The sequence below is a fragment of the Clostridium sp. AF34-10BH genome (genome assembly GCF_003478095.1).
Taxonomy (GTDB): domain Bacteria; phylum Bacillota; class Clostridia; order Lachnospirales; family Lachnospiraceae; genus Acetatifactor; species Acetatifactor acetigignens.
In genome coordinates this window covers 1-56652 of sequence record NZ_QUEC01000004.1, presented here as the reverse complement: position 1 = coordinate 56652, position 56652 = coordinate 1, and the positions used below count along the sequence as shown (strand labels likewise).

The following is a 56652-nucleotide window of genomic DNA, read 5'->3' as shown; positions in this document are numbered from 1 at the left end:
TTATTTTTATGAACGGTTCCTTGTTTTTAGATATCTTCTTAATGTGCATGTTTTTCTATCCTTTACTTTTTTCTATATTTAATATGACAGATTTTGTGCACACATATAGAAAAAGCGCTGCTACTTGCAACGCTTTTTTCGTTCTTTCCTTGGAATTTCAATAATTTTCTCGTCAATTAACCAATTAATCTGTTTCAGTAGTTTTTCCTGCAACTGAAGATCCCATTCATTCTCGATTTCCGCAGGATCAAAAAACTTTTTGAAAGTATATGATGCCATATCTTCGTAAGCATAACAGTGAAGCCTCACACGACTAAAGGCGCGTGTTTCCCATAAATGTACTTTTGTACACGTAGTCTCTTTAGAAGACGGGAACTTCGTTTCTATGATACAGCCCAAACTCAGATACTTATGCCGCCATGGACACAAGCTCCGCATTCAGGTTAATTAACACAGATAACGTGCAGGTGCTTCTCATGGCAGCCTGAGGGACTTTTGCCTCAAGCGCCAACCTTACCTTCACAGGCACGGATTTTAAGATTTCTCTTATGTAATACCTCGCTCCTATGTTATAGGAAGCATTCAGGTCACAGTTATAAACCTTCCCGGTCCGGAACTGGCAGACACTGTAAGATTCCAGATCTGCTTCCCGGCCACGCAGTACTCTTCCGGATCCATCAAAGGCCAGCCGGCTGGTTCCCCATGCACAGATATGACTGACATGCATGCCGAGCCGGTGGGCTTTATGCTCTACCATGGACTGTACATACTGGCTGCGCCACAAATGCAGTTTCTGCTTTCCGGAACCGCGTTTCTTTCCTTTACGGTCCAGATGTTCAAAGACGATGGTATCAACATTATAGAGTACTGCGGTATCTATGATGAAACCGGCAGTTTTGACAGCAATATCATCGTTGATACCTTTCGCTATGGCCCAGAGTCTGGGTGTTTTGAAATTACCGTGCTGCTGAGCCTTCCGGATCCGGTTCGTTGCATGCTTCAGAGAGTCGTATTCTCTGGGCAGCTTACAGAAATGCCTGCCCAGGATCGTGCCATCCGGATGCATGATGGAAACCGTAGCTGTGGAATTAATACCAAGGTCAACAGCAGCTATCGTCTGATGAAATATATCTGTATTCGCAAGAACTGTTTCTTCCTCAAAGGGAAAATCCAGATACCATTCATGGCCCCGTTTTCTGAGAGTAGGAGCACATTTCTTACGGAACTGGCATCTACGTGTGATGTAATCAACATCAGACTTACGAAGATCTACTGTGATCCAGTCCCAGGTATTGTGAACATATACTTTGATCCTGGCCTCGTAGGTCCCAGTCTGTTCATACATACCGGTCTTATACAGGCATGGATAAATGAATCCTACTTTCGGAAAAGAAGGCTTCCGGCCCCGAATACCAGTATCAGATGCTTCCCAATTCGCTAGATTACTTTTGTAAGAGGATACTTTACCGATAGCCTCACTGATCGCACTGCGCCTCAGGTAACTGGGAAACTTATAGAATCTTCTGTCAAAACCGGTATACTTCGGGTCAGGATTATCGGCCGTAGCATGACACAGGCGTTCCATGTACTGCTGACGAAGGAGATTTCCCTGGATGCCGGAAACAGTGTCCCATTCTTCCATGCACATACCGATCAGATAATCCACGGCACTGCGGTATATAGCTACAGTGTCTTTGAAAATATGGTTATAATGTTTGATCTTCACACTGTAGGAAGAAAATATCTTCATACCACAATGTCTCCTTTCTGAAAATTACTGGATCTTCTGGTGGTCGATATAAAGCTTGTAGGCCGTTTTACTCACGACTAAAGTCACGAGTGTGCAGCGGCAATTACATCAAGACGTATTTTTCCCGCATATGATTTTGCATCTTTATCATAGAAACCAATCCAGTAGGAATCTATGGAGCCGCCAAAATAACCTTCGCCAACCCCTTCTGATAAACACCATGCGCTTACTACATTATTTCGCCAGAACGGCTTCTGATGAATCCGTTTTTCATCCTAATCACAGCTCTGCAAATGTCCTTTGGCTTAAGATTATACTTATTTTGTACCTTTGGTTTTCTCAAAGCATTTTCCCTTCTGTAACTTTTTGATTATTTTCAAAGAACCCGGTATGATATTCCCGTAGTTCGCGATAATACGAATATCCTTTTTAGCTTTTTCTATAGCCTCCGTCTTATTTTCCGCTTCTATCTCAAATGATTGAGGTTCAGAAAAATAATACTCCGCACAAATTAAATATCTATTCATCGAATCCTCCCGTTAATTTTGGTTCCAGATCATATTTGATTTCATCATATAAATTAGCCAAATCCTTTTTAAGAATTGCACATACAGCTTCGCTTCTTGTCTGCTGCATTGTTTCTCCGGCAATTTCTCTTTTCTGATTTAACTTTTCGATATACTGATCCGACTGCTCTGCCGTAATGACATCCGCTTCGATAAAAGCATTGATATCTTCTTCGGAAAAGCATTTTTCTCCATGAACCAACACATATACCTGATTCACTTTTTCTCTTTCTTTTACAGCCAGCTTTTCATATTTCTCAATAAGCCGAACATATTCTTTTTCCAATACCTTTAATGCATCATATTTTGATTTAGCTTTTGCTTTTTCGATTTTTACCAAATAATCCATCAAATCCTCCTTGTTTTATGCAACGAAATTCGATTTCTGCATTCCGGGAAGCTCTGGCCATGTGATCTGTGGTTCCTGTCTTATCATATTTTCACCATCGAATACATAGCGTTTAAGATTACCCTTATTATCGGCAAACTCCATGTAACTACCACATTCTACAAAAGGGGCAATTAAACAAAGAATTTTTTCAAATGCATAATGGGTTTCTTCTGGATCCGCATGATATTTTAATTCTGATGAGAAATCTTTATAGTCATATACGTAAAACCCAATTTCTTCCATGATTTCATCGAACCGGCAATATGCGAATTCCATTGCCATTTCTTTATCTTCAAAAATTGCTTCCTTTGCATTCACTTTAGACTTTGGTTTAATCCTAACTCGTCCATCTTTATAGATTAACTGACACATAATTTTCCTCCTTCTCTCTTTAGATAAAATTATTATGACAGAAAAAAAGAAATGTATTATTACAATCAAATCTGCCGTATACTCTTATAAAATATATGGAATCCTATACTATAATACAATTTGTTTTCTCAACTTTTTTGCACTAAAAAGACCTTCTAACCAAGAAAATCTTTCTTAATAATTACAATTTTCCTTTTGAAATTTTTTCTTCAAGTTCGAAAGAATCCGCCGCTACATTTATTCCAGCCTTCTTTAAATTATCAACTATTTCCAGGCAATGGTTAAAGGTATGCGTACATATAACATATTTATTGATAAAAATAACGGCCGGATTTGGATATGGTATCCATGGCTCATTATTATACTTTGTAGACGGCGAACGATAAACATTTAATCCAGAAATGACATTGGTAAGATAAATGAGCAAAACATCTTTTTCTTTATCTTTTAAATCAAATGTGGATTGTGGGATATGATATTCATTTAAAAATCGATTTCTTATTACCTGATTTTCTTCCCATTGCTTTTCTAATGCTTCGATATTTTTTCTATACTTTTTCTTTTTTGAGTGTTTTTCCCATATAGAAACCAGAAAATCGATGAAAATTGTAAGGAATAAGCTTGCCACAAATATTAGTAAAGTAACTATGAGCGGGTTTGATAAAATACTCTGCATAAAAAACCTCCTTTTTCTTAATTAATATGAAAGAAAAGCATCGGTTTTGCCGATGCTCTTCTTTTGGTTAATTTAGTTTTGAATGATATAAGTTCTCATACCATCTAATAAACTATCTTTGACATTGAATTTCTGGTGTTCTGATAAGGTCCTTACTGTCACACCTTCGTTAACGCTTACACTTTCTCCATTTTTAAAAGCAGTTATTTCGATATCGTAGTTATCTCGATCTTCAATATCATAAGGAATCGGGAATTTAATTACTTCTGTCCGGATACCAAATCTCTGAAGATCTTCCTCGTTAGTGTCTCCGGAGCCAATCGGTTTTTCATAAAAATAATTTTTGATTGTTTCGAATCCGCTCTTGGAAAATTCACTAGGGAATTTTACCTGCAACTGATCCGCATATCCGCTTGTTCTTACAATCAGAACTCCTGTTTCGCCTTTTTTGAATGTGATATATCCATTATCTGCTACAGTATCCGAACCGCTTTTTCCTACCAGTTTTGTATGAAGAGAAAATTCTCCAAGGCCTTTAGACTCTTCCGTGATATTTCCCACGTTATCTGATACATAAATCAAGAAATTTATATCACCCTTAAATAACAAATCATCATTTATGATATTGATGGTAACCGTACCAGTCTTATCATCACTAGAAATGATACCTGGATAAGTATGTGTTGCATTATTATCCTGATTTTCAACGACAACATAAAACTCTTTTAAACCACTTTCATCATCTTTTGCCTCTAAAGTGATTTCATAATTGTCCGGATACTTTGAGATATCAATATTGTCAAAATCTTTTAAAAATTCATATCCTTCGCCAGAAAGCTGAGGTGCTTTTCCGTCAGCAATCAATACGATTTTATTCAAAGCATCAGCGGCATCGTCTGAATACGTGTAAGAGCTGTTATTGTATTTATCTGTTGTTTGATATGCCATGGCTTGTGGTGTTATGACAAATTCTGTGTTGTTGTAAACAGAGTCCATGGAATAAGCTGCATCAAGTGATACATTACGCAAATTGTTATATCGGGACATTTCGAAAAATGACGCATCTTTGATATAACTTTCATTATCTACTCCAATGACTGATTTTTTAACATCATCAATGCTGATTTTAGAAATATCACTATCATCATTTTCTCTATAATAACTTAACTTTTGTTTAGCCCCGGATTTATCAATAATATAGGATAATGCATTTATCTGATAGTTTTTGGAGGCAACTGCATCTCCAATTTCACTTATTAAGCCATTTGTTTTCAGGTAGAAGGGAGTTATTCCGTCTGCCTTCACAAAATAAGATCCGTCTTTTTCATATACATTATCATCCATTCCTCTAACGGAAATTGGAGTTGTTTCAATAGGATAAAATACTTGTCCATCGTCCGACATAGTACTGCTGATTTTCAAATGAGCCGTAGCACTAACATTACCTGCACCATCTACTGCTGCTACATGGATATATTTTGTAGTTTTATCAGACAATGAAACAATATAGCTGGTCTCAGTTTGATATATACCATTATCTTTTGTGACAATCGTATCTTCATTTTCATCAACCAGAATAACATAACCTTTAACACCAGAGGTCATAACATCTGTTGTGATATTTGATTCCAACATTGGGGCCATGGTCTCGGTGTAGAAAGATTTTACCTGGTGCTGATATGTTGTTCCGTTATCACCGGGATTATTCCAAACTACTGTTGCCTTAGAATAATCATTATCATCTTCTACAGGTTTTCTTTTAAGGACAGGCATATTAGGCATAGCTTCATCCGTTGCTATGATTCCTTTCAGTTCATTATCCTTATATAATCCAAGCTCTGCCGCCGTAATAGATACATATCCATTTCCAGTTTGCGTGCTTGCATAATCAGTTTTACCAAAATAAATTTTACCCTCTTGTGTATTAACGCGTAATCCGTTACTGCCTCCATACGAAGGGTAAGCAGATACAACTTGACCTTCTGTGTATCCACAAGCTAATTTTTTACCACCACTAAAGCTTAATCCTTTAATTCCAGCAGTAAACCAAACACTTCCTCTTAAATGGAAATTAAGATGTACGTAAATATGTGTAGTTCCTTCTGGTAAAGCAATATTTAAGTTTTGATAGAATTCGCTACTTCCAACATGATTATTACCATTCCAGGTAAAATTATCAGTAAAAGGATAATCTCTAAATTTTCCCTGTGCAATTTTTGTACCATTTTGATCCAAAATTACAAATTCAGACGGTTGCTCTTCATCGGGCAGCCAATTGGTGTTCACAATATTGTCTCCTACATCACCCCATCCTTCGCAAAAATATGAAAGATTCAATGTCGTATTGCCATTGGTGGGAATTCCTTTATATCCAGAGACATTCCACCAATTTGCTTTGTTTTCAACAATATGACATTCTCTGGACCAACCAACTCTTACTGTACAAGTACTATAATCATCATCATCTGATGTATGTCCGTTATATTGATAAGAATTTATGCCTGAGGAATCAAAACAACTATGTCCCCACATATGAGATTCCCAGTTTCCAAATGCAGGTATATATGATAAATCCTGATAACATGAACTGCTATGGTGGTGCACTACTGCAGTTCCTTGTTTTCCTCCGATATTTCCGCCACCGCCACCGGCCATTCCGTTTTCTCCGGATCCATTGCCATCAGCTCTATAGCTTCCAGAATTAGCTGCATTGCCGTTGCCCATCATGGTTGCACCGCCACCGCCACCAGCTATGGCAAAAATACCGAGTCTGTCCGTCCTCAGATAAGATGCTGATCCACCATTTCCATAAGACGTTGCTGATCCTCCAGAAAAATATTTACCTTTACCATCTTGAGAACCAACACCTACATAGACTTTTTCACCTTCATAGAAATAAATGCGGCCTGTCACAGTGCCTCCTGCACCACCGGAATAATTGCCATATTTTCCGCCTTGAGCTCCAGTTAACTTAAAATTGTATAATCCACTGTACGGAACAATATATACTTGCTCTGAATTAGCAGAATCACTATTTCTGTAAAAAGTTTTTTCTACACTATCGACATTATTTTGAATTGAATTTGCGCTTTTTACTTCAATCCAATTTCCGTTTTCTTTTTTCTGATATATTTTAAATACTTTATCAGCTGAATCTGTCTGGATCCATGATAAGTCTATAGCTCCTTTTTCATTATTTGCAGTCCAGTTTTCTACGCTGTCTGCATGAAGTGTTGACCACTTTGCATATAATGTTATATCTTCATCTGTCGAAAAATCATCCCCAGGGCCACCTATAAATATTTCACATTCAGGATCGGCATACCATCCACCAAATCTTTTCTGATCCGTTGGATCATCTCCATTCGGATAGGTTGCCTCTGGAAGTTTAAAGCTATCGCCGGCATATTGTGCTATAGCTGTATCAATGCATCCATCATACCAGACAGATTTCATTTCTGAAAAAATATTATTAGCATCGTACAATCCAAAAGCATAGCGATTTGACGCAGAAACAAATACACCATGTAATGGATCAGTAAATGTCCATCCGGAAAAATGAGTTGTTGTGTGCGTTGGCTCAATCTTATTTCCGCCTTGTGTATCATATGTAACTATTGGTCCAGCAGGTGGTGTCAATTTATTTGGATCAAGCGAATAAACAGTACGAAAACGTTGTGTAATCGTAGTTTCTCCATTGTATGATCCGCCATTAGGATCGATTATCAGAGTGGAATAAGCAGGTTTCCACTGAGCATATACTTTAATTCTTGTGTTATTGTTTTTATCACCAAGATCTAATTTATTTTGAACGATAAGGAAATCTTCTTCATCAGCTAAAGTAATGCCACTTCCGTCAGGTTTTGTATTCCACCCAGTAAAGACATATCCTGTTCTATAAAAAGTATTTACGGATAACTTTTTTTGTGGAGTAATTGTTTGACCTTCGTAAGTCGTGTAATTATTATAATAATGGTGACTATCAGATATAAATCCACCATTTGCTCCATTCCCAACATACTGAATAATATATTTATTCCATGATACTTCATCACATTTATGGCTAATATATGTAGCTGTCTCCAGATTATTGCATTTTGGATCAACGCAATTTGATACATAACAATCGCCAGTTGATAAAGTTTTTAATTGGCTAATTGTATCTTTTGATGAATAGAATAAGATACCTATTTCTCTACCACATTTAGCGCATGTGGCTATCCAGCCGGGTTGGCATTTTGTTGTTTTACATGATTGTCTGCCAAAAGAAAACCCCTTCCAGTTATTTCCATCTGGATAAGATGCATGAATGCAATAATGTTCAGGATATTCTATTGTCCATTTTGAAATTGACACATTTCCCGTGTATTCAGCTGCATATAAATGTTGCCCTTTTTCAGTCTTTGTTAAAGTAACGGGTTTGAAATATACCTCTTCTCCCATTTTACCTTCATAGATATTTCCATTATAACGGTCCAGAGTAAAAGCTTCCCCTGTTGAAGATCTTTCAATTCCGGTATTTGCAGAAACTGTCATTCCGCTTATTAAAATACCTGCAGCCAGTAACGGAAAAAGCAATTTAGTCTTAAGTTTTCCCATACCGATTCTCCTTTCTTTTTTTAATCATCTCTTAATTAATATGACAGAAAGATTGAAAGAACGGAAAATCTGCATAAAAAAGAGCTTCCCGTAGGAAACTCCTTTTTCTTATAATTTTCTGCCTAAATATTTATCCCCGTTTTTGTGAGTCATATGAGTTTTGTCTTCTTCCACCCATATTTCGGTATCCCAGGCAATTTTAGGATAAACACTGAGCATCTTTTTGGTTGTTGCGAAGGCTGTGATAAATGAAACTTCTATATCCGATCCACAATGACAGCACTTTTTGATTTCCTCAACACGGTCAATGTTGAATTCTCCCGTGCTGGAGTATGCTTCTATAAAAATTATTCGTTTGTGTTTCCTGTCATACAAAACAATATCCGGCATTTTTGTAGACTCTGAGAATACAGATATGCCCACCTCATTTAATACGGCATCATTTCTGCATAATTGCCGGTCAGATGTATCGCCGATATATAATAATTCCGCTCCTGATGCAAAAAGAGGTACAAACTCTTCCAGTATCTGTTTTTGGAGCTTATTATGAAGGGATCTTCCCAAAGAAAACGATAATTTTCCAAAATTAACAGGATATCCTTTCTCTATATCCTTGACCTGTTTTAGTTTTTCGCTGTATACGGTATGTGTTGATAGAAAGTGATTTAGTTCCTCTTGCCATCGGTCCGTTCCATAAGTCCGCAAAAGTGCCGCAAACTGTGCTGTAAATCGATAGGAATTATTTTTATCGTTTGAGGCAAGTCCAAATTTTGTTTCCATAATAGCGGCTGCCACATATTTCTTCAGTGTTTCATCCCGAAATGTTTCCCGTGAATTCTCCTGATATCCCTGTTTATCCAAACCAGCTTTGTTTGGAAAATTCTCATTGATAAACCGGATAATATCGTGGGTTCCATGATAGTTCTCAGAAGCATATTTCCATTTCATTCCCGGTTTGATTTCCGCACATGCAGCCAATGTCATTGCACACCTTGGATTATATAACTGTGGTGGCATTCCAATACTTTTTAAAATATTCCTAGCTTCGTTCAGACAGTTATAATTATAGTCTTCTATATTCTTTTTCATACTAATCTCCATTCCGCCGCCTTCAGCCGGCGGCACAAATAGTAATGAAAGTGTTTTAACTCTTTACGTTGTGCTTTAAAATAGTTTGTAAGAAGCTACACTACAAAGCACGGGAGGATAAGTTGTAACAACTTTCTTCGTTTTAGACAGCATACTAATCAGTGTAAGTTCTGCCTTTTCAAGCACAAATAAGTGGTATTATGAATCCGTACACTAAGAATTGTTTAAGCACCTTGGTTTAATTGTGTGGCAGTTCAGTCAATGGCTTCTTATCATTTGTGAAAGGAGTCCGTCTATGAAAGTTACTTATCAAACCTGTTGTGGTGTCGATGTTCATAAATCTTTTCTCGTTGCCACAATTGTAAAAACTACTGGTGGCATTGAACCTTCTTACCAAAAGAAACGCTTTTCCACCTTTAACAATTCAATTCTTGAATTCAAGCAATAGCTTCTTGACAATCACTGCCATGATGTCTGTATGGAATCCACTGGTAAATACTGGGTTCCTGTCTTTAATCTTCTGGAAGATAAAATCAATGTTGTCATTGCCAATCCTAAATGGGTAAAGGCAGTGAAAGGCAACAAAGATGATACCAAAGATTCTAAATGGATTGGGGATTTGTTCCGTCTTGGCCTTGTCAAGGGCAGCTATATTCCTTGTAAGAAAGTCCGTATTCTCAGGGAATACACTCGCTATCGCTACAAGCTTGTTTCCTGCCGTTCAAGTGAAAAGAATAGATACCAGAATGCTCTTACTGTCTGTAATGTTGCATTAGATTCTATTGTTTCCGATATCTTTGGGAAGTCATCCACGTCTATTATCGACTATCTGCTTGAACAATCGGGTACATCCATTAACCACGAAGAAATCGCATCTAAACTTCTTCGGAGCCTCAAATCCAAAGAAGATGCTGTTATAGAATCCGTCGAAGGATATCAGATGACTGATGCCCAAAAATACCGTATGCGTCTTGTCCGCGCACATATGGATTATATCACAGCCGAAATCAACGATGTTGATAAAATGATAGAAAATATGATTTCTTCTAATCCTGATTTTGAAAATGCTGTCCAGTTCCTCTGTACCATTCCGGGTGTCAAACGTGATAGTGCAATCACTATCATCTCCGAAACCGGTACGGATATGTCTCAGTTCTCAAGTTCCAAACGTTTATGTTGCTGGGCTGGTTTAACACCTGGCAGCAATGAATCTGCTGGTAAGAAGAAATCTGTTCGGATTACACGTGCCGGAGTCTACCTCAAACCTGCATTAGTACGGTGTGCTCATGCAGCCGTAAAATCTGACAAATCTCCTTACTACAAAAAGAAATATGAATCTCTTGTTAAACGTCGTGGCAAGAAAAGAGCCATTATCGCAATTGCCCGTATGATTCTTACCGCCATCTACCAGATGCTGTCTACTGGCGAGCAGTGGAATCCGAGCGACCTTTATAAAATCGATATGCCTGTAGCTCTTGTTGAAAAACAAAAGGCAAAAGCTATCAAGCAGGCTAAGAAACTGTTGCAGCGGGAGGGACTCCTTCCTCCTGATGAGCCATTAGCTTCTTAATCCAATTTTTTAACTCTATAACACTTCAAAAAGTTGCCTGCCTTAGACAGCTTATTCAAGTGCGCCAGTTTATGGCTTTCCTCTACTTTCTTTCACACTATTTCCTCTTTTCTTAAAGGGAAGTAATTCAGTTCCCTCGCATTTACCTGCGTACTGCCGTTTATAAGCCGGAAATAAACATCATATTCATCACTTGATAAAATTTTATGAATATTTTCAGCTTCTTTTTGAGAAAGTGGAGTTCCGTCTTTTTTTACCAAATAATTTACATGGTTTTCTATGGAAATATATTCTTTATTATTTTTACTAATATAGCAACAGGATTGAAGGCGGCGTTTTTCTTCTTTCGCAGTAAGCCGTTTTACAAAAACCGAGTTTGCATTTCGAACCAACAGCTTGGTTGCTTTTCCGGAAATGTATTGAGCTTTTCCACTATATACGGGAAATTTTAATCTTCCACCGTTTACATTGCTTGGACGGAACATTGGTATATATCCGTCTTTAGGCTCTTCTGATATCATTTCTTTTGCGCGAAATTCCACAACCGGACCTGTCTTAAACTGATAACCAAGACTATCGAAAGTATCAGTAATATTACTCATATCCCGTATAATACGAATATCATCTTCATTTGTCGGGATTAACAGATAACTTTCCTCTCCTACCGACTTTATCAAATCCGCAGGAACCGAAAGTGTCTTTTCTAGCTGCATGTAAGAATCACTGGAAACATTAATCTCAATTTTCTCTATTTGTTCTTTTTCCTTTTTTCCAAAAAGGATCATTGTTTCCTGCAAGACTTGTTCTCCTGAAAAAACAGTATCTCGGTCTGAGAAAATATGGATTTTTTCTATATCTGTTTTTAAAATAGCCTTCCGTACTTCGGTATAATAAAGTCCGGATACCCAGGAACGTGGCGTAATATAGATATATTGACCATCTTCCTTTAACAACTCCAACCCTTTCGCCATAAAAAGACCATATAAATTTGGCTGGCCGTAAACATAATCTTTCATGGCAATAGCTTCTTTAGAGTTTTTCGCTATTTTCTTATACGGAGGGTTAGATATAACTATGTCATATTTCTGCGATATATCTATGGCAAAAAAACTGTCAGACCATATCGTATAACGAAATATAATATTATGGTTTTCACAGATATTTTGTATATAGTCGGCATTTTTCTTCAGTAATGGAAGAATAATAGGATCATTTTCAACGAAAGTGACTTTTATGCTTCGGCAGCCGTCAAGCGCTAAAAGATGTTCCATGATTCCCGCTGTTAGTATTCCGCTCCCGGCTCCGGCATCCAGTATATCCAGATGCTCTTTTGCCATGGTCCATTTCCCCATATAGGCGGCAATATTCACAGGAGTAAAGAACTGTCCTTTTTTCTTTCGGACATCTTTTCCCTCGTTTTTCATATATTTAGTTGTTTCTTCATAAATATATCCGAGCATATTACCTCCATAAAATTCGAATATATGTTCATTATAAACAGTGGTTAAAGGAAAGTCAAATAAAAGAGCCTCCGCAGAGACTCTTTTATTTATCAATCTTATGCAATTACGTCATCGGATGTGTCTACGCTATTTTCTTCACTTGTGGTAGACGTGTCGGAACTATTTGCCTCAGATTCCGTATCAGGAGCTGGTGTGGGAGTATCACCATAAAGATCCTTTAATACATCATCAACGGAAGGTACATCGGGCTGAGAATGATCTCTTAACTCGGCTCCGCAGCGGCTGCACCAGCCGTCGCCATTATCTACGCATCCAAGAGAATCAATGGATCCACTATTAATTACTGCTCCGCATAAGTCACAGGTTTCTTCCCACCAGCCGCCGGATGTACATGTGGGTTCTGTTGTAGTATGTCTGGTTGTACTACCATGACCACCTTGAGGATAATAATCTTTTCCAAGATATTCTCCACAAAGATTACAATACAATTCTCCGTATCCATCATGCTGACAATTAGCTTCTACAACTGCTACGCTTCTGCAGGATGTATGAGCACACGCAGGCTGAGGAGTTGCGGTTGCAGCAGGTTTGGCTGTGGGCTGAGGAGTTGCTGCCGGTTTTGCCGTTTCCGTAGGTTTGGTAGTCGCTTTCGGTTTTGCTGTCGCAGTGGGTTTTGCCGTAGATCCAGGCTTTGCTGTTGCTGTAGTCTTATTTGAAGCAGTTGCTACGCTACCTGTTTTCCCGCTACTATTCGAAGCAGTTGTTGCCTTCGGGGTTGCTGTCGGCTTTGCTGTCGTCGCAGGTGCCGATGTCTCCTTTGGCTTTTCTGATGTCTTAGGAGCTTCCGTTGTTGCAGCGGCAATTGTTGACTGTGCGGCATCTACTGCTTCCGCGGTATTAACCGGCTTATCTTCCTTGGTTTCTTCAAGACTGCTTTCTTCAGTTGTCTCAGCAGTTTCAACGACAGTTTCGGTAGTCGCTGTCTCTGTTGCTTCTGTGGCCTTATTACCACAGGCTGTCATAGACATGATCATGATCCCGGCAAGGACCATTGTTAATACTTTCTTTTTCATTTGATTACCTCCAAATATATGTTGTATTGTTTAGTTGTGATCCATTTGATAAATTCATTATAACACATATTCAAAGGAATACAAATTTCTGCATGGAAATTTTTGTGTTAAAATTTATCACGGATCTAAAATTGTTACAGCGAAGTGAGTCATATATTTTTCTCCTTCTTGCTATTTTATGATTCCACAATTAATATGATAGAATTCTTTGCTGAAAAACTCTGACATATTAATATTAGATCGATAGCAAGGAGTTATATATTGTATATATGTCGCTTGCCTAATGTAATAATACAAAAGGAAAGGAGGAATATTGTATGAATGGCGGCGGAGGTCCTGCATTTTAATCAGAAATATTAAATATGCTATAAACTTGAAAAAAGGTACTCTGTAATGAGTGCCTTTTTTGTGTAAATAATTCTAGCACGAGATTATACATGGAAAATATACTCCCTCGGCATGTTTTTCTTGCATTGCAATTACAATTCACACTCCGTACCGGGAGCGCCTATTCCCTTACGATTGTTAGGACATTAAGCGAGAATCCTCGGTTATTCAATCGCCGAGATGAAAACGCAAGCAACTCCATACAGGAGTTTCTTTCTGATTTTATGGTATGCTATATGTATGAAAGAAAATCTTATAGTTTACCGCACATCCGTATGTAACATTAACTACCATGTGGTCTTCTGTTCTTCTGTATTAAAACAACCAGTTTTATAGAGTGGAAATTTCTGCACAAAAAAGAGCGAATAACACATTCGCTCTTCTCATATTAGGCAATAGACAAAATTTCAAATTTTTCGTTAAATGTTGCAACCATAGATGTTCTTTCGATTTTGTCATTCCATGCGCCCAGGTCATTGCCATATTCGTCTTCGGTCACAGTTTTTAAGACACGATCGAAATGAACGGTGAATTTTCCGGTAACTTCATCCAGGAGGATGTTAGATATAGTTATATCCTCGTAATAATGTACACCACGATAGTTTTCATAATCATTATCTATTCCGAATTTTATTCTCAGTTTGTTTTTTATTCTTTCTTCCATAAAAAATTCCTCCGATTTTCATTTTTATTATTATGAAAGAAAATAAATGCAAATTTCCATTGACAAATAGATTCACTGCTATTATGAAAGAAAAATAATATAGAGGATTTTTTACAAAAATAAAAGAGCGAAATAATTCACTCTTCTATTTTACATATTATTGATATTGTCGGCGTGCCCGAAAACGCCGACATTGATGACAATATTCCCTTCGAGGGTTAATTTTTCCTGCATTTATTAAACAGAAAGAAAATTATTCCAGCCAGGTAAGTCCGCTGCAGCCGGAGGTCTCAAAGTAGTATACCGTAAAATCCAACAGGTGCCATTGCGGTCTGTACCAGGACGGAGATCGTAGCTGAAATGCCGATTGTGTGGAAGTCTACAACATCCTGAGACTCTATTTGCAGGAAAAAGATCCGGCTTCTATTCCGGATCTCTCTTTCTTTGATATTTCTTAACATGTTTTTCTTGCATTGCAATTACAATTCACGCTCCGTACTGGAAGCGGCACTTGTTTGCCTTGCATATTTATTGATTTTATTATTTCAATTCACGCTCCTGTAAAAGAGCGCCTTTACTTTCAGAACAAATTGATGAAGATTTATTACAATTCACGCTCTCATACCAAGCGTTCTACCCTCCATAAGAAGTTTCACTTTTCAATTTCAATTCACGCTTCTGCATAAGGAGTGCCTTTCACCATCAAAATATGACATAATGTTATATATATTACAATTCACACTCCCGCATAAGGAACGCCCAAATGCAAACATCATATTCCTTGGAAGTGCCACAACATTCTTAAGATGGATATAGGAAATTTCAATTCACTCCTCTACATAGGAAGAGTCAAAAACAAGCATACGAGATGTTGGCCATTGCTATTGCAATTCACGCTCCCACAAAGGAAGCGATATGCTTATATGAGTGTATCTGAATTTCGAAGCCGATTACAATTCACGTTCCAACGTAGGAGCGCTATAATAGGTGCTACTTTGAGGTTTGTTTCAATTCACGCTCCCATGTAGGGAGCGTAATCATAGATGTATATTACCAGATCAACGTATTGGAATTACAATTCACACTCCCACGTAGGGAGCGTCCTTCTAACCAATTACTTAAATCACGTGAAGAAGTATTACAATTCACGCTCCTGCGAAGGGCGTGTCACAATCCAAAAATGTGTAACACTATATGTATAGATTACAATTCACTCTTCTACAAGGAAGAGTCAAAAACAAGCATACGAGATGTTGGCCATTGCTATTGCAATTCACGCTCCCACAAAGGAAGCGATATGTTTATATGAGTGTATCTGAATTTCGAAGCCGATTACAATTCACGTTCCCGTACCGAAACGTTTTTTAGTCTGTATTAAGCCAATTTCCTCTTTCCTATTATAATTTACGCCCCTTACTTGGAGTGCTATATCGATTCGCTCAGTACGAAATTTTTCTGATATTACAGTTCACATTCTAGCAATAGATTGTCTTGAAAGCGAAAACTATGCTGAATAACGAAGCCATTACAATTCACGTTCCAACGTAGGAGCGCTATAATAGGTGCTGTTTTGAGTGTAATAGGAGCTATTTTAAGGTTCATTTCAATTCACGCTCCCGCATAGGGAGCGCCATAATAGCAAAAATGCTAATTTATTATTTTAGATATTACAATTCACACTCCCATGTATGGAGCGCCCCATAGATCTTGGTATTGGCGTATACATTTTACAATTCACGCTCCCGTATAGGGAGCGTCACAGGTAGCTACTATCTTCATAATTAATATGTTAATTACAATTCACGCTCCCGTATAGGGAGCGTCGGCAATATATAGACAAATAATATTACTCAAACCAAAATATTGTACAATCTATCTTCACTACGTACATAACATTATAATATCTCACCTGATTTTTTATATTTAAGGTGCGGATCTCCCGGTAATTTCCTGTTCACTTCCAATCCGCACCTTAATCCTTTTACAGATCGATAACAAATACTTCGACATCTTCCGGCATATTTTCCATATTTACGCTGATATTATAATCATCCATGGAATGAGGATAATCTTCGTCATTTACCTTTTCGATTTTTACTCGGTCTGCATACTTTTTAAGAGATCCGGTAGCTCTTTCATTACCGTGTTTGAATACGATAAGCTTTTCTGTACACATGCCGTTTCTGCATGCAGACAGATCATTGTCATACATGGAACAAATAGTTTCAAAGAGCAGCGCAAGATCTTCATCTGTTACTGCATTCTTTTTTCCCTGACATGCCATATATCTGCCAAATGCCTTATACAAACCAAATTCTACAACGGGCTTTGTAGCAAATTCTCCTCCGGCATTTTCTCCGCGGGCCTCTGTTGTATGTGCATTTCTTACGCACTTGGTCTGACGGATATAAATAGGATCCTCGCTGACACCATAGTTGATCTGAACAGCTCCGGTTACATGTGCATTTGTATCCTTCATTTTACCAGTGCTTAAAACTGCACCAAACATACGGACATCATAAAAATGATTCAACATATAATTAACAGCAGATACGGAATCGACTTTGCTTTTCTTATCCGTTGCGGGGAACATATCGGCAACCTGGTCCGTAATTGCATTCAGATAGATCTCCGGCTGAATAAAAATCTTATTCTTTTCAGTATCAATTTCTCCCATTTCCGCAAGCTGGATAATACGATCTCTGATTTTTCTCTTCAAGCAGTCATTTGTAATCTCTCCACATCCTGTTTCTGGATTCCGTCTGGGCTGATTATCAAAATCCGGATCGCCATTGGGATTACTGTAAGTACATGAATTAAGTAATACAAAGTCATAAGTGCAATTTGCGTCGATAGGAATGTTTCTGAATTTCATAATATTATTCTCCTTTTGTTATGTAATATGTTAAATAAGTTATTGACTATTTGCGAATTATGCAATCGCTGTATCTGCATTGCCAGCTGTTTCTTCCGTATCTGAGTCAGAAACTTTTTTAGCAGAAAATAAAGCCGTCTTTTGCTGAGCCAGTCCGACAAAGAAGAAACTTCTGTCTCTGTCATTTAATTTCTTTGGAATTCCATCTTCGAATTTATCAAGAATACTGTTAATCAGCTTATCATAATAAACCCTGGTTCCTTTATTTTTTGCTCTTGCGAGATAATACTCTTTATAATGTAATATCTGAATAAAAGCATCTGCCGGATACATGGATACGGAAGCAATCCTTGTTGTGATCAGTCCCTTATTCGGTTTTGGATCCGCCGTTACATACTGTAAAGAATCAACGGCAGCCAACAGGCGTCCGCATAAGTATCCCGCATTTGTATTGTCTTCATTTAACATTTCAGTTAATACCTCACATTCATTTTTTGTATTTTTCATCAACCAGGATTTTAATATTCCAACCTGAATATAAAACCTGCTGCTGAAAAAGTTTCTTTCTACGGATAGTCTTAATAATGCTCTTTGAGCTATATTAAACGATGCGTATCCATCATAGAAAGCAGACCGACGAATTTCTCTCAGCATATACTCTTCTTTGTTCAGGACATTATTTGCGTTTGCAATATCCGGGAATAAAACATTTCGTATGTTCTTATATGAACGGATTGTTTTTTTAGAACCAATCTGCAAAGACTCCTGAAATTTAACTACGTTTTCAACAATATTCGAAAATGTTGAATAGCTATAGTTTTTTACAATAATTCTTCCTTTCGTTCCGACATCCAGTTCAAGGATTCGAAAATCACTATTAGCAACTTCTCCAAGTAATAAATCCAACCTGTCTCTATCCAGGATTCCGCAATGGACACATTCAAATAACTTGCGGATTTTTTCTTCCATGGCTTCGTCCATATTATATTGATCCAGTAATCCAGAATAAATTTCTTCTGCTCTTTCGCTTCCGTCCATGGACCAGAAAACAAATACGCTGTTACCTTCTTTAAAATTATGTTTTGAACCACTGGCTGCCAAATAGTTCAAAGCGCGGGTGTACTTTTCCATATCATAAACGGAAGTCCCGCATGTATTTGCATCTAACAGACCATAACTTACTGCCGCCTCGAAATTATTGCAGGCAAATGTGATTCCGCTTCCACCCCACATTCCGGTTATCTGATTATGGACACTTGCAATCGGAACCAATGTTTTTCCATCCTGCTGGCTGATGCCGTTATAATTCGACTTTTCCAATAACCTCTGTTTGAAGATAACATCATCCCAACGCTTTCTTAATGCGGGATCTTCATGCAAAAAGCTACATTCCGGGTCATCGACACAAATAATATAATTAAGAGACAATACCTTCTGTGCCGTATTTGTTTCAAGAAATGGCTCAAAAACCGGATTGTTCATCCATTTTTCCGGATTCCATTTTTCAACAAATCTTCGATAAGCGTTTACTACCGGCGAGTCTACCTTATTTGGATCATCTTCATCTCCAAGAGCTTTTAATGTTTCTTCCATCAGCTTATCATGCAATTCGAGAAAGCCGTTCTTATTCTTTTTAATAACAATTGTTTTCTTATCTTTGTCAAATTCCATTCCAAAAAGATATTTTCCTCGAATTTCCGGGATTCGGATATTTCCTTTTGTGGAATTAGCAAATGTTGTCTGGATCACTATTCCCGGCTTTTCTTCGGAAGCCAAGGATTCGATCTTTGTAATGCACCCATCAATAGATAAATGAATACAATAATGAGCAATTTTATTCTCATAGCCGCAAGGCAAGATTTTTCCAGCCTTTTCTAATTTTTCACAATAATCTACCAAATCAAGGACCAGTCCCTTATTCTGCGTCATTATGCCTCCTCCACGGTGATTATTCCATTTTTCATAAGAGCATGATAAAATGTAGGATCCGCTGCTTCATTCCATACCGGATTATCCCAGTTATTATTATCCGGGTGTCCACCGTTCCTGAATTTCATACGGCATCTCATGAACCCATAGTCGATATCTCCAGAGGTTTTCATTTCTTCGTCCATATTTTCGCATATGGCCTTTTCAAAATTATCAATCCAGGTTACATCAGCGATACATTCTGAACATCCTAAGAAGGGGGTACGGAACTCACTCTGTTCCATAAATCTACGTTTTATGATTTCCCGGTATTTATTTTTGATGTTTACCCCTGATGCAAGATCTCTTTCTACTCTGTTCGGAAGTAAGAAAACTTCTACCTGAATAATGTATTTTGGATTTACCAGATATCCTGTATTTCTTTGTGTGCGGCTGTCCTTGACAGAAATTCCTGTAGTATAATTCGTAGCCTTTGCCTTATCTTTTATTTCATTACGCTTTATATTACGATATTTAGGTTTACGGCACACGGCAATCTTTTTGATCCGGTACTCGATAGGCGGTTTCCAGAAAATCTGTTTCAGCATTCCCTCTAACGCTCCAGGAGTGGGAATGGGATAGGAAAATCTGTCTGTTTTAAATTCCTGGGCCGTAAAACATGCCAGTTCAGCTTCTGCCATAACATTAAATGTCATAATTTTTTCGGGGCTACTCATATCTGATCTCCTTTCTCTTTATCTATTGTTATTATGACAGATTCTAAGAAGTTTGGTAATTTCTGCACAGATAATTTTGAAACTTTTCATTACCGTGTTTGAATACGATAAGCTTTGCTGTACACATTTCGTTTTTGGATGCGAACAGATCATTGTTATACATGGAACATCAGTTGCTTTTTCGCAGCTTTTCTTTTTTGCCTGAGCAATACAAAAGCTCCCCGGAGGGAGCTTAAAATTAATTGGTTCTGATTCCGGTACATTGGAAGAAAATATCAGCATCAAAGTTTGGTATTCCCTTGATGATATTTTTCTGATAGTCAGTCAGAGCATTCCACCACAACTGACCACATTCAGATTCATCAAGCACTTTGATGTACCCGCCTGTTGTTTCATAGGTTGGATGTGCTGCCTTTTCCGTATCAGTCATATCTTCTTTATGTACCCATTCAACAACATTCTTTGGTATCTGATTCAGTAAATATCTTGCATCTGAATCTATCCATTCACGATATGTCATGCTTGACGGCTTATTGAATAGCCTGATCTTCTGTTCTTTTGTGTTAAAACAGCCAGTATTAAAAGACGATTTGTTCCAATCCCCGGTGTTCCAATCCCCGGTGTTCCTGTTTCCGGTATTCCTGTCTCCGGTGTTCCTGTTTCCGGTGTTGCCGTTTCCGGTATTCCCGTTTCCGGTATTCCCGTCTCCGGTATTCCCGTTTCCGGTGTTGCCGTTTCCGGTATTCCCGTTTCCGGTATTCCCGTTTCCGGTATTCCCGTTTCCGGTATTCCCGTTTCCGGTGTTCCTGTCTCCGGTGTTCCAGTCCCCGGTGTTGCAGTTCCCGGTGTTGCAGTTCCCGGTGTTGCAGTTCCCGGTGTTGCCGTCCCCGGTGTTGCAGTTCCCGGTGTTCCAATCCCCGGTGTTGCAGCGACCCGTGCAATTTTTTCCGATATTGACGATTCGCAGCACTTCATCCCACGGGATTTCACGCACGATTTCCAGTTTATCAGTACATGACTTGTCATTTTCTGTCTGCACTTCACCATAAGCAATGACTTCTGCAACCTTGTTATTGCTGTCAAAACTATAATAATTGAAGCAGTCGGCAGCAGTTTGACAGAAGTGCATACCGTGAAAGCAAACAACAAGTTCCCCTTCTTCCTCAAATTTTCCGGGGCAAGTGTATTGTTTAGTGTTGCCATTAGGTGAACAAGTCCAATCAGATCTGAACACCTTGAACCCATGCACTACATTCTGAACGGTATTATTTTTCATTATCTTTTCTCCTTTTCTCTTTTTTGTTTATATTATTATGACAGAAAACAATATTGATTTATTTTGTGTAAAAAAGCCATGAAGGGAACTTGAAATCAAATTTCAAGTGCCTCTTAATCAGATTTTTATCAGGTGCATCTACAATCCTTTGGTTCTTTCATTACGTTTTTCTCCTGTTATCTTTGCTTTCCTTTAATATGAAAGAAAACGGATATCTATAGACATAAAAATATCCCCGGCCAGCCTGACCGGGGAACGCATCAAAGATAATTGGGGGAAGTCGGTTGTTTTGTTAACCGATGATCATATTATAGCAGATATTAAAATGTACGCAAATTTCTGCACAAAAATTTTTCAGAGAAAAACTCCGGAAAAGACCGGAGCTAATTTCTCTTTTTACCTTCGATGATGATACAGTCGCCATCGGTGGTGATATTTTTCAGGTATTCCTTTGCTGTCCTGTATTCTTCCATGTAAACAACATGATCATGGGCTCGCTTGCATTTTTCCTCAAGCATGGCAATGTAGATAGCCAGATTCATATCGGAAAACATCTCTTTTTCGTTATAGCCGTTCTCGCAGGTAAACATATATATTGATACCATGCAGTTTGCTTTTGACAGCCAGTATGCCGTCTTTGAATTAAACGCGTTCTTGATCGGGGTAGCGACATACTCCCCAATAACGATCTGCTTATATTCTTTCTGTTTATTCATATTCTTTTCCTTTCAGATTTTTTCCAGACATCCATCTTCGGCCCGAACGTACTTGCCATCATTTTTCAGCTTCAGGCAGAGTAATTCATTGTTTCTGTGCGGCAACGATAATTCGATCTCATTAAAAACGATCCGGCCCCTCGCCATATCCCTGCGCAAAAAATTTAATACCTTTCTTTGCTTCACTTATCAGCGTATTTTTCTCCTATACTTCTTCCAGATATTTACGGATTACTGCTTCCGCTCTCTTCTGAAATCGTTTATAATCTGTGGCTGTTACGATAGATTTAAGATCTGTCAGCCAGAGATTGTGATACCAATCGTCATCGGATTCATATAAGTTTATGGATATTCCTCTTCTTCCATAATCCCTTATAGTCTCCCACTGAATATCGGCGATATATCGCCCTGCGTCTGTATCAATCAGAACATATCCATAAATATCCAGTGTCCGATCAGTGTTCAGCCGCGTCAGATCCTTTGTTGTAAATCTATGCCAGTCGAACTTAATATCTCTTTGCATTTTTTCTTTCCTCCATTTCTCTATTTGATAATTTTATTATGAAAGAAAAAGCCCTCCGGAATTTTCCGGATGGCTTAAATAGTCATTTTGCGTTCTTTTTCTTTTCTACCCATTTGTCCACGACAATCTTGACGTCTTTCGGTTCCGGCTCTTTGAAAATTCTGCATAAAAATAGCGCCATGAGGGCGCTATTTCTTATAATTCAATCAGCTGTTTCGCACACCAGCTCTGCATCATTGCTTTATAAGCATTCTCATAATGTTTCGGCTTTTTCCATACAATTTCTCTATGAGAGAACCCGTCGTATCTGTTCGGAACATTGATCCAGCCTCTGTGACCAAAATTCTTACCGAATCTCTCTGCTTCCAGAAGTGTTTCTGCCGTGATTTCACGAAACGGATCTTCATTGTAACGACATCCCTGTCCAAATTCGCGGGAAGGCTCATAATGATATACGATATTGAGTCCGTCTGATTCAAAATCGATCGACATCCAGGAATTGTTCGGGGTAATCACATACAGCCATTCCGACGTTTCGCTCTGAAACAAAAATGATCTGAATCCTTCCGGTTTAATTTCTGCCGCCAGTCCTCTGTAAAAATTAATCTCTTCATTCATCATAAAAATACTCTTCCTCCGTTTTTCTTTGATGCAATTAATATGAAAGAAAACAGTGAGGAAAAACAGCCGCAAGGGCTGCTTCTCTTATAATTTTTCATATAAAATTTTCTGGTCTTCTTCCGGAATTGCTTCGTGATCTACTTGTTTTTCAGCATCTGAGTCTGTGCCGTTGCAGCCGTAATCGCAGAATTTGTAATTGCAACTTTCACACATACTGCACGGAGCGAGCGGCTTACCGCAAAGACATCTTGTGATACCTTTTGCGTAGATCACCTGCTCTTTTCCGCACCATGGGCAGATCTCAATCGTGAAGTCCTTCGGATTATATTTCATTATCTTTGACATTTAATGATTTTCTCCTTGTGATATTTCAACTTTCAGTTTAGATGTTCATAACACCAGACTTCCATCCTGCTTTTTTAGCCTCTTCTGAAAGAATCTCATTTTCTTCAGCTATAGCCATTTTTCTTTGTTGTTTTTCTAAACAATATATTGATAAAATTTCATCCACCAACTCATTAATACTACATAACATATCTCCGTCAACCTCTTCGGTTCGTTCTGCATCATTTAAAATATTTTTTATATCTTCTGCACATTCATGTATTTTTCTCATACAAATGCCTCCATAAATCTTAATATTTCAGTTTACTGATCCTTATCTCTTGCTATTGCTTCCCGAATCCTGTCTGCAAACAGAGCGCAGGCTTCATCTACCGATGCAATATTATCTCTTATATCCTGAGTTGGTATATCAAGTTCTTTTCCAAGTTCATAGAGTACCTCGCAGACACCATCTGTATAAGTTGCCTCCTGCGCCGATTTCTCATAATTTGAACATTCAAAAAGACTTTCAGCAATATCAAGTCCTTTGTTCAGTCCCTCCATGTAAGATCTTTCTTTTTCCGATCTAAGCTGTGACGCTCTTTCCTGTATTGCTCTTGAATCATTGATTGCTTTGAGAGCCTTGTCCGTATCAATATTTGTTGCTTTATACATTTTTTCTACCTCCATTAAATTCTAATTAACATCAACATACCACCAGCCGGTATGTTCGGTTTCTTCTCCATTTCTTTTATCTTCTTCAGGATCGTAATATCCGGTGTTTACAGATATTTCTTCTCCCTGAGATCTGTAGAAGGCTTCGATGAGGTCGGCTACGGCATTGGCTGCTTCTTCCGATGCCACAAGTATCTGTCCATCGTCATCACACCAGACAGCATCACTTCCGTTTCCGGAAAGCATATCTGCAATGGCCACGATCCAGTTTGTTTTCGGTTTCTGAGGAAGACTGCCGCTGTAATCCGCAGAAATAAATTCCTGTGCCTCTTCCGCCGTCATCAGATCCGCCATCATATTAATTTTACTGATATTACGTTTGCAGGTCTGAATAGCTTCTTTGCCGTTGCATTCTGACACTTTATTCCAGTCAGAACCGATATCCCACTCCATATACTCTACTGATGATAACGGCGTATCGCTCTCTGAGGTAAGAAATGCGTATTTGATGTTTCCGGCATTATCAATATCGATCAGCAATCTTCCATCGTTGTTATCCTGCCCGTAAAACAAAACATCGTTAAGAGAATCCTCCGGACCATATAATTCCTGGTACTCTTTCAGAATATCACTGCTGATCACACAGTCGCCCATGTCGAAATTCGTATCAAGAATTCTCGGTATTTTCTCTGCATAGAAAGATATAAGCTCATAATTTTCTTTGAGCCATTCTATTGTATGTCTTGCACGACTGATCATGCGTTCTCCGTAATTCCAGCCATAATATCTTGCCACCAGTTTGCGGGTTCCGTCTGTTTCCTGATAGCGTACAAAAATTTGTGATCTTTGTCCCATAATATTTTCCTCCATTTTATCTTAGTTTTGACAATCTTATTATGAAAGAAAAAACCTTTCGGAAGTTTTCCGGAAGGTTTTCTGAAACATTATGGATATTAGCGCCGTGACGGGGACTTGAACCCCGATACCGGATTTTTCTCCGAGATGGCAGATTAGCAATCCACTGCTGTACCAATCGCCGACCGTTTTGACACAATTTCTTCTTAACGTTAAATATAATCGTTGGGAAAATTTAAAATCGTCAACAGTAAGTTTTTTCTCTTCCATAGACATATCCTGCATGGATTTCTTTTTCTTAATCCAATGCGTCAGACCGTTTCGCATAATCACTTCCCTACATGGACGACGCATAAGTCTGCGGAATTTATCGGTTCGCAGTATTTGCAGAAACTCATATACATAAAAGCCGGCATATTGCCGGCTTTTCATTAAATTTCGTTGTCATTGATATTTCGCAGTTCTTCCGCTATTCTCAGCAGACAATCGCTGTCGATGTATGAAATAACCGCCACGGTATTGCGATATCCGCTTAATTTACCATACTTCCAATAGGCTCCCCATTCGTCGTTGTAATCTTCTTTTCCGGGGCTTGTCACTTTATATTCAATTTTCTTTTTTTTGCAGGAACGGCTCCAGTTTATTCAGAGCTACTCCGGGAAGAAGCAGGTGCTGTTTTTCGTTTCGGTATGTAATTTCGGGATTGTACATATATATACCTCTCTTAACTTTTTCTTTATTATATGAAGCCTCACACGACTAAAGGCGCATGCTTCCCGTAAATGTACTTTCGTACACGTAGTCTCTTTAGAAGACGGGAACTTCGTTTCTATGATACAGCCCAAACTCAGATACTTATGCCGCCATGGACACAAGCTCCGCATTCAGGTTAATTAACACAGATAACGTGCAGGTGCTTCTCCTGGCAGCCTGAGGGACTTTTGCCTCAAGCGCCAACCTTACCTTCGCAGGCACGGATTTTAAGAGTTCCCTTATGTAATATCTCGCTCCTATGTTATAGGAGGCATTCAGGTCGCAGTTATAGATCTTGCCGGTCCGGAACTGGCAGACACTGTAGGATCCCAGATCCGCTTCACGGCCACGCAGTACACTTCCGGATCCGTCAAAAGCCAGCCGGCTGGTTCCCCATGCGCAGATTCGACTGACATGCATGCCGATCCGGTGGGCTTTATGCTCCACCATGGACTGTACATACTGGCTGCGCCACAGATGAAGTTTCTGCTTCCCGGAACCACGCTTCTTTCCCTTACGGTCCAGATGTTCAAAGACGATGGTATCGGCATTATAGAGTACTGCGGTATCTATGATGAAGCCGGCAGTTTTGACAGCAATATCATCGTTGATGCCTTTCGCTCTGGCCCAGAGTCTGGGTGTCTTGAAATTACCATGCTGCTGAGCCTTCCGGATCCGGTTCGTTGCATGCTTCAGAGAGTCGTATTCTCTGGGCAGCTTACAGAAATGTCTGCCTAGGATCGTGCCATCCGGACGCATGATGGAAACCGTAGCGGTAGAATTAATACCGAGGTCAACAGCAGCTATCGTCTGATGAAATATATCTGTATCCGCAAGAACTGTTTCTTCTTCAAAAGGAAAATCCAGATACCATTCATGCCCCCGTTTTCTGAGAGTGGGAGCGCATTTCTTACGGGACTGGCATCTGCGTGTAATGTAATCAACATCAGACTTGCGAAGATCCAGCGTGATCCAGTCCCAGGTATTACGGATATATACCTTGATCCTGGCCTCGTAGGATCCAGTCTGTTCATACATACCGGTCTTATACAGACAGGGATAAATAAATCCCGCTTTCGGAAAAGAAGGCTTCCGGCCTCGAATACTAGCGTCAGCTGCTTCCCAGTTCGCGAGAGTGCTTTTGTAAGAGGATACTTTACCGATAACCTCACTGATCGCACTGCGCCTCAGGTAACTGGGAAACTTATAGAATCTTCTGTCAAAACCGGTATACTTTGGGTCAGGATTATCGGCCGTAGCATGACACAGACGTTCCATGTACTGCTGGCGCAGGAGATTTCCCTGGATGCCGGAAACAGTGTCCCATTCTTCCATACACATACCGATCAGATAATCCACGGCACTGCGGTATATAGCTACAGTGTCTTTGAAAATAATGTTATAATGTTTGATCTTCACACTGTAGGAAGAAAATATCTTCATACCACAATGCCTCCTTTCAGAAAATTACTGGATCTTCTGGTGGTCGATATAAGATTTTACCTGATTGAATGACCTGTCACTTACGGTAGCCACAAAATAGGAAGGATTCCACAGATGACCGCCCCAGAGCTGCGTTTTGATCTCCGGATGTTTTAAAAAGAGCCAGCGGGCCGTGTTCCCTTTGAGTATCTTGATAGCGTCCGATAGTCTTAACTGCGGTTTGCAGTTTACAAGCAGATGTATATGATCCGGCATGACTTCCATTGCAATTACATCCATATCCAAAGATTTGAGTGTTTCGAGAAGATAATTTCTTACATCCTCTTCGATATCACCCAGGAATACAGGTTTCCGGTACTTAGTAACCCATACGATATGATACTGTAGGGAATATACATAACCACGACCATGCGTTACATCTTTTGGTATTGAAAAATACGTTGTTTTATCCATATAAGTATTATACCATATGATATGTATTTTAACAAGAGAATGCCGCCTTACTTACGACTAAAGTCACGAGTGTGCGGCGGCAAATTTATCAATAGGCTTTTTGAAATCTATCCTGTCTGATGTAATCCAGTTGGTTATATTCTCGGCTTCAAAATAAACGGCGTCTTGCAAGTTTCCGATCAACGATTCTGCATTGTAAAAACTGGATACAGCCTGTTTTCCTTCTTTGACTACTCTCATAGCCATATCGTCAATCGACTGTCCTGCATGTAATACTGAAGAATGTCCTTTATTGATGTTCAAGATACAGCTTACGTCATCCATAACAGCTTTTTCCAGTTTTTCTTGGTATAATTCCGGATCCATACGTCTGATTGTGTCTCTATCCATAGTGAATACCTCCCATATTCATTAATATGAAAGATAAACACATGAGAAATATACAAACAGCAGCCTTTGAGACTGTTGTTCCACTGCATATCAATATCATTTTTCTTCCGTCACAACCTCCTCTATAATAAATTTTGACATAAAAACAGGACCTCAAATTGAGGTCCTATAGTTCATAGTGATATCAGTCGATGTCCCTGGGGGTAAGTTCGATATAACAGTTACTTCTAGCGGACTTCCCAAAATTCACACCAATAAAAATACTTGTATCCTTTAAAATTATTTCGTTACTTGAAATTCTACAAAACTTTGTGATATACCACGGAAGCTTGTTTTTGATCCATTTCATTCGTTCTTTATCATTGTTTTCTAACTTCTCATAAAGCAAACACATTCTTATTCTGTTTTTGGCTTTGATATCATTTAACATTTCATAAACGTATTTATTTTCCATATTTTCTCCTATATAAATATTATGTGGGTTAGTTAATTTTCTATTTCCATTTCTTCATTTCTCTGCCAATCTTCAAAATCTTTTAAGTTTTCCACAATTCTTTCGTTTTTCATGCTCTTTCAATCCCTCTTCTTTTTCGATAACTTCCTCATTTAACATATGTAGTGTTTCTGCAATTCCCATTGGATATCTTTTCTGTTCCTCATAATCATCAATTGCCTTTTCCCTCATTTTAGTTAAATAAATAGCTAAATCGATGGGTTGCATATTTCGAATTTTATCGTAATTTGTCATATTTTCCTCCATTATTTTCTATACCATTTCAAGTAACAAATCTTTTTCTTCATCATCAATCGTTCCGTTCATATTTGCATTCACAATCATATTCACCAATTCTGTATCAGATATTGGAATCCAAGTTCTGTTTCTTATTTTGTCAAATATTTCATCAAAATTCATTGATAAACTCCTTTTAAATCGCCATTTCAAATGTTTACCACTGTGTCTTTATTAATTTTCCGGTCTCATCAAAATCCCAACCTATATTTTTCAGCTGTTCTTTTAAAGGCAGACTATACCAACTTCTGTTTCTATCGCAAAATGATGAAGCCCTGTGTGCATATAACTTGTTTTCTCTTAGCCAATGCTCCATTGTATCTTCATCTTCTACAGGACTAACATAATGAAATTCTTCATCATATCCAGTAGTTACGGTTTTTACAAAATTTCCATTTTCGTCAAAAACAATATAAATAGATTTAGTCCGTGCTTCTTGCTGATTGGAAATTCCGAAACGAATATTAAACCATTCGTCAATGTACGCTTCGTCTTCTCTCTTGATGGCTGCTTCCCGTTCATTTTTCAAACGTTCGAGGCTCCGTTCATAAGCGTTAATCTGGGCATACAGATGATTAATGATACAATGTTCTTTTTGTATCTGTTTATCCAATTCTTTTACAGATTTTTCCTTACAACAATTATTGCCATCATAATTAAAAACATTTGCTTCGGAATGATATTCTAATAAATCCGATACCATTTCCTTCACGTAAGTTTCTAATTCAGCAATCTTATCAGCGGCAATACCGTCCATTCCTGAAATTTTATCTAACTCCTGATTAATTCTATTGATTCCAGCTGTTACCTTGCTCATATATTTCTCCTTTTTTAATTATCTTTTTCTTTAAGTGCTTTTTTGAAAATTAATCTTTATGCTAATGTATAATTCAAGATTGCTTTTTCGATGCATCCTCAGTTTCGAAAGTGTCTTGAAGCTTGGGAATAATTATCGGCAACGAAATTATTGCAGCTAATGCTATTCCCAATAATATGGTTTCTTTTTCGGATAAAGAATCATTTTTCTGCTCTGTTTCATTTGATACAACGTTAATTTGATTATCAATCACTATCTGCTCCGTGTTTTCCGATTGTGTGAATATAAATGAATAATATACATTGGCTCCAACCGTTAGCATAACAATTAGACCAAACGAAGCAAAAGCCTTTTTTACATCGCGTTTTAGAACCTCAACAATTAGCCCAAATGCGGTAACGATGATTGTCACTATTATAAGTGCCATAACTATTGTGCTTGACATATTTCCTCCTTTTGCACTGGTATGTTGCTTTCAATTCATGTCCCCTCGAAGGGGCGATTTAGATTGAGGCTACCAAAGATATTTCAGCATGTTTTCAATTCACGCCCCTTTGTGAGGAGCGACTAGCTTAACGTTGCCACGGCCATATTTCAATTCACACTCCCGCATAAGGAGTGACGATCAGAGCAGAAAACAAAAGATGTTTTGGTGGGTTTCAATTCACACTCCAACGTAAGGAGCGACTTGGCAAAACAACGGTAACTACTTCGTCGATTCGTTCTCTTCTGTTTCTTTCGTTTCTTTTTCAAGCATATCAAGCATAATTTCCAACTCATCCTCATCCAAAAGATCCCGTTCATCCTTAAAAAGAGGAACGTGAACTGGGCCAAATAATATACACCAAACAATAAGGACGAGCAATATAGCGATTATTAAAATGATTTTCGAAAGCATATTTATATTTTCTCCTTGTTATATTTTGATAGAACAGCGATTAGATTTCAATTCACGCTCCCGCAAAAGGAGCGATAAAAAGCTAAACACACGAGATGCTAGGCTCTTGCTATTTCAATTCACGCTCCCGCGCAAGGAGTGACCAGGTAGCTACTATCTTCATAATTAATATGTTAATTTCAATTCACGCTCCAACGTAAGGAGCGACGATTTCTTGGGGTTGAATGGATTCAAGCGTATGCATATTTCAATTCACGCTCCAACGTAAGGAGCGACCGCGATATATAGTATCACAATATAAATAAATTATCATATATTGTCGATAGCAAATTGTTGGCTATTCGAATGAACTAATTTGCACAAATGATTATATAAATCCGGTGCGAATGTCCCGTCTATTTCCCATCCGCATAACATTCGCACCTCACGACCTCTTACAGGTCAATCACGTAAATTTCCACATCTTCCGGAGTGTTTTCTCTATCGATCTTCACCTCATAGTCATTCATGGAATGAGGATAATCTTCATCCGTCTTTTTTACAGCCTTTACGCGGTCCGCATATTTCTTGAGCGATCCGATAGCTCTCTCATTATTGTGTTTGAACACTACCAGTTTTTCCATGCACATGCCGTTTCTGCAGGCAGACAGATCATTGTCGTACATGGAACAGATCGCTTCAAACAACAGGGCAAGATCCGCATCTTTTACTCCGTTCTTTTTGCCCTGGCATGCCATATAGCGTCCATACGCCTTATACAGACCGAATTCCACAACGGGCTTGGAAGCAAATTCTCCGCCGGCATTTTCGCTTCTAGCTTCGGTCGTATGCGCATTTCTTACGCATTTTGTCTGCCGGATATATATCGGATCTTCGCTGACGCCGTAGCTCATCTGAACTGCTCCTGTGATATGTGCATTAGTATTTTTGAGAGCACCGGTACTTAATACGGCCCCGAATATGCGGACGTCGAAGTACCTGTCCAGCATATATCTGACAGCTTTATTTGCGTCGTCGTCCTTTTTGATATCTTTTTCGGAAAGGCCACTTTCCTTGACGGCGTTGCCGATCAGATTATTCAGGCAGGTTTCCGACTGGATGAAGATGTTGTTGGCAGATACATCGACGGCGCCCATTTCGGTAAGCTGGCTGACACGGTCACGGATCTTTCTTTTCAGACAGTCACTTGTGATCTCTCCTCTTCCAGTCTCCGGATTGCATCTCGGCTGGTTGTCGAAGTCGGGATCCCCGTTGGGATTGCTGTATGTACAGGAATTAAGAACTACAAAATCATAAGTGCAGTTAGAATCAATAGGAATGTTTCTAAAATTCATACATTTTCTCCTTTGGTATATTTTATGTTTCAATATTATTATGACAGTTTTTGATGATATTGTATTTTTCTGCACAAAAATTATGCAGATGTTTCGGCTAAGGCAGCCTTTTCTTCCGCCTTTTTCTTTGTAAGCAAAGCATCTTTCTGTTGTGCAATACCAATATAAAAGAAGCTCCGGTCTCTGTCGGTCATCCGTTTCGGAATTCCGTTTTCGAATTTTCCGAGAATATCGTTGATCAGCTTGCCGTAATATACGCGTAATGCAATATTGTTTGTTCTCGCAAGGTAATATTCCTTATAATTAAGGATAGAAACAAAAGCATCTGCTGGATTCATTGACACCGCCGCTATCTTCGTCGTGAGCATCGTCCTCTGGGGTTTGACGGCAGCCGTTACATATTGAAGACTGTCGACCACCGCCAGTAATCTTCCGCACAAATATCCAGCGTTAGTATTATTTTCATTTACCATTCCCGTAATTTTCTCACTTTCTTTTTTAATGGACCGCATAAGATGAGATTTTAAGATGCCGCACTGAATGTAATATCTTGATGTAAGGCACTCTTTTTCCATGGATAATCTCGACAATGCTTTCTGAGCCATGATCCCGGAAGCGTATCCTTCACGGAAAACTGACCGGCGAATCTCCTGCAAAACGACATCTTCTTTTTCGAGAAAGTTTTTATTACCTTTGGAAGATTCCGGATATAGCACATCCCGTATCTGTTTATAGGTATATATGTTATTTCTTCCCGTTACCTGCAAGGAACTCTGAAACATTGCAACATGTTCGATAATTTGCAACAATGTAGAGCAGCTATATCCTTTTACGATGATTCTGCCGCTTGTACTGTTATCTATCTCAAGGACACGAAGATCACTGTCGGCGAGATCGCCAAGAATGGTGCGGACTTTTTCTTCGTTGATCGTTCCAAAATATGCACAGGCAAGAATATTTCTAAGCCTCTCTTCTGCCGAGACATCTACTGTTTTCTGTCCAAGGAACTCTGAATAAATGTTTTCAACCGCTTCTCCTCCGTCCATGGACCAGAACACATAAGTACTGTTGCCTTCGCTGAAATTATGTTTTAGTCCGCTATGAGCCAGATAATTTAAAGCACGGGTGTATTTCTCCATATCATCGACAGAGGTAGCGCAGGTGTTTGCTTGTTGCAGTCCATAACTTTCTGCAGCAGGGAAGTTATTGCAGGCAAAAGTAGATCCTGTCCCGCCCCATGCACCGGTAACCTGATGATGTACTTTCGCTATCGGAACCTGGGTATCTTCCCCATGGGTGCTGAATCCTGAGTAATTGGAATTTTCAAGGAGCCGCTTATTAAACAGCACTTCATCCCACCGTTTTCGCAGTGCCGGGTCATTCTGAAGCAATGCATCCTTATCATCGTTTAAACAGAAAAGAAAATTGGAATTCAACAATTTTGAAGCATCTTTTTCTGAAATGGTTTTCTGAAAAACTTCATTTTCTTCCCATTTATCCGGATCCCAGTTTTTTATAAAGTTCCGGTAGGCATTCACAATAGGAGAATCTACTTTTCCGGGATCATTAATATCCCCGATAGCCACCAGTGTGGCTGCCTTCAATTTTTCATGCCGGTCCGGTTTGCTGTCTTTGTTCCGTTTGATCACAATACTCTTTTTGCTGTTGTCATAATCCAGTCCAAACAGATATGCGGCACGTATCTCCGGAATACGGATCGTTCCGTTTACAGAGTTCGCGTAAGTGGTTTCGTATTTGAGAAAAGATTCCTTTTCTTTTTTAGATTTTTCATCAAAGTTGATTTTACCAAGTGACTCTATTGAGATAATTTCTCCGTTTTCCGTTAGATGAATGAGAAAATGCGCTTCCTTATATTCGTAGCCTCTTTTTGGAACCATTCCGTTCTTTTCCAGATGTTCGCAATAATCTACGAGATCCTGAACAATTCCTTTATTAAGCATAACTTTCCTCCTCGACATTAATGATACCATTGTTCATAACGGCATGATAAAATGAGGTGTCCGCTGTTTCGTCCCATACGGGGTTAACCCAGTCATCATTGACCGGACGCCCACCGTTTCTGAATTTCATCCGGCTTCTCATAAAGCCGTAATCGATTTCTCCGGAAGTTTTCATTTCTTTTTCCATGTTCTCTTCCACGGCTTTATCAAAGTCATCTACCCATTCCACATTGGCAATACATTCCTGACAGCCAAGAAACGGAACACGGAACTCATTCTGGTTCTGAAACCGACGCTTAATAATCTCCCTGTATTTAACCGGCAGGCGCACACCGTTTTCTTCATCTCTTTGAACTCTGTTTGGATGAAGGATCACATCTACCTGGATAATATACTTTGGATTCATAAGATAACATGTATTGCGTTGTGTTCTCGTATCATGCGTAGAAATTCCGGTAGTAATATTCCCGTATTTTGCTTTTTCTTTTACTTCGTTTCTTTTGATATTTCTATATTTTGGTTTCCGGCAGACAGCAATTTTACGTACACGGTACTCGATCGGCGGTTTCCAGAAGATCTGCTTCAACATACCTTCGAGCGCTCCTGGAGTGGGTACGGGATAAGAAAACCGGTCCGTCTTAAACTCCTGTGCCGTAAAACAAGCCATATCTGCTTCTGCCATTACATTAAATGTGAAAAATTTCTGTGGTCTTTGCATGCGGACTCCTTTCTTTTACATATTTATTATGACAGATTGAGAGCCTTTTGAATAATTCTGCACAAAAATTTTTTCAAAAAGAAAATAAATGTCGTCATTTAACCTATCGGTTGCATCTGAAAGAGCGTTTTTGCAAACAATGGTGGCCGCACCATATGATTTTCGTGGATTAGACAAGAAAATGCAATTATTAGAAAAATCCGCATTGCTTTCAGCAATAAAGGAACCTTCCTATTCTGTCAAGCCTAAATCTATTGATTTTACTGGCTTTGACGATTTTATTTTACCTCAAACAAAAGCCGAGAGTGATGGATATCGTAGTATCATGTACCGAATAACTGATAAATAAGTATAGCTAATAATACATCCTTTTAGTTTGCTTTATAAAGGCTATTTTCCCTCTGTTCAACTATGATGATGAACCTTCCGCGTCTAAGGGGATCGTGTCCCAACTTTCTCGTCCCATCTACCATACACTGAGTGCCAGCCAAGCTCCTAAACGGGGGCATACCCCACGGAAAAACGATGCCGGCTACAGCTCTTGTTTTATGTTTGATTGTTACTGACCTGCATTCACAAATATCATAGCAGGAAGCCTCCCGTCTTTAGACTGTGAGGAGGAATGCGTCTTTCTGTGCAGAAATCTGCACGGAACGTAAAATCTGTCATAATAACTATATAAGGAGTATTTATGACAGAATCCTACGTTTTGACATTAAAACTGAATACTTCTTCCGAGCAGGATCGGTGGCTTTCTTATGCTTTCTGGTGTGGGCAACAGATCTATAACATCCTCGTGCGGCACTACAGAAAACAGCTCCGGAAGTTAATACGGGATCCGGAGTATCGTAAACTCCTGGCGGCCCGCAGGAAAGATGATCTTTCCAAGAAAGACAAGAACCGTATCAATCAGGAGCTTGCTGACATCCGCCGAGGTTATGGACTCAGTGAATACCAGCTGCATGCGTATGTTTCCGTACAGCAGCGCAGATACAAGAAATTCATTGACTCTGATGTAGCCCAGAAGATCGCTTCTTCCGTATGTCGTTCTGTAGAGAAGTATCTGTTTGATAACGGGAAATGCATTCATTTCAGGAAATACGATGAATTTGAAAGCATGGAGGGAAAGAAAAATACTTCCGGCATGCGGTTTAAAGACGGCCGGCTTCATTGGCGTGGGCAGGTGATTCAGCCGCAGATCCGGACGGATTATGACCGGAAGTCTTTGAAATCCCGCATAAAGTACTGCCGTATCCGGAGAAAGCCCGTAGGTACAAAATACCACTACTACTTGCAGCTGGTTCTGGAAGAAAAGCCCACGGTAAAGCATCCGGTCGGTCATGGGACAGCCGGACTGGATATCGGAACCACCACGGCGGCTGTCATGACCGAGGATTCCTGTAAATTGAAGGTGCTCGGCTCCGATGCGAAAGACTGTTTCTCGCAGATCAGGCGGATCCAGAGAGCCATGGACCGGAGCAGACGCATCACGAATCCGGATAATTATCTGCCGGACGGCACTGTCCGCAAGGGTGCAAGGAAGTGGATTCGTTCGAAGCACTACAGGAAGCTTCAGTTCCGCAAGAAGTTCATGGAACGCCGGCATGCCGATGCGATAAATACCGGCCACCACCGGCTTGCAAATGAGATTGCCTCGAGGGCAGACACCGTGTACGTGGAAAAGATGTCATTTAACGGTCTTGCACGGAAATCAAAATCTGCTACGAAGAAAGCTGATGGTCGGTTCCGGAGCAGGAAGCGGTTTGGAAAGTCCATAGGTAACCATGCACCGGCCGTATTCCTGAATATCCTTGGTAACAGACTCGCTTCCGGCGGCGGGGAACTGGTCAAAGTCGATACCGTGAGCTTCCGCACCAGCCAGTACAACCATGTGACAGATGATTACGTCCGGAAGAAACTTTCCTGCCTGGGAAGTTTCATTGGCGACCACTACATACAGAGAGATCTGTATTCGGCGTTCCTCCTGATGAACAGTAACGCTACCGGTACGGCTGCCGACAGACAGAAATGTATCGACGCCTTCCCCATGTTCCTGATAACACATGATGCCTGCATGGACGCGCTCCTTGCAGAGAACAAGAAATATCCTTCGAGCTTCGGTCTTCGGAGCTATGAACGCTATAAATGCAACTGTTGATCATACAAACGGGTTCGACAGGATCCGGCCGCGTGAAGCACTCGTCGGGGTGTTTGCGGCGAAATTCCGGTTAAGGTACGACAGCTATAACAAACACTGTTCTGCGAATAAAAGATCCGCTTCCTGACCGTAAAGATCAGAAACCGGATCCGTTGTAAGAATTGTCAAGTGATGTTGTTATGTACCTGGAACCTGCCAGTCTTTAGACTGTGCAGAGCTGTCAGTCTATGATTAAAATCTCAAAGTTTGTTCCGCTATAATTTCCACCAATAGACTCTTCGCACATATATTTACCAGATTCATCAGGTTTATAATGACCGATTTTATTAACTAATGATTCGATTAAATCATAAAAATCCTTAAGAAGCCAGGCATGGGTATATGACACGTGTAGTCCATCGCATAAAAACTTATATAAAAAGTTTCTTGCTTCCATCAAGCAGCAAGATTTTTTATCGGATACAATTTCTACAGTTCCAGAGTAATGATATCCGTCTTCCTTAATGCACCCAAACTTTTTCGGATTATCTAAACTATAATCTCCGTCTGTCTGTAATGTATAAATAATAACAATTTTCATATTATTGTTCCTCACTTTCACCGTAAATCTACGTTTCGATGGTTTAATTGTTTTCTTCCGTACTTCTTATGATTAATGCATAGACCATAAATGTTATGACACAAGTGATGAGAAATATATTGTCTATTTCTCCTTTTTGAAAAGCTCCCTCACAGGAAGGAGCTTTGTCTACAGTCTGAAGCCAGACTATTGAGTCTGGCTTCTTAAGTTCCAATTATTTTAAATAGTTTTGTTTCGTGATTCTTGCCGAATAATTTATCTTTTTGCCGCATGTCGGGCAAAAGCGATGATATTTTGCGAATGATTCAACATCAAATTCGGTAACCAAATCGCTGCTTCTGTCCCAATAGTCACACTTCGGTATTTGCCCAAGTACACCAGGACCTCCGCCAACGCCTTCCGGGTCACATTCACTACAAAAAGCATATACGCCCTCGATTTCTTCGCTGAATGGTTTCTTATCAATTCTGAATACAATTCCTGCCATGTTATTTTTCCTCCTTTTGTCTTTTGTAAAATTAATATGAAAGAAAATAAAAGGAAAATGTCAGACGTCTTCTGTCAGTATTCCTGTTTTCGCATCATAACGCGTCACATTTTTCAAATACGCTATTCCGTCGCACTCCACGACAACGCCTTCCTCATACATCTTTTTTCACTATTTTTCCTCTTCCAGATGCATTCACCATACTGCCATACTTCAACGACGTCATAATCGACATCTTTTTTATGATGCATTTTCTGATCATATCTGGTTCCGGGAATCTTTTTCGGATGTAAAGTTCCGCTTCCGATATAAAAAGACAGACTACCTTCATCACGAACTACGCTGGCCCACACGCCGCATCTGAATACAACGTACATGCCATTCTTTAATCCATTGATTTCCTTAAACTCTTCCTGTCTCTTCCACAATGCCTTTTGCCAGGGACTTTTGTTGTTGTTTTTATAAATGGCAACGATATCCAAATGACCATTTAGATATTGATTGCAACGGCCATCCTTGTTGTAATTTTTTAATGAAACGGAAGGCGCTGGCATATCTTCGTAATTTATTAAAATAATGTCGCAATAGCCTGTATCGACGACATCATACCTGTAGCCATTTGCAAGTTCTACGCTCATGCCGGGCCTGATCGTATCGAGAATTTCATTATTTTCCATCGATTTTCCTCCATAGATGGATCCGCCGGGTTAGGCTGCCTGGCGGATTTCATTGAGTTTCTGTAATGCTACTTCTTCTCTCTTAAATTCTTCATAGGTAATTGTGATGATATTCTCGAGAAAAGCGTAGCTGTTTTCAATTTTTTCCTGTCCTCCGTATTCGAGAGAAGCTTTATATCCTGTGAATGCACTGTAGATCTCTGGAATATAATAAGTCTCCAGTCTGGATCCGAGAGTGAACAGATGATTGCGTTTGAAATGATGAGCGCAGTCCCTGATGTAGAACAGTTTATTTTTCAGATATTCCGGCAGCAGATTCGTTTCTGAGATCTGGTCCAGCGTCCGAAGAAGATATAATTGTTTATTTTTCTTATTGCCGCCGGTGCTTCCTGCTCTCTTTCTTGCAAGCAGCTTTTTGTATTTATTCTTAGGTTGCATACATAATGCAGTCACAATCAGAATCGAGAACATGATCAGCACAAAAAGAGTAGTTGGCTCGATGATAGGTCCCATTTTATTAATTGTTTCTAACATATATTTTTCCTCCGTTTATCTTTGATAGTATTAATATGAAAGATATTTATATATAAAGTATTTTCTGCATAAACAGATCCGCTTCCTGACCGCAAAGACCAGAAGCCGGATCTGTTGTAAGAATCGTTAAATGATGCTGTTATGTACCTGGAACCTGCCAGTCTTTAGACTGTGCAGAGCTGTCGGCATGATAGAATTATTGTCTATATTTTTCTGCACAAAAAAGCGTCCAAATGGACGCTTTAATTCTTATGGCTTAAAACATTTGCAAGCCATTTTTTTCGTAATCTTCTACAAAATGATTATAGAAATCACGATATTCCTTACTCATTGAAGGCAAAGCTTCTTTTGTGATTGAAATGAAATCCTTAACGTATTTTTCGAATTCAATTTTTCCTTCCGCTCCGCTTTTTTGTGTAAAAATGACTTCTACACATACGCCGCTGTCTCCAAGAGACAATACATTTTTTCCCAGCATGGCATTGATTCCAATTGTTGATGCAAGGTCGGATATATGACTATCTTCAAAATCATATAAAAAACCTTCATCTCCTTCATCACTACCCTTCGGGCTATTGTCGGGGAAAACACGTCCGATTTTTGATGTTTTGTTTATAATATACATATATTTTTCCTCCATTTTTCTTTGATATAATTATTATGATAGATTTTATATGTGTAAAGTTTGTGAAACATTGGATACTTGCAGATAAAAACGTCGGGGTAGACTGACATTTCTATTTAATTTTTATTTAAATTCACTTCAACCGAGCAATAAGAAAAACCCAACGCAAGTACGACATAGGTTCCTACACCGTTTATAGCGAAGCCGGGAACAAAGAGATTTGCAATTAAGAGTTCCAGAAAACCAGATAACACCTGTATAATAATTGCAATGACTTTAAAGACAAGGATAAATGAGAGCAAAAGAAAACGCCGGCACAAACCGACGTTTTTCAATCCTATATCCAACCTTCTTCTTTCAGCTGCTTTCTATTCTTTCTGCAATCACATTTTCCGCAGCCATCGCATGCAATCTCCGTACAAATGACATTTGCTTTTCCTTCATTCTTCTTAATCGTATATAATATGACTGAAAAATATGAAGAAAGGTTGTATGGACAGATCAGGAACTATAAACAATTCCTGTCTGATTAATTTTCATTCTCGCATTTCATGATTAACAACCATCCGTCGACAATAGCACCGGAATCGCTATTGCAAGTAGAGGCAGGCATAAGTGTAAATTCTTTTGCATTGTATTTTGTCATCAATTCCTGTAAGATATCATCCATTGTCCTTGCATAAACGGTATCTTTGTCGGAATCGGATAGTCTTCTGGATGCCTCAAATCTTCGCTGCTGCGGCGCATATGATTCAGTATTTTGGGTAATATTTACGCTTACGATTTTCTCATTCGGTGTAATAGTCATACCTTCTCCTCCCTGGTAATTAAGTAGCAATCGATTTGAGTCGTGAAATTTGCGATCATTATCTTCTTCATCAAAATTTGTGGTTCGCGCCGCCATATTTGCGGCTATGCTTGCGGCAATAAAAGGGGTAATATTCACAAAAAATTCCTCCTTTTTCATATTCCTATTCTTATTATGGCAGATTTCTGAAATTTGTGGAATTTCTGCACAGAATTTTTGCAAAAGAAAAACCGCTAAAAGCGGTTTTTCTCATAATCATTTTTATAAATCTCGCCGTAAAACCACACTCCTTTATGGTGTGTGGTGATTCACAATATATTTTCTACTATCTATTCCGTATCTTTCTGCAATCCCAGTGGGTCCTGCAATTCATTTCTACTCTTCTGTCTGTTCATGACTACGTTGATAGACTTAAATAGATCTTCTTTTGTCATCAACATATATCCTTGTAAAAATAATAGACTACTTCTTACTTCAGATAAATCTTCTGTGATCTGATGAATCATCTGTTTTCTTTCCTGCAAGGGAAGGGTTTCAGCTTTACGCATATATTTTGCAAGACTAAACTGTAATTTGCTTAATGATACGAATACATCCATTTCTGTTCTATATCTTGTGTTCAGTTTTATATCCTTTTCTTCAATACCAAGGACATTCATAACATAATACTGTGTCAAATAAACATCTGTTAATTCCTCATATACCCCATATTTATTTTTATCTTTGCCGGATGTATATTCCCCAAAACTTTCGACGAGTTCCGCACATTCTTCTATAGCGATCAGTAAATTATTATATCCTCTTTTAGATCCGGTTACAGGATAAATAGAATCACTGATAATTTTTTGAAACTCTGCCATAGGAATTTTCACAGAATCTGCTTCCATAAATTTTTGTTTGTAAATTTCTCTATCCATTTAGTATTTCTCCCTTCTCTACACAAAACTGTGCCGTTCCTTCTTGTTTTTTCTTCTAATATTGTAACAATTTTTGTATATCCTTCTCTGTATGAACCATCGTTTTCGGTCCTTTTTTATAACCAATGTCAATCCCTGATGTAGTATTTTTTGCATAGAATTTTACAAAAGAAAACCCGTCAAAAGCGGGTTTTCTTATAATCATTCTTCGACGATGGACAATCTCTTAGTTTTTCTGTCAAAGAAGTAAACCGAATTAGAAAGGAATTCTTCTGGAGCCACCTCCGTCTGATTGACGCTATTTACCCAGTCTTTAAGCCTAGCTACATCGTCTCCAAAATCAGCTGGAATAGCGATAATTTCGTGAATACTTGACGGCAGGATATAGAGATCGCTCTGAAATTTCTCGGCTACTTCCGCCAAAACATCTTCACAAAGCATTATGCCCGCTCCATGAGTTTTGCATTTGGTTCTTACGATAAGCATCGGAAATTCTTCCAAATCTGCCTCTTCGCCAACTATGCCTGCAAACATCTGAGCAAGTGAAATGAACTGCTTCTGGTTCCGGATGTTTTCTACAGCAAGATCATACAGCTCCTCTTCCGTCATACCGCGGTAATCAGACATTCCGTTCCTAATAAGAATGAACTGATTAGTTCCCAACATAATTTCGTAAACAACCGCCAGATCAAGAAAAAATCTGTGCGGACAGTTTTTCAACAATTCCTGATTCTTTTCTGCATTGATCAGTTTCGGAATAACATGAGTGAATCCTTCTTTAATTTTCTTCAGGATATTGTCCGTATCCGGCTTGCTGTCCATCACATCGACGATGGTTTTTGCAAGATTGCGGATAATCTTCTCAAAGTCAGGTTTATCACAGAAGTTATCATACATTTTGTCGATGTAAATTGCTGGTGCGCATCCGCTGCCGTCGTCAACCAGAATACCGGTCAACTCAACTCCATTATTCTTATTTGTCTTTTTCTCGCTAAATGTGAGATTCTTATATCTGTCCGGCATATATTCCGGAAGCCTGTTTCTGAGTTCTTCTGCAAAATTTTCTTTTGTCATGATATCATCCTCCATTTTTCTCTTTGATGCCATTAATATGACAGAAAAGTATACCTGGAATACAAAAGGCATCCTTCCGGATGCCTTAAAATATTTTTATAAACTTTGCCGTAAAACCACACTCCTTTATGGTGTGTGGTGATTCACAGTATGTAGATGCAGCGGATTTTCTGCAGAGAATAAGTATTCTTTCGGACGCTTGTTTCTAAATCTCGATTTTATAAATTTTTCCGGCGTACTTATAATCTTCCGGTTTTAAATTGAGCTTAACCAGCCTCTCGGTTATCATTCCGCCCTTGTCTTCGCCCTTGGAAGTTACGAAATATCCGGGAGTAACGTAGTATCCCATGGCATTGCACCCTTTTTTGGAATCATCCAGCCACACAAGCATTCCCGTCAGTTCGTCATGCATCAACATAACTCTCTGAAATTCTTTGCAACGACAGTTTTCAATGCCTGTTTCCATGATCTTCTGGAACTTTTCAACGCCTTCTTTCAGGCTATCTGCTTCGAAGAAGTATTCAGTATTGTTTTTAGGATCGACCAAAACATTATCGAGAATACGTACCCTTTCGAAAATTTCTTTCGAATCCGTAGTGTATCCCGCTACCAGATACGCATTTTCGTACAATGCTTTCTCTCCGTTGAACTTTGCGGTTCTCATTCTGAATAAACCGTATGCTTTTTCATCAGCCAGCTGAAATTCGTTCACTTTTACAATAAAAAATATCATTTTTGTTATCCTCCATTCTTCTTAATGCAATTATAAAATGCTATACCATTCGCCGTTTACGTTCATCTCGTAGTCGGCTTCGGTCGTATCTCCGACGATAACATCGCAGTTTTCGGCCATTTTCTCAAGTTCTTCCAGAGATGTTCCGTCCGGCACTTCTACTTCTTTGTAATTGATTTTCTTAAATATCACTTTCATATTTTTCTCCTATTCCATAACCATTCCATCATCATTAAGAAAACGTACATCGCAAAATTCCTGTGCCGTGTAATCGATATGAGAATCTGCGAAAACAGTATATGCCTGATATTTATGGGGTCCGTCTTCCTGTACGTCTTCGGCAAGCTCTGTGCCGTGATCGTAGCCATCCGGGTCGTTTTCCCTGTCCTGAGCCGCTAATTTCACCAGCAACTCTTTGACATCTTTTCTTGTGCCGCGAAAACGGTACACAGTGACGCCGTCAGCGTCTGTGTTGCTTATACCGATCAGCCAGTCAGCAATATAATCACTCATGATTTTTCCTCCATTATTATCCTACATATTCTTCATACATCACCAGATATTTTACCGGTGCCTTTGCAGTGTTTTTCTTTTTCTCTTCATTCAGCTCATTCGTCAGCTTATCGATCTTTTCCTGATAGCCGGCCATACGCTTTTTGAAAGTGTCCGAGCGAAGATCAAAATCACATACCGGGCATCTGTTTGCCTGAATGTAGGTCTTATTGATCTTTGAACCACATTTACGGCAGCCAATGTAATCTGCTTTCTGGTCTTTCACATTATTATCCAGACCGTACCGGATCTTCTTTTCAATTTCCGATTCAATTTTTTCTTTTAATTCAATAATGCGTTTTGTTTTGTTGACAGACTCAAGATCACGGAAAGCTACATAGCCGGTATAATTACGGCTCCATTCACTCCGCTTTCTTTCCAGAATCTCTTCTGCTTCCTCATAGCCGTTAAAGATTATCTGGGGACAGATATGCTTAAACGGATTAATTCTGTTTCCCATATTGGAAAATTCCGCAAGATTTGCATTGCTTCTTACGGCATATCTGATTCTATCAGCTGCTGCGTCTAAGTCTTTCTTTGTGACATCGTTAAGTACGAATTCTCCACCGATCCAACTCATTTTTATTTCCTCCATTTTTCTTTGATTTGTAATACTATTATGAAAGAAAACCACAGAGTAAAGAAATGCGCCGGATATTGACCGGCGCATTATGTTAAGTATTAATTTTTACTAACAGATACTTCTGTTGTGCATATTGTAAACAAAATCGTGAGAATGATATATGTTCCTATGCCGTTTATTACAAATCCTGGAACAATGTGGCTTGCAATTACAAGTCCAGCAAAGTTTGTAAAAATTGAGATGATGATTACCACGATTATAAAAAATGCGATAGCGCACTTGGTAATGAATTTTTTTAGCTTGCAGATGATAATGATAAGACTAAGCAGCTCCGCTAATAAACCAATCACTACCCATGTAAGCACAAAAGTTACAGCCACGAGAGCCAGTGTCCGGTAAGAATCATAAGCGATTCTTTCTGGAAACAAAGCTGCAGTAACCCAGATAATAAATATTTCGATAAGTAATCTAAAAAAGTTTTTCATATTAATTTTCTCCTATTTTGCTTTAAAATATTTGATGTTTGTAACCATATCTTTTCGAAGTTCCCAGAAAGTAGCCTGAATGTAGCGGCCATTGGTAAACCAGTCGTTCTTCTGCTTGGTTACGTCAAATATCTTCTGCCAGCTTTCAATGGTTAATTTTGCCTTTTCTTCCGGCTTTAATGAATTAAACCAGTCGCAAAGAGCGTTCCATTCATTTTCCGTTTGACTATCATCAAACCAACAATGATTTAAAACGTAATGCCAGCTGTTATAATCTGACAAAAGAACATTTTTATCGTCGATTTCAAATTCGATGCAGGCATAGCTTTTTCCTGGAGTTCCAAGTCCTGTCGTTCTGAGATCCGGTTTCTTATGTTTCCAGTCTCTCGTATGCCAGGCCCACAAAGGTAATTTAATACCGTCCGGATGCGGGATATTGCGTTTGTCCATTTCGGCGGCAATCCAGAGATATGCATCATAAAAAGCATTGTAATACTCGCTTTTCTCTGGATCACAGGTAAAAACACCGTCTCTTTCGAGAATATTAACAACTTCAACCGGCTGTATCGTCCACAATCTCATGTTTTCTCCTATTTGCTGTATCTTTTTACTCGTAAACAGTAACCGTTTTGGCTTTTCTTTGTCTAAAAGAATAATATTGCAGAGGTTCTATCGCATACGGCGCGATATCTTCACATTTTCTGATATCAGGAATGTTCATTCCACAAAATTCGACCCAAAATCCATGTTTTTCGATTTCTTCATTTGAAATCATGTTATTGCTGTTTTTGACAAAAGACTCATCACAAAGAAGATATTTTCTATCATAACAGCAACTTCCGAAGTCTTCATGACTTATCATATCCACAACAACTTTCGGAGCTGTACCTCTGCCGTATAAAACAACATCACCAATTGTAGGTATATATTTTTCCATATTATTTTCCTCCATTTATCTTTGATGTAATTATTATGACAGAATATCAGGTACAAAAAACGCCGGGATTAATCCGACGTTTTTCAAATATTTCGATTATGAAAAATTATGTTCCGCATATGAATAAAACACAGAATCACCGATAATAATATGATCGACAAGCGGAATTCCCATGATATCCGCCGCACTTTTCAGACGTTTTGTTGTAGCGTTATCGTCTGTGCTCGGAGACGGGTCGCCTGAGGGGTGATTATGAACCACCACGAAGGACGAAGCGCCCAAGAGGCATAAACGGACGAACACTTCGCGTGTTCCCAACTGGGAAGCATTGACGGATCCATGGGTCAACTCAAAAAGACCAATCGGCTTCATTTTGGTGTTCGCGGCGATCAGCCAAACATATTCTTCCGCCTTCCTGTCTGCATGAAAAACATCTCTCATCATTCGGACGATATTTTCCGGGCAATTCAGGTTACTAATCTCGTAATTGCTGCTATTTTCCTTTACTACAGCGGTAATCTTATCGTCGGTTAATTCAGCAATATATCTTGTAATTCTCATGCGTTATACCTCATTTCCGTTTTTGTCCGTAACGTTTACAATGTCCGACAAATATGTGCAGTGGAAGTTCGTGGTCTCATCGTATGCACCAAACATTTTTTCCGCTTTTTCTCTTGCTTCCTTCGGGGAATTCGCTTCTACAAGAACATCAACCCGTGCGGCAAATGTAACGGAATATATTCCGGCAAGCGCCTTATTGGACGAATCCAGAAAAGATTCGTATGCGTGGTGTAAGCGGCGGTATTCCGGATTCTCTGGGGTAAATTCCCGGATTGTTGTGTTAGCGGGATCCATGACGTTTTCGCTGACTTCGTAGATATTTTTTGTCTCTTTGTCGTAAAACAGCTGATATTCTGTATAATCACAGAACATTACGAAGTTTTCCGAGGCAAACCAGTTTTGATTTAACATATTATTTTTCTCCTATTCCCAGTTGATAAACTGTTCGATTTCTTCTTTCTCGATACCGATTCCATCGAGCAATTCCATCAGGGCATTAACGGTATCTTCCTTATCCATCGCCTGCACCCAGATCCAGTTCAAGATATTGGAAACCATCATTTTGCCATCCAGATCCAGTGTGAAATTTTCGAAAATATAATTTTTGAATTCTTCTTCCATTTCGTTTCCTCCATTTTTCTTGTTACTGCCATTAATATGTCAGATAAATGAGAGTAAAAGAAAACGTCGGTGCAAACCGACGTTTCAATCTTATATCCAGCCTTCTTCTTTCAGCTGTTTTTTATTTTTTCTGCAGTCAGGACACAACTGGAGATCCTTTCCAACACTCAACTGTCTTGGCTTGAATTTCTACATAAAATTTCATCTGCCGAAATGTCCCGTCTGTGTCCCGTCTATAGTCAAAGGCTTAGGCGGGGTGATTAACTTCTATTAATTATATCCACAATATCGCCAACATGAATGTGATAAGGATGAACCGCGGCACTGTAATTTTCAAACATTTCGACAGCTTTTTCTTTTGCTTCTTCTACTGAAGATGCCTTGACTGGAATGTCAATTCGAGTGGAAAATGTAACAGTGTACGTTTTTTCGCTGCTATTTTGGCGGTTTTCGTACAGCATTATCAACTCCCCGTAGTTTTTAGCACCTGGCATAAGCTCTTTGATATTTGAGCCGTCGTGATGTTCCGTCACTACATAGATGTTTCTGGTATTGGTGTCGTAATAAGCGCGACACTCCGTTTCATCGATAAACATTGTGTAGTTCTTTTCATCGAACCAATTCTGATTAAACATAATTTTCTCCTTCTTTCTTTTGCTGATGCTATTATTATGAGTGAAAAAGTAAATAAAATAATTCTTATACAGTTGCAGATCATACGTTCAATTAGTTGTTCTCCAAATATTCTTCCGTCCGTATCCCGTCAATTTCCCTTCAGGTATCATTTGCAGAAGTAGCAGTGGAATGATTTTTGATCCAGTATTATTACGTCTGCGAATAAAAATTGTGAAATAAACGATAAACGGTGAGGATATGAGGTATATGCGTTTGAGCAAAAACGGCAGATGAACGGGATAATATTATATAGGCTGATGCTTCCAATGAATAAAAGAAATTTATGTTGTTTTGTTCTTGTTGCACATTGTTATTTCTCTTTTTCTATGCAAAGATTTGAAGATAGATACATAGAAGAGAAAAAATATTAGTTTGTATTCATTTCATAATTTCTCTTATTTCCATTTATCAGGCAATTATATATTCTCCTGACCGAAACGAATTTCGATAAAAAGTATCATAAAATGGGTTATCTATTTGGGGGTTGATTTCAAATGTTCTGCCCGTGGAGCGTTCTTTATATTTCACGATAAATACATCCTCCGATAGATGCTTTAAATATTCTTTTTTGCCAAAACAATCTCTGAACTTTTATCCATATTGACATCTTTTGTTTTGTCATTATTCCAGTTATTCATTGTAGTTGATATGTCTGATTTTTCAGTATATCTTCCACATACACTACAAACAGCAAACACATTTTCCGTAGCACCACCGCAAAAGTATAATTTTTCCTTTTTGTACATCAATAAAGGTCTTTCTTTGCATCCGCAAGGGCATGGTTTCAAATCATCCCAAGGATGATGACATTTACCGCTACCAGATGAACCCAAAATAATTGCATTTATTTTTGGTAATGAGGATTTTTCTTTCATTTTCAAAAACATGTACATTCATCTCCTTTCTCTCATTATCTGCTCTGGATTCTGCTTCATAGCATCCATATACATACGAAAAGCTCTTTCAGCAGCTACCGTCTTGGTTTGTCCAAAGCTTTCACAGAACTGCTCAAATTCCTCATGTAGGGTTCTGTCGAGATATAAGTTCAAATAACGTCCATCTTTCTTTGGTCTAGGCATTCATATCACCATCCTTTATGATTATTTGGATTTTCTTTCGGAACAATCCTTTTATATAGCAATCGCACACAGATTTATTCCATAGATTTTGTTTGTTAGATAATTCCTCAATAGTGCCATTCCATAATGGTTCTCCAAGTAATGACAGATTAGTTTTATTAACTTTCTGTTTACCTTCCATTAAAACAAATTTCTGTGCATCTTTATAATCCATTCCTGCTTCGTGCAGTAAATCCATTTTCTTGGTTGCTATTCTGTGCGAACGAAACTCCTTAGATTTATGATTCGTATTTATATATGCTTCATACGTCCAGAGTTCGCATTTTCGAAATCCGCAACTTATTAAAAGATAAACTAATTGTTTTACTGTAACGTATTCATTATATAACATAATCTATTGATTCTCCTTGTTATCCATATTTTCGCCTGCAATCTTACTTCTTTTGTATCCTAGTACATTCATAATTCCATTTGGAATCCAATCAAAAATAGAAAATATAACTATCAAGCCACTCCCTATAACAGCCACATCTGATAGCATTACTTTCCAATATTTTAAAAATGTAATATTTTCAATGTTGTAAAATAATTCTAAAGTATTTCCATAACATTTAAAAACCCATGAGAAGTATCCAAAATTATCTAAGATAAATAAAAAACATGCATTTGTAATAATTAAAACAATTAAAACTATTATAAAGCCTAAAAACCTCGTTTCTTTCAAAAAATTCATCATTAGAGTCCTCCTTGTAGTAATGATATTTATATACTATATTATAGCGTATAATTCAATATTATTCAACTCTTAAAATAAATAAAAAATCAGCCTTTCAGGCTGACGAATCATGTGTTATTTGGTTGATTTGTAAAGTTCTGTACAAAAAATCCGAACCAGGAGGTTCGGATTTTTTTACTAATTTCATTCCTCTTCGGAATATTCTGATAAAATTTTCTTTAGATAATCTTGTGTGTCAGTCTTTCCAGAAACAGTACAGACAGTTGTGTGGACATTTCTGCCGCGGTCTGTTCAAGATCTCTGTCTTACAGGACAGACAGTGACAGCCGTTTCTTTTCTGAGGGTTTACGGTCATATCGGCTTCATAGTCGAGTCCCATTTTGTAAATGTCTTCATGACTGACGCAGCCCTGGATGTAGAAGGTTTCAGGAAACCATTCTGTAAGTTTGTCTTCTGCGCATGTGGCAAAACGCATGCCTGTCTTGGCAAGTGCTTTTCCGACCAATTCAATCTGGTCATCATTTGGGGAAAATCTTCCGCCATACATCGGTTCAAATCCTTTGGCTCTGTAGCGTTCTCTGACGTGTGGATATTCATCTACGATGCTCATGCGATGACTTGTGATGCCGGTTTTAAGTGACTGGAAGTAATCGAGCATGTGCAGGACTCTATCGACTCCTTTCTGTGTCGGAAACACAGGATCGACGCGCAGTACTACGTTGCAAAGGTCAGGGCAAATGTCGATGAGATGCTTTGTGTTTTCAAGCTGCGTCTTGTAGTCGGGTACGTTTGGTTCCATGACGGTTCCGCCCCAGCCTGTGCAAGTTGCGTGTAAGATAATCGGTGTATTTTTCGCCACATCAAACACAGCCTGCGTGAATGCGTTTGTGATATTTTTCGTGATGAGAATTGCACCGTCCATGTCTGTCAATCTGTCTTTCCAGCGAAGGTCGATTCCGGCGTCGCCGTGTTCTGTTATACCGATTTTCATTTATTGCTGTCCTCCTTTTATCTTAGATATCCTTATTATGACAGATTTCCGCATTTGAAAGATTTTGTTAATTGTTCTCGTACATATGTTCGTTTAGTTGTTCTCCATATACTCTGATCGATTGGAATAGTAGTACCATTCCGCAGGCGTTTTCCGGATATGTCCCGTTTATGTCCGGATTGCGTATACTAAAGGATAAACGTGGTGAAAAAGTTATTCGATGCCGCGGTGTATGCGTTTGGGGCAAAAACGGCAGATGAACGGGATAATATATTGTTCCGCTTATTTATCCATTATTCTGCGGGAAGGACATATTACTTGTACTTTGCTTTTATTCTGCGTTTTAAGAGGGACATATATATGTCCCTCTTGAAATGTATGCGTTTGGGACAGAAACGGGAAATGTTTGCGTTAAGGGACATTATATTGTCCCTCTCGGATAGATATGATGCGTAGATAAGGGATATTATATTATCCCTTTTGTTGCGCCGTTTTTGCGAGATACTGCGTATAAGAGGGACAATATATTATCCCTTTCAGTATTTTTTATCCGGGGCAAAACGTGGGGGAAAACCGCATTGAAAGGGACAATAATATGTCCCTTTCAAGCGGAGAAAAACGTATGAGAGGGATAATATATTGGTACTTTCGTATGCGAATGGTGAATAAGCGGGACATTATATTGTCCCTTTCGCGTATCTGATGGATGGCATAGACGGATAATCCCGAAGAACTTGATGAAGATGAGAGGGACAATATATTGGTACTTTTATGTATGCGGACAGCGCATAAAGGGGACATAATATTGTCCCTTTCGTGGAATATATACGTGAGAGGGATATAATATTGTCCCTTTTATTGTGCCGTTTTTGTCCGTATCGTATATAAGAGGGATAATATATTGGTACTCTTATGGAAATGAGAAAAAGTACAGAAAAGGGACAATATATTGCCCCTTTTGAAAACGTTAGATGAACTGATACGGAAATAAAGGGGATAATATTGTTGTCCCTTTCGTTGTACCGGTGTTTATGCGTGAGGCGAATGAGCGGGACAATATTATGGCCCTTTTTATTCGTTGTCCTGTCTTTTTTGCTTTACGAAAGGGATAATATATTGTTTCTTTCGGGGAAAAGCCGGATAAATATGGGGAATGTGCTGAGTGATTATGGATGCGGGAATGATGTATGCGTTGGGAGAATAAGCGGAATAATACGGGAAATGGGAGGCTTATACCGGCTTTTCCAGTGCTTTTCCGCTATTATTTATTCGGAAGGGCAGCCATCGCTAAGGGATCCGGTAATGTGCCGTTATCGAAGTTTATGCGTATAGCCTGCGGATATGCAGAAAAATCGAGAAATATATAGGAATGAGCGGTCCCGTTTTGACGGAGGAGACTGCGATAAGATGCGAAAACGGCAGATTATCGGCGTTCCTCTTCGTTTTCCGTCTTCGGAGATATACACGGATGACTTCGGGCAGGGGAAATGTAGGGAAATGATCGATGAACGCTTTGGATTATGATAGTGAGATTCGTAGAGGGGGCATGGACGGCGGATTGCGCTAACGATGAGATTGTTTTACGCGGATGGCTTCCTGAGATGGTTTGTACGGATAAAAAAATGAGGAACGGATCGCGGATTGCGTGGACGGGTATGGTTAGATACGTAGAGGGTGCGTGGACGGGACATTGACGGGATACGGACGGAGCGAAAACGGATTGGAAACTTATACCAGATTCCAAGTGGCTTTTTCGCAACTGTTACATCACTTATTCTGTAACCACATAGTACAGTTTTCAATTTTCGCGCAAATAAATAACCTAATAATATTATTTTATCTTTCAAATAACTGAATCTGCACCACAAATGCCGCAAATTAAAGGATTTTAAAACAGCACTCTTTTTAAATTTAAGTATAAAATGCATCTGTTTACAGAATATTTTAAAAATAACATAATTCTTTCTCTTCTACCCCCAAAATAATATAAAACTTATTTTTAAATCATTTTATAACGTTTTAGAAGCCAAAAAACACGGATTATTGCAACTAAATCATTCACAAATTTTATATTTTTTCGAACACAAGTTTCTTTTTAAAACTGTAACAGCAAAACTTTCCGGAACGATTTTCTTTCATAATAATAATGCGTTATGAAAGGAGTGGTTATATGGCTTTTGCGATCATTGGTGTTAAGAAAATTAAATCATTAAAAAATATGAATGCTGCATTCATACACAATCATCGTTTGTATGTTCCAACACATACAGATCCTTCTTTATCCTTTTTGAATGAAGAATTAATCCCAACTTGCATAAAGCCTTATGATGAATTATTTGCAGATAAAATAAATTCTTTGCAATATTATCAGAACCATGATATTCGAAGTAATGCAGTTATGGCTTTGGAAATTTTGACAACTTTTTCTCACGAAGCTATGGATTTTATTGATATTGAAAAATGAAAAAATGACAATGTCTGCTGGATCAGAAATTATTTCAATAGAAATACAAAATTGTATGGTGATAATGTAATCAGTGCAGCATTTCATGCCGATGAAACAACCCCGCACATTCATTTCATTGTAATTCCAATTGACGAAAGAGGTCATTTGAACGCAAACGGATATCTTGGAGGGCCCCACATCATGCGGAAATTACAAAGTGATTATTCAAAATACATGGACGATCTTTATGGCTTAAAACGTGGCGTTATGTATTCGTCTGGCAAAAGGGAAGACATCAGAAAATTTTACGGCGCTATGAATTCTGCATATGAAGAATATCATGCTCCTGAAATAATACCTGGTGAATCATTAAAGCAATACAAAGAAAGAGTTGAACAACTTATTAAAACCATGAATATGGAGAAATTCGTATTACTCAAGAGGATTGAACAAGAAAAAAATAAATGCTGTCAATGAAGCACATTCGAAAATTATACATTCGAAGGAGGAATATTAAATGGGTTACGCAATCATAGGTATAAACAAAATTAATTCTGTTGCAAAATTAGCTGCTGCTTCGGAACACAATCTCCGACAATCAGATGTTCCCAATGCCGACAAATCATTAAGTCACATGAACGACGAACTTGTTTATACGGAAGGAAAAAGCTATACGGATTTGTTTCAAGATAGACTCTCTTCTTTAAGTTATTATAAGGATCACAAACCAAGGTCAAATGCAGTTATGGCATTTGAGGTAAGAATGTCCTTTTCGCATGATGAAAAAGATAAAATCGATATTGAAAAATGGAAAAAGGACAATGTTGAATGGTTACGCGGATATTTTAATAAAAATCCGTTGACGTATGGAGACAACGTTGTTAGTGTAACTTATCATGGAGATGAAAGCACACCTCATATCCACGCAATTGTGATCCCTATCGACGACAAAGGAAAACTTAACGCTTACGCTTATGTTCATGGTCCTAAAAGTTTACGCGAAATGCAAACGCAGTATGCTGAGTTTATGAAAGAACGTCATGGTCTCGAACGCGGCGCCGAATATTCCGTGGCAAAACACGAGCAGGTGAAAAGTTTTTATACCGCATTAACAACTGCCATGGAAGAACGGACGGCTCCGGAAATTCAGCCTGGTGATACTTTGGAAACATACAAAAAGCGTGTCGATAAATTCACCAAAGAGATGAATACCGAGAAGTTTGCCCTTAAAAAACAGATGGAAAAAGAACGGATCGAAGCCGTCAATAAAGAACGTTCCAAAAGTCTGTCCGCTAACGAGGGACATAAACGTAATATGAAACAGCTCCATAAGCTTGAAAAGGAACATGATGAGTTGGTACACGAATACGGCGAAATATCGCTTATTAAACAGAAACTGGAAACCGTGGAGAGTTTGCGGGAAGCATTCAACACATATCCTGATGAACAGGAACGTGAACGCGTAAAACAAGACATGAACCGGTACATCACGTTTGGTCAAAAAGAAAGAAAGAAGAAAAAAGAACACGATCGTGTCAAAGAAAGATAACAAAATGACCGCACCTCGTTTTGAGAGAGCGGTCATTCTGATTTATGAAATTATACTATTAATGATTGTACATAGATATAGTCTTCTTCTATATACTCTCGATCACACATAGATTGCATCTGTCTGATATAATATCCATTTTTGTTTTTTCTGAATTCAATCGTATATCTTCGATGATTACCTTTTTTGATAAACCCATAAATTGCGCAAACATCTTTATTTACCAGATCAGCATAAGTCGCAACACAATGGTGCATTTCTACGCCCTCTTTTATTATCTTACGTTTTGTTTTAATCCATGTAAATTCATCTGCAGGTAATAATTTTTCTAATTCCCTAAACTTTGTATTCTTTGGAATTGTGATTGTTGGAGTGTATTTGTTTTTTATAATTACAGCATAGTCATCATGGAGCTCTTTCATCTTTTTTGCGCTTGTAAATGTCAAACGTATCTTTTTGTGTAGTGTATGACAAAAATCAATATAATCTTGTACTGTGTATCTTACCGTTTCTTTTATCACTTTTTGATTTTTGCCATAAATACTTATATTCTCCCAATAACTGTTTTCATTAAAACGGCTCATTAAGATTTCTATAAATACGCAATCTAAAACTGTAAGTGATTCCTGATGATTATTTAGCCAATTCCATAAAATAGTATATCCAGCAGGCTCAATTCTTTTTCGTAATTTAAAATATGCATAACAAATCTTAATATCTATTTTATTCCAAGGAATATCCTCTGTATTTTTATAATAAGACGTCATAACCTCTTTTAAAGTATGTTTGCCTTTGAATTCAGAAAGAGGAATCGGAGGAATACAAGAATAATATATATTATTATTAGTAGTACTTCTCATAATCCTAAGTACATCTAGATAAATTTCATTATCCTCTGATAACATTTCAAAATATGGATATAAAAAATCGGTAATTATATTTCCATAAACAGAAATTAATTTTATAATTTCCTGTAAATTAATTGGAATTAAGATTGATTTTTCTTTTATTTCTTTATAAAATTCACCGGTATTATAAAAATATACAATTTTATCCGATCTACCTTTTTTGCCATAATCAAGTCTGAAATTATCGGTCCATTTAAACGAATCATATTTCGTCAAATGAATCGTTATAGCATTTTTCGAGAACGAAACTTTTTTATAAAACGTTTCTCTATAAATTTCTATATTTGATTGCAGATTTAATGATTGCAATTTCTCTTTTTCTTCGAGAGATATCGGGAAGTGGTTTTGATAATAATCATCTTTCTCCCATGATTCCTTGTCAAAATTATGTACATCACATCCAGAAAGCATAATGCCAGCTATTGTCTTTTTATAAGATTGTATATCATAACGATATTTACGGATCAAATCCAAAGACCATCCCCAGGCAGAAAAAGCATACAATCCGCCTCTTTGATCCTCAGATAACGGAAGAGATTCTATTACATATGGCATAACTTCATTTATATCCGCATGTTTTTTAGCTATAATAACACGTTCAAATAAATGTACAAAATCTTTTAAATCAAAATCTTTAGGACACTCTGCGATTACTGCTTTTGCCTGTGCAAATGTTTCGCAATATTTGTATACATCCAATGTTTCTTTGCAATATTCCGGAGATGTTATATAATTGTAAACCGCTTCAAATTCCTGTAAAGAAATAGGATGTTTATATTGCCATATATGATATATCAATGCATAATGGAGTTTCTCTGTATGATTGTCTATTTTTTGAATGATTTCCTGTAATTCATCTGCATTTAAACATAATAACTCTTCTTTATCAATACATTTAAGTATCTGATAAATGGCATTTAATCTGTTAAGTGACATTTCGGAGTTTTCAAAAAAACCAACGATGTTATTTTGTTCTCCATATATCTCTTTTGTTTTTTCTATTAATTTAATTTGTCCTTTACGCATTTGTATATTTCCTTTTAACCTGTATGATTTGCAAAATTACAATCATCGACATTTTTCGCAAATTCTGAAACCATCGCCAGCCTGCGGTTGTTGCAAATTGCGAACGTGAACTACCCCGACTTATAGAAGTCGGAGCTTCCTGATTCAACCACCACTGCGTTGATCACGATATACACAATCAACGTCTTATACAATGTCCACAGGCGTATGAGTTCGGGCTATTCCATCCCTACTATGAATATT

The 56652-nt window shown here is 38.4% G+C and carries 65 protein-coding genes and 1 pseudogene; 7 read left to right on the top strand and 59 right to left on the bottom strand.

What is annotated here, in order from left to right; all coding sequences use genetic code 11:
- Window positions 1-409 precede the first annotated feature (409 nt).
- From DWZ61_RS04580 to DWZ61_RS04550, 7 genes are all read right to left on the bottom strand, one after another.
- A complete protein-coding gene (locus tag DWZ61_RS04580) occupies window positions 410-1750 on the bottom strand; it encodes an IS200/IS605 family element transposase accessory protein TnpB (protein WP_118537579.1) in 1341 nt (446 codons plus the stop codon).
- Window positions 1751-2067: 317 nt separating this feature from the next.
- Window positions 2068-2277 carry a hypothetical protein gene (locus DWZ61_RS04575; protein ID WP_118537578.1) on the bottom strand — a complete coding sequence of 70 codons (210 nt, stop codon included), beginning with the start codon at window positions 2275-2277 and terminating at the stop codon, window positions 2068-2070.
- Window positions 2270-2665: a hypothetical protein gene (locus tag DWZ61_RS04570; protein WP_118537577.1), complete on the bottom strand. Its 396-nt coding sequence runs from the start codon at window positions 2663-2665 to the stop codon at window positions 2270-2272. Before DWZ61_RS04570 ends, DWZ61_RS04575 begins: the two co-directional genes overlap by 8 nt.
- A 15-nt stretch (window positions 2666-2680) precedes the next feature.
- Entirely contained in the window at window positions 2681-3079 is a 399-nt protein-coding gene (locus DWZ61_RS04565; protein WP_118537576.1) for a hypothetical protein, read from the bottom strand.
- A gap of 181 nt (window positions 3080-3260) precedes the next feature.
- The gene (locus tag DWZ61_RS04560; RefSeq protein ID WP_118537575.1) at window positions 3261-3755 is read right to left on the bottom strand and encodes a hypothetical protein; all 495 of its coding nucleotides are present in this window, start codon (window positions 3753-3755) and stop codon (window positions 3261-3263) included.
- 72 nt (window positions 3756-3827) lie between these two features.
- Complete coding sequence (locus DWZ61_RS04555; RefSeq protein ID WP_118537574.1) at window positions 3828-8354, bottom strand: InlB B-repeat-containing protein; 4527 nt, start codon at window positions 8352-8354, stop codon at window positions 3828-3830.
- 108 nt (window positions 8355-8462) lie between these two features.
- Window positions 8463-9443 carry a BsuBI/PstI family type II restriction endonuclease gene (locus tag DWZ61_RS04550; RefSeq protein WP_182426986.1) on the bottom strand — a complete coding sequence of 327 codons (981 nt, stop codon included), beginning with the start codon at window positions 9441-9443 and terminating at the stop codon, window positions 8463-8465.
- Between the two features lie 295 nt (window positions 9444-9738).
- Between DWZ61_RS04550 and DWZ61_RS20450 the strand changes: the two genes are divergently transcribed.
- Both DWZ61_RS20450 and DWZ61_RS04545 read left to right on the top strand, forming a co-directional pair.
- Entirely contained in the window at window positions 9739-9891 is a 153-nt protein-coding gene (locus tag DWZ61_RS20450; protein ID WP_347475412.1) for a hypothetical protein, read from the top strand.
- A 27-nt stretch (window positions 9892-9918) separates the two neighbouring features.
- Window positions 9919-11013: pseudogene (locus DWZ61_RS04545) on the top strand (IS110 family transposase); the annotation flags it as partial.
- Window positions 11014-11105: 92 nt separating this feature from the next.
- Here DWZ61_RS04545 and DWZ61_RS04540 read toward each other — a convergent pair.
- The 28 genes from DWZ61_RS04540 to cas5c (DWZ61_RS04415) all read right to left on the bottom strand — a co-directional run bounded on the left by DWZ61_RS04540 (window position 11106) and on the right by cas5c (DWZ61_RS04415) (window position 34667).
- Entirely contained in the window at window positions 11106-12473 is a 1368-nt protein-coding gene (locus DWZ61_RS04540; protein ID WP_118537572.1) for an N-6 DNA methylase, read from the bottom strand.
- Window positions 12474-12571: 98 nt separating this feature from the next.
- The gene (locus tag DWZ61_RS04535; protein WP_147354673.1) at window positions 12572-13528 is read right to left on the bottom strand and encodes a hypothetical protein; all 957 of its coding nucleotides are present in this window, start codon (window positions 13526-13528) and stop codon (window positions 12572-12574) included.
- Window positions 13529-14324: 796 nt separating this feature from the next.
- Complete coding sequence (locus DWZ61_RS04530; protein WP_118537570.1) at window positions 14325-14600, bottom strand: hypothetical protein; 276 nt, start codon at window positions 14598-14600, stop codon at window positions 14325-14327.
- A gap of 1981 nt (window positions 14601-16581) precedes the next feature.
- Window positions 16582-17475: a type I CRISPR-associated protein Cas7 gene (locus DWZ61_RS04525; RefSeq protein ID WP_118537569.1), complete on the bottom strand. Its 894-nt coding sequence runs from the start codon at window positions 17473-17475 to the stop codon at window positions 16582-16584.
- A 57-nt stretch (window positions 17476-17532) separates the two neighbouring features.
- Complete coding sequence (locus tag DWZ61_RS04520) at window positions 17533-19404, bottom strand: type I-C CRISPR-associated protein Cas8c/Csd1 (protein ID WP_118537568.1); 1872 nt, start codon at window positions 19402-19404, stop codon at window positions 17533-17535.
- Complete coding sequence (cas5c, locus tag DWZ61_RS04515; RefSeq protein WP_118537567.1) at window positions 19404-20120, bottom strand: type I-C CRISPR-associated protein Cas5c; 717 nt, start codon at window positions 20118-20120, stop codon at window positions 19404-19406. Before cas5c (DWZ61_RS04515) ends, DWZ61_RS04520 begins: the two co-directional genes overlap by 1 nt.
- A 238-nt stretch (window positions 20121-20358) precedes the next feature.
- On the bottom strand, window positions 20359-21396 hold the full coding sequence (locus DWZ61_RS04510; protein WP_118537566.1) for a pentapeptide repeat-containing protein: 1038 nt from the start codon (window positions 21394-21396) through the stop codon (window positions 20359-20361).
- A gap of 383 nt (window positions 21397-21779) precedes the next feature.
- Window positions 21780-22112, bottom strand: a complete 333-nt coding sequence (locus tag DWZ61_RS04505) for a hypothetical protein (protein ID WP_118537565.1) — start codon at window positions 22110-22112, stop codon at window positions 21780-21782.
- A gap of 205 nt (window positions 22113-22317) precedes the next feature.
- Window positions 22318-22635 (bottom strand): hypothetical protein, encoded by a 318-nt coding sequence (locus tag DWZ61_RS04500; protein ID WP_118537564.1) that lies wholly within the window; start codon window positions 22633-22635, stop codon window positions 22318-22320.
- Between the two features lie 195 nt (window positions 22636-22830).
- The gene (locus DWZ61_RS04495; protein WP_118537563.1) at window positions 22831-23256 is read right to left on the bottom strand and encodes a hypothetical protein; all 426 of its coding nucleotides are present in this window, start codon (window positions 23254-23256) and stop codon (window positions 22831-22833) included.
- A gap of 84 nt (window positions 23257-23340) precedes the next feature.
- Window positions 23341-23601: a hypothetical protein gene (locus DWZ61_RS04490; RefSeq protein WP_118537562.1), complete on the bottom strand. Its 261-nt coding sequence runs from the start codon at window positions 23599-23601 to the stop codon at window positions 23341-23343.
- Between the two features lie 37 nt (window positions 23602-23638).
- Window positions 23639-23872 (bottom strand): hypothetical protein, encoded by a 234-nt coding sequence (locus DWZ61_RS04485; protein WP_118537561.1) that lies wholly within the window; start codon window positions 23870-23872, stop codon window positions 23639-23641.
- A gap of 32 nt (window positions 23873-23904) precedes the next feature.
- A complete protein-coding gene (locus DWZ61_RS04480; protein WP_118537560.1) occupies window positions 23905-24255 on the bottom strand; it encodes a hypothetical protein in 351 nt (116 codons plus the stop codon).
- A gap of 21 nt (window positions 24256-24276) precedes the next feature.
- A complete protein-coding gene (locus DWZ61_RS04475; RefSeq protein ID WP_118537559.1) occupies window positions 24277-25110 on the bottom strand; it encodes a hypothetical protein in 834 nt (277 codons plus the stop codon).
- Between the two features lie 39 nt (window positions 25111-25149).
- Complete coding sequence (locus DWZ61_RS19610; RefSeq protein WP_182426985.1) at window positions 25150-25437, bottom strand: hypothetical protein; 288 nt, start codon at window positions 25435-25437, stop codon at window positions 25150-25152.
- Window positions 25438-25541: 104 nt separating this feature from the next.
- The gene (locus DWZ61_RS19605; protein ID WP_182426984.1) at window positions 25542-25709 is read right to left on the bottom strand and encodes a hypothetical protein; all 168 of its coding nucleotides are present in this window, start codon (window positions 25707-25709) and stop codon (window positions 25542-25544) included.
- Window positions 25710-25965: 256 nt separating this feature from the next.
- A complete protein-coding gene (locus tag DWZ61_RS04465; protein ID WP_118537557.1) occupies window positions 25966-27306 on the bottom strand; it encodes an IS200/IS605 family element transposase accessory protein TnpB in 1341 nt (446 codons plus the stop codon).
- 24 nt (window positions 27307-27330) lie between these two features.
- Window positions 27331-27759, bottom strand: a complete 429-nt coding sequence (gene tnpA, locus DWZ61_RS04460) for an IS200/IS605 family transposase (RefSeq protein ID WP_118537556.1) — start codon at window positions 27757-27759, stop codon at window positions 27331-27333.
- 63 nt (window positions 27760-27822) lie between these two features.
- Window positions 27823-28149: a hypothetical protein gene (locus tag DWZ61_RS04455; protein WP_118537555.1), complete on the bottom strand. Its 327-nt coding sequence runs from the start codon at window positions 28147-28149 to the stop codon at window positions 27823-27825.
- A 184-nt stretch (window positions 28150-28333) separates the two neighbouring features.
- Window positions 28334-28603: a hypothetical protein gene (locus tag DWZ61_RS04450; RefSeq protein WP_118537554.1), complete on the bottom strand. Its 270-nt coding sequence runs from the start codon at window positions 28601-28603 to the stop codon at window positions 28334-28336.
- Between the two features lie 72 nt (window positions 28604-28675).
- Entirely contained in the window at window positions 28676-28897 is a 222-nt protein-coding gene (locus tag DWZ61_RS04445) for a hypothetical protein (protein ID WP_118537553.1), read from the bottom strand.
- Window positions 28898-28915: 18 nt separating this feature from the next.
- Complete coding sequence (locus tag DWZ61_RS19600; RefSeq protein WP_182426983.1) at window positions 28916-29062, bottom strand: hypothetical protein; 147 nt, start codon at window positions 29060-29062, stop codon at window positions 28916-28918.
- 34 nt (window positions 29063-29096) lie between these two features.
- Window positions 29097-29756 (bottom strand): hypothetical protein, encoded by a 660-nt coding sequence (locus DWZ61_RS04440; RefSeq protein ID WP_118537552.1) that lies wholly within the window; start codon window positions 29754-29756, stop codon window positions 29097-29099.
- A gap of 73 nt (window positions 29757-29829) precedes the next feature.
- Window positions 29830-30201: a hypothetical protein gene (locus DWZ61_RS04435; protein WP_118537551.1), complete on the bottom strand. Its 372-nt coding sequence runs from the start codon at window positions 30199-30201 to the stop codon at window positions 29830-29832.
- A 261-nt stretch (window positions 30202-30462) separates the two neighbouring features.
- Window positions 30463-30654, bottom strand: a complete 192-nt coding sequence (locus DWZ61_RS04430; protein WP_118537550.1) for a hypothetical protein — start codon at window positions 30652-30654, stop codon at window positions 30463-30465.
- Window positions 30655-31088: 434 nt separating this feature from the next.
- A complete protein-coding gene (cas7c, locus tag DWZ61_RS04425) occupies window positions 31089-31988 on the bottom strand; it encodes a type I-C CRISPR-associated protein Cas7/Csd2 (RefSeq protein WP_118537549.1) in 900 nt (299 codons plus the stop codon).
- A gap of 80 nt (window positions 31989-32068) precedes the next feature.
- Window positions 32069-33949 carry a type I-C CRISPR-associated protein Cas8c/Csd1 gene (locus DWZ61_RS04420; RefSeq protein ID WP_182426982.1) on the bottom strand — a complete coding sequence of 627 codons (1881 nt, stop codon included), beginning with the start codon at window positions 33947-33949 and terminating at the stop codon, window positions 32069-32071.
- Window positions 33942-34667, bottom strand: a complete 726-nt coding sequence (gene cas5c, locus DWZ61_RS04415; protein ID WP_118537547.1) for a type I-C CRISPR-associated protein Cas5c — start codon at window positions 34665-34667, stop codon at window positions 33942-33944. Before cas5c (DWZ61_RS04415) ends, DWZ61_RS04420 begins: the two co-directional genes overlap by 8 nt.
- An 88-nt stretch (window positions 34668-34755) precedes the next feature.
- Between cas5c (DWZ61_RS04415) and DWZ61_RS19595 the strand changes: the two genes are divergently transcribed.
- The gene (locus DWZ61_RS19595) at window positions 34756-35016 is read left to right on the top strand and encodes a hypothetical protein (protein ID WP_182427018.1); all 261 of its coding nucleotides are present in this window, start codon (window positions 34756-34758) and stop codon (window positions 35014-35016) included.
- A gap of 342 nt (window positions 35017-35358) precedes the next feature.
- On the top strand, window positions 35359-36825 hold the full coding sequence (locus DWZ61_RS04410; RefSeq protein ID WP_118537546.1) for a transposase: 1467 nt from the start codon (window positions 35359-35361) through the stop codon (window positions 36823-36825).
- Window positions 36826-37045: 220 nt separating this feature from the next.
- Here the strand turns inward: DWZ61_RS04410 and DWZ61_RS04405 are convergent, their stop codons facing one another.
- The 23 genes from DWZ61_RS04405 to DWZ61_RS04295 form a co-directional block, all read right to left on the bottom strand.
- Complete coding sequence (locus DWZ61_RS04405; RefSeq protein ID WP_118537545.1) at window positions 37046-37405, bottom strand: hypothetical protein; 360 nt, start codon at window positions 37403-37405, stop codon at window positions 37046-37048.
- Between the two features lie 214 nt (window positions 37406-37619).
- Window positions 37620-37892 carry a hypothetical protein gene (locus DWZ61_RS04400; protein ID WP_118537544.1) on the bottom strand — a complete coding sequence of 91 codons (273 nt, stop codon included), beginning with the start codon at window positions 37890-37892 and terminating at the stop codon, window positions 37620-37622.
- 122 nt (window positions 37893-38014) lie between these two features.
- On the bottom strand, window positions 38015-38569 hold the full coding sequence (locus DWZ61_RS04395; protein ID WP_118537543.1) for a hypothetical protein: 555 nt from the start codon (window positions 38567-38569) through the stop codon (window positions 38015-38017).
- A 30-nt stretch (window positions 38570-38599) separates the two neighbouring features.
- Window positions 38600-39103 (bottom strand): hypothetical protein, encoded by a 504-nt coding sequence (locus tag DWZ61_RS04390; protein WP_118537542.1) that lies wholly within the window; start codon window positions 39101-39103, stop codon window positions 38600-38602.
- 256 nt (window positions 39104-39359) lie between these two features.
- Window positions 39360-39728, bottom strand: coding sequence for a hypothetical protein (locus DWZ61_RS04385; protein ID WP_118537541.1), 369 nt, complete (start codon window positions 39726-39728; stop codon window positions 39360-39362).
- Window positions 39729-40257: 529 nt separating this feature from the next.
- Window positions 40258-40674: a hypothetical protein gene (locus DWZ61_RS04380; RefSeq protein ID WP_118537540.1), complete on the bottom strand. Its 417-nt coding sequence runs from the start codon at window positions 40672-40674 to the stop codon at window positions 40258-40260.
- 191 nt (window positions 40675-40865) lie between these two features.
- Window positions 40866-41453 (bottom strand): hypothetical protein, encoded by a 588-nt coding sequence (locus DWZ61_RS04375; protein ID WP_118537539.1) that lies wholly within the window; start codon window positions 41451-41453, stop codon window positions 40866-40868.
- 201 nt (window positions 41454-41654) lie between these two features.
- Complete coding sequence (locus DWZ61_RS04370) at window positions 41655-42527, bottom strand: DUF5688 family protein (RefSeq protein WP_147354672.1); 873 nt, start codon at window positions 42525-42527, stop codon at window positions 41655-41657.
- A gap of 205 nt (window positions 42528-42732) precedes the next feature.
- Entirely contained in the window at window positions 42733-43260 is a 528-nt protein-coding gene (locus DWZ61_RS04365) for a hypothetical protein (RefSeq protein ID WP_118537537.1), read from the bottom strand.
- Between the two features lie 30 nt (window positions 43261-43290).
- Window positions 43291-43458: a hypothetical protein gene (locus DWZ61_RS19590; RefSeq protein WP_182426981.1), complete on the bottom strand. Its 168-nt coding sequence runs from the start codon at window positions 43456-43458 to the stop codon at window positions 43291-43293.
- Between the two features lie 9 nt (window positions 43459-43467).
- Window positions 43468-43773, bottom strand: a complete 306-nt coding sequence (locus DWZ61_RS04360) for a hypothetical protein (RefSeq protein WP_118537536.1) — start codon at window positions 43771-43773, stop codon at window positions 43468-43470.
- A 16-nt stretch (window positions 43774-43789) separates the two neighbouring features.
- Entirely contained in the window at window positions 43790-44392 is a 603-nt protein-coding gene (locus DWZ61_RS04355; protein WP_118537535.1) for a hypothetical protein, read from the bottom strand.
- 101 nt (window positions 44393-44493) lie between these two features.
- Entirely contained in the window at window positions 44494-44880 is a 387-nt protein-coding gene (locus DWZ61_RS04350; protein WP_118537534.1) for a hypothetical protein, read from the bottom strand.
- 12 nt (window positions 44881-44892) lie between these two features.
- Window positions 44893-45462, bottom strand: a complete 570-nt coding sequence (locus DWZ61_RS04345) for a DUF3841 domain-containing protein (RefSeq protein ID WP_118537533.1) — start codon at window positions 45460-45462, stop codon at window positions 44893-44895.
- Between the two features lie 25 nt (window positions 45463-45487).
- Window positions 45488-45817, bottom strand: coding sequence for a hypothetical protein (locus tag DWZ61_RS04340; RefSeq protein ID WP_118537532.1), 330 nt, complete (start codon window positions 45815-45817; stop codon window positions 45488-45490).
- A 96-nt stretch (window positions 45818-45913) separates the two neighbouring features.
- Window positions 45914-46378 carry a JAB domain-containing protein gene (locus tag DWZ61_RS04335; RefSeq protein ID WP_118537531.1) on the bottom strand — a complete coding sequence of 155 codons (465 nt, stop codon included), beginning with the start codon at window positions 46376-46378 and terminating at the stop codon, window positions 45914-45916.
- 3 nt (window positions 46379-46381) lie between these two features.
- Complete coding sequence (locus DWZ61_RS04330) at window positions 46382-46789, bottom strand: hypothetical protein (RefSeq protein WP_118537530.1); 408 nt, start codon at window positions 46787-46789, stop codon at window positions 46382-46384.
- Window positions 46790-46801: 12 nt separating this feature from the next.
- Window positions 46802-46999: a hypothetical protein gene (locus DWZ61_RS04325; RefSeq protein WP_118537529.1), complete on the bottom strand. Its 198-nt coding sequence runs from the start codon at window positions 46997-46999 to the stop codon at window positions 46802-46804.
- Between the two features lie 260 nt (window positions 47000-47259).
- Window positions 47260-47634 (bottom strand): hypothetical protein, encoded by a 375-nt coding sequence (locus DWZ61_RS04320; protein WP_118537528.1) that lies wholly within the window; start codon window positions 47632-47634, stop codon window positions 47260-47262.
- A 594-nt stretch (window positions 47635-48228) separates the two neighbouring features.
- Entirely contained in the window at window positions 48229-48561 is a 333-nt protein-coding gene (locus DWZ61_RS04315) for a hypothetical protein (RefSeq protein WP_147354671.1), read from the bottom strand.
- A gap of 184 nt (window positions 48562-48745) precedes the next feature.
- Window positions 48746-49144, bottom strand: coding sequence for a hypothetical protein (locus DWZ61_RS04305; protein ID WP_118537525.1), 399 nt, complete (start codon window positions 49142-49144; stop codon window positions 48746-48748).
- A 3-nt stretch (window positions 49145-49147) separates the two neighbouring features.
- Entirely contained in the window at window positions 49148-49489 is a 342-nt protein-coding gene (locus DWZ61_RS04300; protein WP_118537524.1) for a hypothetical protein, read from the bottom strand.
- Window positions 49490-49724: 235 nt separating this feature from the next.
- Window positions 49725-50480 carry a DUF1848 family protein gene (locus tag DWZ61_RS04295; RefSeq protein ID WP_118537523.1) on the bottom strand — a complete coding sequence of 252 codons (756 nt, stop codon included), beginning with the start codon at window positions 50478-50480 and terminating at the stop codon, window positions 49725-49727.
- Between the two features lie 2170 nt (window positions 50481-52650).
- Between DWZ61_RS04295 and DWZ61_RS04285 the strand changes: the two genes are divergently transcribed.
- The 3 genes from DWZ61_RS04285 to mobV are packed head-to-tail and all read left to right on the top strand — an operon-like array spanning window position 52651 to window position 54475.
- Entirely contained in the window at window positions 52651-52944 is a 294-nt protein-coding gene (locus DWZ61_RS04285; protein ID WP_118537521.1) for a plasmid recombination protein, read from the top strand.
- Between the two features lie 21 nt (window positions 52945-52965).
- Window positions 52966-53403 carry a plasmid recombination protein gene (locus DWZ61_RS04280; protein ID WP_118537520.1) on the top strand — a complete coding sequence of 146 codons (438 nt, stop codon included), beginning with the start codon at window positions 52966-52968 and terminating at the stop codon, window positions 53401-53403.
- Between the two features lie 40 nt (window positions 53404-53443).
- Entirely contained in the window at window positions 53444-54475 is a 1032-nt protein-coding gene (gene mobV, locus DWZ61_RS04275; protein WP_118537519.1) for a MobV family relaxase, read from the top strand.
- Window positions 54476-54525: 50 nt separating this feature from the next.
- Here mobV and DWZ61_RS04270 read toward each other — a convergent pair whose 3' ends face one another.
- Complete coding sequence (locus DWZ61_RS04270; protein WP_118537518.1) at window positions 54526-56409, bottom strand: PcfJ domain-containing protein; 1884 nt, start codon at window positions 56407-56409, stop codon at window positions 54526-54528.
- Window positions 56410-56652 lie beyond the last annotated feature (243 nt).

Excerpts from the sequence above, each read along its gene's own strand:
- DWZ61_RS04580 (WP_118537579.1), bottom strand. The coding sequence starts at position 1,750 with ATGAAGATATTTTCTTCCTACAGTGTGAAGATCAAACATTATAACCAT.
- DWZ61_RS04575 (WP_118537578.1), bottom strand. The coding sequence starts at position 2,277 with ATGAATAGATATTTAATTTGTGCGGAGTATTATTTTTCTGAACCTCAA.
- DWZ61_RS04570 (WP_118537577.1), bottom strand. The coding sequence starts at position 2,665 with ATGGATTATTTGGTAAAAATCGAAAAAGCAAAAGCTAAATCAAAATAT.
- DWZ61_RS04565 (WP_118537576.1), bottom strand. The coding sequence starts at position 3,079 with ATGTGTCAGTTAATCTATAAAGATGGACGAGTTAGGATTAAACCAAAG.
- DWZ61_RS04560 (WP_118537575.1), bottom strand. The coding sequence starts at position 3,755 with ATGCAGAGTATTTTATCAAACCCGCTCATAGTTACTTTACTAATATTT.
- DWZ61_RS04555 (WP_118537574.1), bottom strand. The coding sequence starts at position 8,354 with ATGGGAAAACTTAAGACTAAATTGCTTTTTCCGTTACTGGCTGCAGGT.
- DWZ61_RS04550 (WP_182426986.1), bottom strand. The coding sequence starts at position 9,443 with ATGAAAAAGAATATAGAAGACTATAATTATAACTGTCTGAACGAAGCT.
- DWZ61_RS20450 (WP_347475412.1), top strand. The coding sequence starts at position 9,739 with ATGAAAGTTACTTATCAAACCTGTTGTGGTGTCGATGTTCATAAATCT.
- DWZ61_RS04540 (WP_118537572.1), bottom strand. The coding sequence starts at position 12,473 with ATGCTCGGATATATTTATGAAGAAACAACTAAATATATGAAAAACGAG.
- DWZ61_RS04535 (WP_147354673.1), bottom strand. The coding sequence starts at position 13,528 with ATGGTCCTTGCCGGGATCATGATCATGTCTATGACAGCCTGTGGTAAT.
- DWZ61_RS04530 (WP_118537570.1), bottom strand. The coding sequence starts at position 14,600 with ATGGAAGAAAGAATAAAAAACAAACTGAGAATAAAATTCGGAATAGAT.
- DWZ61_RS04525 (WP_118537569.1), bottom strand. The coding sequence starts at position 17,475 with ATGAAATTCAGAAACATTCCTATCGACGCAAATTGCACTTATGACTTT.
- DWZ61_RS04520 (WP_118537568.1), bottom strand. The coding sequence starts at position 19,404 with ATGACGCAGAATAAGGGACTGGTCCTTGATTTGGTAGATTATTGTGAA.
- cas5c (WP_118537567.1), bottom strand. The coding sequence starts at position 20,120 with ATGAGTAGCCCCGAAAAAATTATGACATTTAATGTTATGGCAGAAGCT.
- DWZ61_RS04510 (WP_118537566.1), bottom strand. The coding sequence starts at position 21,396 with ATGAAAAATAATACCGTTCAGAATGTAGTGCATGGGTTCAAGGTGTTC.
- DWZ61_RS04505 (WP_118537565.1), bottom strand. The coding sequence starts at position 22,112 with ATGAATAAACAGAAAGAATATAAGCAGATCGTTATTGGGGAGTATGTC.
- DWZ61_RS04500 (WP_118537564.1), bottom strand. The coding sequence starts at position 22,635 with ATGCAAAGAGATATTAAGTTCGACTGGCATAGATTTACAACAAAGGAT.
- DWZ61_RS04495 (WP_118537563.1), bottom strand. The coding sequence starts at position 23,256 with ATGATGAATGAAGAGATTAATTTTTACAGAGGACTGGCGGCAGAAATT.
- DWZ61_RS04490 (WP_118537562.1), bottom strand. The coding sequence starts at position 23,601 with ATGTCAAAGATAATGAAATATAATCCGAAGGACTTCACGATTGAGATC.
- DWZ61_RS04485 (WP_118537561.1), bottom strand. The coding sequence starts at position 23,872 with ATGAGAAAAATACATGAATGTGCAGAAGATATAAAAAATATTTTAAAT.
- DWZ61_RS04480 (WP_118537560.1), bottom strand. The coding sequence starts at position 24,255 with ATGTATAAAGCAACAAATATTGATACGGACAAGGCTCTCAAAGCAATC.
- DWZ61_RS04475 (WP_118537559.1), bottom strand. The coding sequence starts at position 25,110 with ATGGGACAAAGATCACAAATTTTTGTACGCTATCAGGAAACAGACGGA.
- DWZ61_RS19610 (WP_182426985.1), bottom strand. The coding sequence starts at position 25,437 with ATGCGAAACGGTCTGACGCATTGGATTAAGAAAAAGAAATCCATGCAG.
- DWZ61_RS04465 (WP_118537557.1), bottom strand. The coding sequence starts at position 27,306 with ATGAAGATATTTTCTTCCTACAGTGTGAAGATCAAACATTATAACATT.
- tnpA (WP_118537556.1), bottom strand. The coding sequence starts at position 27,759 with ATGGATAAAACAACGTATTTTTCAATACCAAAAGATGTAACGCATGGT.
- DWZ61_RS04455 (WP_118537555.1), bottom strand. The coding sequence starts at position 28,149 with ATGGATAGAGACACAATCAGACGTATGGATCCGGAATTATACCAAGAA.
- DWZ61_RS04450 (WP_118537554.1), bottom strand. The coding sequence starts at position 28,603 with ATGGAAAATAAATACGTTTATGAAATGTTAAATGATATCAAAGCCAAA.
- DWZ61_RS04445 (WP_118537553.1), bottom strand. The coding sequence starts at position 28,897 with ATGACAAATTACGATAAAATTCGAAATATGCAACCCATCGATTTAGCT.
- DWZ61_RS19600 (WP_182426983.1), bottom strand. The coding sequence starts at position 29,062 with ATGAATTTTGATGAAATATTTGACAAAATAAGAAACAGAACTTGGATT.
- DWZ61_RS04440 (WP_118537552.1), bottom strand. The coding sequence starts at position 29,756 with ATGAGCAAGGTAACAGCTGGAATCAATAGAATTAATCAGGAGTTAGAT.
- DWZ61_RS04435 (WP_118537551.1), bottom strand. The coding sequence starts at position 30,201 with ATGTCAAGCACAATAGTTATGGCACTTATAATAGTGACAATCATCGTT.
- DWZ61_RS04430 (WP_118537550.1), bottom strand. The coding sequence starts at position 30,654 with ATGCTTTCGAAAATCATTTTAATAATCGCTATATTGCTCGTCCTTATT.
- cas7c (WP_118537549.1), bottom strand. The coding sequence starts at position 31,988 with ATGAATTTTAGAAACATTCCTATTGATTCTAACTGCACTTATGATTTT.
- DWZ61_RS04420 (WP_182426982.1), bottom strand. The coding sequence starts at position 33,949 with ATGCTTAATAAAGGAATTGTTCAGGATCTCGTAGATTATTGCGAACAT.
- cas5c (WP_118537547.1), bottom strand. The coding sequence starts at position 34,667 with ATGCAAAGACCACAGAAATTTTTCACATTTAATGTAATGGCAGAAGCA.
- DWZ61_RS19595 (WP_182427018.1), top strand. The coding sequence starts at position 34,756 with ATGTCGTCATTTAACCTATCGGTTGCATCTGAAAGAGCGTTTTTGCAA.
- DWZ61_RS04410 (WP_118537546.1), top strand. The coding sequence starts at position 35,359 with ATGACAGAATCCTACGTTTTGACATTAAAACTGAATACTTCTTCCGAG.
- DWZ61_RS04405 (WP_118537545.1), bottom strand. The coding sequence starts at position 37,405 with ATGAAAATTGTTATTATTTATACATTACAGACAGACGGAGATTATAGT.
- DWZ61_RS04400 (WP_118537544.1), bottom strand. The coding sequence starts at position 37,892 with ATGGCAGGAATTGTATTCAGAATTGATAAGAAACCATTCAGCGAAGAA.
- DWZ61_RS04395 (WP_118537543.1), bottom strand. The coding sequence starts at position 38,569 with ATGGAAAATAATGAAATTCTCGATACGATCAGGCCCGGCATGAGCGTA.
- DWZ61_RS04390 (WP_118537542.1), bottom strand. The coding sequence starts at position 39,103 with ATGTTAGAAACAATTAATAAAATGGGACCTATCATCGAGCCAACTACT.
- DWZ61_RS04385 (WP_118537541.1), bottom strand. The coding sequence starts at position 39,728 with ATGTATATTATAAACAAAACATCAAAAATCGGACGTGTTTTCCCCGAC.
- DWZ61_RS04375 (WP_118537539.1), bottom strand. The coding sequence starts at position 41,453 with ATGGATAGAGAAATTTACAAACAAAAATTTATGGAAGCAGATTCTGTG.
- DWZ61_RS04370 (WP_147354672.1), bottom strand. The coding sequence starts at position 42,527 with ATGACAAAAGAAAATTTTGCAGAAGAACTCAGAAACAGGCTTCCGGAA.
- DWZ61_RS04365 (WP_118537537.1), bottom strand. The coding sequence starts at position 43,260 with ATGATATTTTTTATTGTAAAAGTGAACGAATTTCAGCTGGCTGATGAA.
- DWZ61_RS19590 (WP_182426981.1), bottom strand. The coding sequence starts at position 43,458 with ATGAAAGTGATATTTAAGAAAATCAATTACAAAGAAGTAGAAGTGCCG.
- DWZ61_RS04360 (WP_118537536.1), bottom strand. The coding sequence starts at position 43,773 with ATGAGTGATTATATTGCTGACTGGCTGATCGGTATAAGCAACACAGAC.
- DWZ61_RS04355 (WP_118537535.1), bottom strand. The coding sequence starts at position 44,392 with ATGAGTTGGATCGGTGGAGAATTCGTACTTAACGATGTCACAAAGAAA.
- DWZ61_RS04350 (WP_118537534.1), bottom strand. The coding sequence starts at position 44,880 with ATGAAAAACTTTTTTAGATTACTTATCGAAATATTTATTATCTGGGTT.
- DWZ61_RS04345 (WP_118537533.1), bottom strand. The coding sequence starts at position 45,462 with ATGAGATTGTGGACGATACAGCCGGTTGAAGTTGTTAATATTCTCGAA.
- DWZ61_RS04340 (WP_118537532.1), bottom strand. The coding sequence starts at position 45,817 with ATGGAAAAATATATACCTACAATTGGTGATGTTGTTTTATACGGCAGA.
- DWZ61_RS04335 (WP_118537531.1), bottom strand. The coding sequence starts at position 46,378 with ATGAGAATTACAAGATATATTGCTGAATTAACCGACGATAAGATTACC.
- DWZ61_RS04330 (WP_118537530.1), bottom strand. The coding sequence starts at position 46,789 with ATGTTAAATCAAAACTGGTTTGCCTCGGAAAACTTCGTAATGTTCTGT.
- DWZ61_RS04325 (WP_118537529.1), bottom strand. The coding sequence starts at position 46,999 with ATGGAAGAAGAATTCAAAAATTATATTTTCGAAAATTTCACACTGGAT.
- DWZ61_RS04320 (WP_118537528.1), bottom strand. The coding sequence starts at position 47,634 with ATGTTTAATCAGAATTGGTTCGATGAAAAGAACTACACAATGTTTATC.
- DWZ61_RS04315 (WP_147354671.1), bottom strand. The coding sequence starts at position 48,561 with ATGTTTTTGAAAATGAAAGAAAAATCCTCATTACCAAAAATAAATGCA.
- DWZ61_RS04305 (WP_118537525.1), bottom strand. The coding sequence starts at position 49,144 with ATGTTATATAATGAATACGTTACAGTAAAACAATTAGTTTATCTTTTA.
- DWZ61_RS04300 (WP_118537524.1), bottom strand. The coding sequence starts at position 49,489 with ATGATGAATTTTTTGAAAGAAACGAGGTTTTTAGGCTTTATAATAGTT.
- DWZ61_RS04295 (WP_118537523.1), bottom strand. The coding sequence starts at position 50,480 with ATGAAAATCGGTATAACAGAACACGGCGACGCCGGAATCGACCTTCGC.
- DWZ61_RS04285 (WP_118537521.1), top strand. The coding sequence starts at position 52,651 with ATGGCTTTTGCGATCATTGGTGTTAAGAAAATTAAATCATTAAAAAAT.
- mobV (WP_118537519.1), top strand. The coding sequence starts at position 53,444 with ATGGGTTACGCAATCATAGGTATAAACAAAATTAATTCTGTTGCAAAA.
- DWZ61_RS04270 (WP_118537518.1), bottom strand. The coding sequence starts at position 56,409 with ATGCGTAAAGGACAAATTAAATTAATAGAAAAAACAAAAGAGATATAT.